This is a genomic window from Rhodanobacter sp. OR92, assembly GCF_000427545.1.
Lineage (GTDB): Bacteria > Pseudomonadota > Gammaproteobacteria > Xanthomonadales > Rhodanobacteraceae > Rhodanobacter > Rhodanobacter denitrificans.
The window spans coordinates 1-55,917 of the sequence record NZ_ATYF01000018.1 but is presented as its reverse complement, the minus strand read 5'-3'; the positions used below and the strand labels follow the sequence as shown (position 1 = coordinate 55,917).

The 55,917-nt window shown below is 68.7% G+C and carries 50 protein-coding genes, 3 tRNA genes, 1 other RNA gene and 1 pseudogene (1 of these 55 only partly in view); 24 read left to right on the top strand and 31 right to left on the bottom strand.

Features of this window, described 5'->3' with window-relative positions; all coding sequences use genetic code 11:
- From dnaX to RHOOR92_RS0111010, 6 genes are all read right to left on the bottom strand, one after another.
- A protein-coding gene (gene dnaX, locus RHOOR92_RS0111025; RefSeq protein ID WP_027490240.1) for a DNA polymerase III subunit gamma/tau crosses the window boundary here: on the bottom strand, window positions 1–611 show its start. Its footprint begins 1,075 nt before the window's first position; only the first 611 of its 1,686 coding nucleotides appear in the window; its start codon is at window positions 609–611; the stop codon falls past the left edge of the window.
- Between the two features lie 82 nt (window positions 612–693).
- Window positions 694–790, bottom strand: an RNA gene (gene ffs / locus RHOOR92_RS19290) — signal recognition particle sRNA small type.
- Between the two features lie 46 nt (window positions 791–836).
- Window positions 837–929 (bottom strand) — tRNA-Ser (locus RHOOR92_RS0111020).
- A gap of 81 nt (window positions 930–1,010) precedes the next feature.
- A tRNA-Ser gene (locus tag RHOOR92_RS19620) sits at window positions 1,011–1,122 on the bottom strand.
- A gap of 97 nt (window positions 1,123–1,219) precedes the next feature.
- Window positions 1,220–1,978: an MBL fold metallo-hydrolase gene (locus RHOOR92_RS0111015; protein WP_027490239.1), complete on the bottom strand. Its 759-nt coding sequence runs from the start codon at window positions 1,976–1,978 to the stop codon at window positions 1,220–1,222.
- Window positions 1,975–2,706 carry a 3-deoxy-D-manno-octulosonic acid kinase gene (locus RHOOR92_RS0111010; RefSeq protein WP_027490238.1) on the bottom strand — a complete coding sequence of 244 codons (732 nt, stop codon included), beginning with the start codon at window positions 2,704–2,706 and terminating at the stop codon, window positions 1,975–1,977. Before RHOOR92_RS0111010 ends, RHOOR92_RS0111015 begins: the two co-directional genes overlap by 4 nt.
- Window positions 2,707–2,740: 34 nt before the next feature.
- Between RHOOR92_RS0111010 and RHOOR92_RS0111005 the strand changes: the two genes are divergently transcribed.
- Entirely contained in the window at window positions 2,741–3,784 is a 1,044-nt protein-coding gene (locus tag RHOOR92_RS0111005; RefSeq protein ID WP_027490237.1) for a glycosyltransferase family 9 protein, read from the top strand.
- A gap of 32 nt (window positions 3,785–3,816) precedes the next feature.
- Here RHOOR92_RS0111005 and RHOOR92_RS0111000 read toward each other — a convergent pair whose 3' ends face one another.
- From RHOOR92_RS0111000 to hisS, 3 genes are read right to left on the bottom strand one after another with little or no spacing between them, the layout of a single operon-like run.
- Window positions 3,817–4,215 (bottom strand): DUF6165 family protein, encoded by a 399-nt coding sequence (locus RHOOR92_RS0111000; RefSeq protein ID WP_027490236.1) that lies wholly within the window; start codon window positions 4,213–4,215, stop codon window positions 3,817–3,819.
- Window positions 4,216–4,244: 29 nt separating this feature from the next.
- A complete protein-coding gene (locus RHOOR92_RS0110995) occupies window positions 4,245–6,146 on the bottom strand; it encodes an aromatic amino acid ammonia-lyase (protein ID WP_027490235.1) in 1,902 nt (633 codons plus the stop codon).
- A gap of 55 nt (window positions 6,147–6,201) precedes the next feature.
- Window positions 6,202–7,581 (bottom strand): histidine--tRNA ligase, encoded by a 1,380-nt coding sequence (gene hisS, locus RHOOR92_RS0110990; RefSeq protein ID WP_007513134.1) that lies wholly within the window; start codon window positions 7,579–7,581, stop codon window positions 6,202–6,204.
- Between the two features lie 166 nt (window positions 7,582–7,747).
- Between hisS and RHOOR92_RS0110985 the strand changes: the two genes are divergently transcribed.
- A tRNA-Pro gene (locus tag RHOOR92_RS0110985) sits at window positions 7,748–7,824 on the top strand.
- A 149-nt stretch (window positions 7,825–7,973) separates the two neighbouring features.
- Entirely contained in the window at window positions 7,974–8,624 is a 651-nt protein-coding gene (locus RHOOR92_RS0110980) for a BON domain-containing protein (RefSeq protein ID WP_007513113.1), read from the top strand.
- Window positions 8,625–8,683: 59 nt separating this feature from the next.
- Here RHOOR92_RS0110980 and RHOOR92_RS0110975 read toward each other — a convergent pair whose 3' ends face one another.
- Entirely contained in the window at window positions 8,684–9,667 is a 984-nt protein-coding gene (locus RHOOR92_RS0110975; protein WP_231378370.1) for a zinc-dependent alcohol dehydrogenase family protein, read from the bottom strand.
- Window positions 9,668–9,775: 108 nt separating this feature from the next.
- The gene (locus tag RHOOR92_RS0110970) at window positions 9,776–11,140 is read right to left on the bottom strand and encodes an alpha/beta fold hydrolase (RefSeq protein WP_007513109.1); all 1,365 of its coding nucleotides are present in this window, start codon (window positions 11,138–11,140) and stop codon (window positions 9,776–9,778) included.
- A gap of 98 nt (window positions 11,141–11,238) precedes the next feature.
- On the opposite strand from RHOOR92_RS0110970, the gene RHOOR92_RS0110965 reads away from it, so the two are divergent.
- On the top strand, window positions 11,239–12,570 hold the full coding sequence (locus tag RHOOR92_RS0110965) for an erythromycin esterase family protein (protein WP_100224913.1): 1,332 nt from the start codon (window positions 11,239–11,241) through the stop codon (window positions 12,568–12,570).
- A 27-nt stretch (window positions 12,571–12,597) separates the two neighbouring features.
- Here RHOOR92_RS0110965 and RHOOR92_RS0110960 read toward each other — a convergent pair whose 3' ends face one another.
- The 8 genes from RHOOR92_RS0110960 to RHOOR92_RS0110925 all read right to left on the bottom strand — a co-directional run bounded on the left by RHOOR92_RS0110960 (window position 12,598) and on the right by RHOOR92_RS0110925 (window position 22,790).
- Window positions 12,598–13,416: a ferritin-like domain-containing protein gene (locus RHOOR92_RS0110960; RefSeq protein ID WP_007513105.1), complete on the bottom strand. Its 819-nt coding sequence runs from the start codon at window positions 13,414–13,416 to the stop codon at window positions 12,598–12,600.
- A 124-nt stretch (window positions 13,417–13,540) separates the two neighbouring features.
- On the bottom strand, window positions 13,541–15,016 hold the full coding sequence (gene purF / locus RHOOR92_RS0110955; protein ID WP_007513103.1) for an amidophosphoribosyltransferase: 1,476 nt from the start codon (window positions 15,014–15,016) through the stop codon (window positions 13,541–13,543).
- A 27-nt stretch (window positions 15,017–15,043) separates the two neighbouring features.
- Window positions 15,044–15,664, bottom strand: coding sequence for a CvpA family protein (locus tag RHOOR92_RS0110950; RefSeq protein ID WP_007513101.1), 621 nt, complete (start codon window positions 15,662–15,664; stop codon window positions 15,044–15,046).
- A 37-nt stretch (window positions 15,665–15,701) separates the two neighbouring features.
- Window positions 15,702–16,760 (bottom strand): SPOR domain-containing protein, encoded by a 1,059-nt coding sequence (locus tag RHOOR92_RS0110945; protein WP_007513099.1) that lies wholly within the window; start codon window positions 16,758–16,760, stop codon window positions 15,702–15,704.
- A 77-nt stretch (window positions 16,761–16,837) separates the two neighbouring features.
- Window positions 16,838–18,112, bottom strand: coding sequence for a bifunctional tetrahydrofolate synthase/dihydrofolate synthase (folC, locus tag RHOOR92_RS0110940; RefSeq protein WP_007513096.1), 1,275 nt, complete (start codon window positions 18,110–18,112; stop codon window positions 16,838–16,840).
- A gap of 98 nt (window positions 18,113–18,210) precedes the next feature.
- Window positions 18,211–20,811, bottom strand: coding sequence for a heavy metal translocating P-type ATPase (locus tag RHOOR92_RS0110935; protein ID WP_007513094.1), 2,601 nt, complete (start codon window positions 20,809–20,811; stop codon window positions 18,211–18,213).
- Entirely contained in the window at window positions 20,808–21,233 is a 426-nt protein-coding gene (locus RHOOR92_RS0110930; protein WP_007513092.1) for a MerR family transcriptional regulator, read from the bottom strand. Before RHOOR92_RS0110930 ends, RHOOR92_RS0110935 begins: the two co-directional genes overlap by 4 nt.
- Before the next feature lie 108 nt (window positions 21,234–21,341).
- Window positions 21,342–22,790, bottom strand: coding sequence for a PLP-dependent aminotransferase family protein (locus RHOOR92_RS0110925; RefSeq protein WP_027490233.1), 1,449 nt, complete (start codon window positions 22,788–22,790; stop codon window positions 21,342–21,344).
- 157 nt (window positions 22,791–22,947) lie between these two features.
- On the opposite strand from RHOOR92_RS0110925, the gene RHOOR92_RS0110920 reads away from it, so the two are divergent.
- Window positions 22,948–23,745 (top strand): hypothetical protein, encoded by a 798-nt coding sequence (locus tag RHOOR92_RS0110920; RefSeq protein ID WP_007513088.1) that lies wholly within the window; start codon window positions 22,948–22,950, stop codon window positions 23,743–23,745.
- A 9-nt stretch (window positions 23,746–23,754) separates the two neighbouring features.
- Window positions 23,755–24,225 (top strand): cupin domain-containing protein, encoded by a 471-nt coding sequence (locus tag RHOOR92_RS0110915; protein ID WP_007513085.1) that lies wholly within the window; start codon window positions 23,755–23,757, stop codon window positions 24,223–24,225.
- 20 nt (window positions 24,226–24,245) lie between these two features.
- Here RHOOR92_RS0110915 and RHOOR92_RS0110910 read toward each other — a convergent pair whose 3' ends face one another.
- Genes RHOOR92_RS0110910 through RHOOR92_RS0110900 form a run of 3 tightly spaced genes read right to left on the bottom strand, consistent with a single transcriptional unit; the run spans window position 24,246 to window position 26,210 of the window.
- A complete protein-coding gene (locus RHOOR92_RS0110910) occupies window positions 24,246–24,617 on the bottom strand; it encodes a metalloregulator ArsR/SmtB family transcription factor (protein ID WP_007513084.1) in 372 nt (123 codons plus the stop codon).
- Window positions 24,618–24,621: 4 nt separating this feature from the next.
- Window positions 24,622–25,707 (bottom strand): ACR3 family arsenite efflux transporter, encoded by a 1,086-nt coding sequence (gene arsB, locus RHOOR92_RS0110905; RefSeq protein ID WP_007513082.1) that lies wholly within the window; start codon window positions 25,705–25,707, stop codon window positions 24,622–24,624.
- On the bottom strand, window positions 25,704–26,210 hold the full coding sequence (locus tag RHOOR92_RS0110900; protein ID WP_007513080.1) for an arsenate reductase ArsC: 507 nt from the start codon (window positions 26,208–26,210) through the stop codon (window positions 25,704–25,706). Before RHOOR92_RS0110900 ends, arsB begins: the two co-directional genes overlap by 4 nt.
- Window positions 26,211–26,285: 75 nt before the next feature.
- Between RHOOR92_RS0110900 and arsH the strand changes: the two genes are divergently transcribed.
- Window positions 26,286–27,053: an arsenical resistance protein ArsH gene (arsH, locus tag RHOOR92_RS0110895; RefSeq protein WP_015447376.1), complete on the top strand. Its 768-nt coding sequence runs from the start codon at window positions 26,286–26,288 to the stop codon at window positions 27,051–27,053.
- 107 nt (window positions 27,054–27,160) lie between these two features.
- Here the strand turns inward: arsH and RHOOR92_RS18695 are convergent, their stop codons facing one another.
- Both RHOOR92_RS18695 and RHOOR92_RS0110885 read right to left on the bottom strand, forming a co-directional pair.
- The gene (locus RHOOR92_RS18695) at window positions 27,161–27,742 is read right to left on the bottom strand and encodes a YdeI/OmpD-associated family protein (protein ID WP_007513076.1); all 582 of its coding nucleotides are present in this window, start codon (window positions 27,740–27,742) and stop codon (window positions 27,161–27,163) included.
- A gap of 44 nt (window positions 27,743–27,786) precedes the next feature.
- A complete protein-coding gene (locus RHOOR92_RS0110885; protein WP_027490232.1) occupies window positions 27,787–29,631 on the bottom strand; it encodes an ABC transporter ATP-binding protein in 1,845 nt (614 codons plus the stop codon).
- A 153-nt stretch (window positions 29,632–29,784) separates the two neighbouring features.
- Here RHOOR92_RS0110885 and RHOOR92_RS0110880 point away from each other — a divergent pair, with 153 nt between their 5' ends.
- The 3 genes from RHOOR92_RS0110880 (at window position 29,785) to RHOOR92_RS0110870 (ending at window position 33,545) form a co-directional block, all read left to right on the top strand.
- Window positions 29,785–32,193 (top strand): DUF3772 domain-containing protein, encoded by a 2,409-nt coding sequence (locus RHOOR92_RS0110880; protein WP_007513071.1) that lies wholly within the window; start codon window positions 29,785–29,787, stop codon window positions 32,191–32,193.
- A gap of 36 nt (window positions 32,194–32,229) precedes the next feature.
- Complete coding sequence (locus tag RHOOR92_RS0110875) at window positions 32,230–33,045, top strand: helix-turn-helix domain-containing protein (RefSeq protein WP_007513068.1); 816 nt, start codon at window positions 32,230–32,232, stop codon at window positions 33,043–33,045.
- Between the two features lie 77 nt (window positions 33,046–33,122).
- Complete coding sequence (locus RHOOR92_RS0110870) at window positions 33,123–33,545, top strand: VOC family protein (RefSeq protein ID WP_007513066.1); 423 nt, start codon at window positions 33,123–33,125, stop codon at window positions 33,543–33,545.
- 12 nt (window positions 33,546–33,557) lie between these two features.
- On the opposite strand, the gene RHOOR92_RS0110865 is transcribed toward RHOOR92_RS0110870, so the two are convergent.
- Window positions 33,558–35,135, bottom strand: coding sequence for an alpha/beta hydrolase-fold protein (locus RHOOR92_RS0110865; protein WP_196802013.1), 1,578 nt, complete (start codon window positions 35,133–35,135; stop codon window positions 33,558–33,560).
- A gap of 118 nt (window positions 35,136–35,253) precedes the next feature.
- Complete coding sequence (locus RHOOR92_RS0110860; protein WP_027490229.1) at window positions 35,254–36,933, bottom strand: serine hydrolase; 1,680 nt, start codon at window positions 36,931–36,933, stop codon at window positions 35,254–35,256.
- A 154-nt stretch (window positions 36,934–37,087) separates the two neighbouring features.
- On the opposite strand from RHOOR92_RS0110860, the gene RHOOR92_RS0110855 reads away from it, so the two are divergent.
- A complete protein-coding gene (locus RHOOR92_RS0110855; RefSeq protein ID WP_027490228.1) occupies window positions 37,088–37,882 on the top strand; it encodes a phosphatase PAP2 family protein in 795 nt (264 codons plus the stop codon).
- Window positions 37,879–38,712, top strand: coding sequence for a DUF72 domain-containing protein (locus RHOOR92_RS0110850; RefSeq protein WP_027490227.1), 834 nt, complete (start codon window positions 37,879–37,881; stop codon window positions 38,710–38,712). Before RHOOR92_RS0110855 ends, RHOOR92_RS0110850 begins: the two co-directional genes overlap by 4 nt.
- On the opposite strand, the gene RHOOR92_RS0110845 is transcribed toward RHOOR92_RS0110850, so the two are convergent.
- A complete protein-coding gene (locus RHOOR92_RS0110845) occupies window positions 38,713–40,266 on the bottom strand; it encodes an oligopeptide:H+ symporter (RefSeq protein ID WP_027490226.1) in 1,554 nt (517 codons plus the stop codon).
- A gap of 165 nt (window positions 40,267–40,431) precedes the next feature.
- Here RHOOR92_RS0110845 and RHOOR92_RS0110840 point away from each other — a divergent pair, with 165 nt between their 5' ends.
- From RHOOR92_RS0110840 to RHOOR92_RS0110830, 3 genes are read left to right on the top strand one after another with little or no spacing between them, the layout of a single operon-like run.
- Window positions 40,432–40,866 carry a ribonuclease domain-containing protein gene (locus RHOOR92_RS0110840; protein ID WP_027490225.1) on the top strand — a complete coding sequence of 145 codons (435 nt, stop codon included), beginning with the start codon at window positions 40,432–40,434 and terminating at the stop codon, window positions 40,864–40,866.
- Complete coding sequence (locus RHOOR92_RS0110835; RefSeq protein WP_027490224.1) at window positions 40,863–41,306, top strand: barstar family protein; 444 nt, start codon at window positions 40,863–40,865, stop codon at window positions 41,304–41,306. The genes RHOOR92_RS0110840 and RHOOR92_RS0110835 overlap by 4 nt, the downstream gene beginning before the upstream one ends.
- 31 nt (window positions 41,307–41,337) lie before the next feature.
- Window positions 41,338–41,565: an RNA-binding S4 domain-containing protein gene (locus tag RHOOR92_RS0110830; RefSeq protein WP_027490223.1), complete on the top strand. Its 228-nt coding sequence runs from the start codon at window positions 41,338–41,340 to the stop codon at window positions 41,563–41,565.
- On the opposite strand, the gene RHOOR92_RS0110825 is transcribed toward RHOOR92_RS0110830, so the two are convergent.
- Window positions 41,562–42,377 carry an arylamine N-acetyltransferase gene (locus RHOOR92_RS0110825; protein ID WP_027490222.1) on the bottom strand — a complete coding sequence of 272 codons (816 nt, stop codon included), beginning with the start codon at window positions 42,375–42,377 and terminating at the stop codon, window positions 41,562–41,564. The two genes, RHOOR92_RS0110830 and RHOOR92_RS0110825, sit on opposite strands and share 4 nt — an antisense overlap.
- A gap of 130 nt (window positions 42,378–42,507) precedes the next feature.
- On the opposite strand from RHOOR92_RS0110825, the gene msrA reads away from it, so the two are divergent.
- A complete protein-coding gene (gene msrA, locus RHOOR92_RS0110820) occupies window positions 42,508–43,188 on the top strand; it encodes a peptide-methionine (S)-S-oxide reductase MsrA (RefSeq protein ID WP_027490221.1) in 681 nt (226 codons plus the stop codon).
- 176 nt (window positions 43,189–43,364) lie between these two features.
- The gene (locus RHOOR92_RS0110810) at window positions 43,365–45,212 is read left to right on the top strand and encodes an ABC transporter ATP-binding protein (protein WP_027490220.1); all 1,848 of its coding nucleotides are present in this window, start codon (window positions 43,365–43,367) and stop codon (window positions 45,210–45,212) included.
- Between the two features lie 330 nt (window positions 45,213–45,542).
- Here RHOOR92_RS0110810 and RHOOR92_RS0110805 read toward each other — a convergent pair whose 3' ends face one another.
- A complete protein-coding gene (locus tag RHOOR92_RS0110805; protein WP_231378368.1) occupies window positions 45,543–46,775 on the bottom strand; it encodes a hypothetical protein in 1,233 nt (410 codons plus the stop codon).
- A gap of 163 nt (window positions 46,776–46,938) precedes the next feature.
- Between RHOOR92_RS0110805 and parE the strand changes: the two genes are divergently transcribed.
- The 5 genes from parE to RHOOR92_RS0110775 all read left to right on the top strand — a co-directional run bounded on the left by parE (window position 46,939) and on the right by RHOOR92_RS0110775 (window position 51,543).
- On the top strand, window positions 46,939–48,828 hold the full coding sequence (gene parE / locus RHOOR92_RS0110800; RefSeq protein ID WP_027490218.1) for a DNA topoisomerase IV subunit B: 1,890 nt from the start codon (window positions 46,939–46,941) through the stop codon (window positions 48,826–48,828).
- 104 nt (window positions 48,829–48,932) lie between these two features.
- A complete protein-coding gene (locus RHOOR92_RS0110790) occupies window positions 48,933–49,490 on the top strand; it encodes a sigma-70 family RNA polymerase sigma factor (protein WP_007513041.1) in 558 nt (185 codons plus the stop codon).
- Window positions 49,487–50,212 carry an anti-sigma factor gene (locus RHOOR92_RS0110785; protein WP_027490217.1) on the top strand — a complete coding sequence of 242 codons (726 nt, stop codon included), beginning with the start codon at window positions 49,487–49,489 and terminating at the stop codon, window positions 50,210–50,212. Before RHOOR92_RS0110790 ends, RHOOR92_RS0110785 begins: the two co-directional genes overlap by 4 nt.
- 206 nt (window positions 50,213–50,418) lie before the next feature.
- Window positions 50,419–50,922 (top strand): fasciclin domain-containing protein, encoded by a 504-nt coding sequence (locus tag RHOOR92_RS0110780; protein ID WP_196802012.1) that lies wholly within the window; start codon window positions 50,419–50,421, stop codon window positions 50,920–50,922.
- A 99-nt stretch (window positions 50,923–51,021) separates the two neighbouring features.
- Window positions 51,022–51,543, top strand: coding sequence for a 3-hydroxyanthranilate 3,4-dioxygenase (locus RHOOR92_RS0110775; RefSeq protein ID WP_007513035.1), 522 nt, complete (start codon window positions 51,022–51,024; stop codon window positions 51,541–51,543).
- A gap of 91 nt (window positions 51,544–51,634) precedes the next feature.
- Here the strand turns inward: RHOOR92_RS0110775 and RHOOR92_RS0110770 are convergent, their stop codons facing one another.
- A complete protein-coding gene (locus RHOOR92_RS0110770) occupies window positions 51,635–52,186 on the bottom strand; it encodes an NUDIX hydrolase (protein ID WP_027490216.1) in 552 nt (183 codons plus the stop codon).
- Window positions 52,187–52,349: 163 nt separating this feature from the next.
- Here RHOOR92_RS0110770 and RHOOR92_RS0110765 point away from each other — a divergent pair, with 163 nt between their 5' ends.
- Window positions 52,350–53,834: an amino acid permease gene (locus RHOOR92_RS0110765; RefSeq protein WP_027490215.1), complete on the top strand. Its 1,485-nt coding sequence runs from the start codon at window positions 52,350–52,352 to the stop codon at window positions 53,832–53,834.
- A gap of 74 nt (window positions 53,835–53,908) precedes the next feature.
- On the top strand, window positions 53,909–55,393 hold the full coding sequence (locus RHOOR92_RS0110760) for an amino acid permease (protein WP_015447351.1): 1,485 nt from the start codon (window positions 53,909–53,911) through the stop codon (window positions 55,391–55,393).
- 368 nt (window positions 55,394–55,761) lie between these two features.
- On the opposite strand, the pseudogene RHOOR92_RS19980 reads toward RHOOR92_RS0110760, so the two are convergent.
- Window positions 55,762–55,917: pseudogene (locus RHOOR92_RS19980) on the bottom strand (DDE transposase); the annotation flags it as partial.

Sequence of the window (55,917 nt, the reverse complement as noted above, 5' to 3'; positions counted from 1 at the left end):
CCGATCGCGCCGTCTTCGTAGGCGATGTTCTCGGCGCCCAGGATGTGCCGCATCTGGCCGGAGATCTGTTCCGGCAGCAGCCGCTTCAGGTTGAACTTCAGGCAGCGCGACAGCACCGTCACCGGCAACTTCTGCGGGTCGGTGGTGGCGAGCAGGAACTTCACGTGCGGCGGCGGCTCCTCCAGCGTCTTCAAGAGCGCGTTGAACGCGTTCTTCGACAGCATGTGCACCTCGTCGACCAGGTACACCTTGAAGCGGCCGCGCGACGGCGCGTACTGCGCGTTCTCGATCACCTCGCGCACGTCGTCCACGCCGGTGTTGCTGGCCGCGTCGATCTCCAGCAGGTCGACGAAACGCCCCTCGTCCACCGCCGTGCACACCGAGCACTCGCCGCAGGGATCGGCCGACTGGCCGCGCTCGCAGTTCAGCGATTTGGCAAAGATGCGCGCGATGGTGGTCTTGCCGACGCCGCGGGTGCCAGTGAACAGGTAGGCGTGGTGCATGCGCCCGGTGTCCAGCGCATTGGTCAGCGCGCGTACCACGTGTTCCTGCCCGACCAGTTCGGCGAACTTGCGCGGGCGCCACTTGCGGGCGAGTACCTGATAAGACATGCCTGACTACCTTGGGGCGAAAGGTGATTGTGCCAAGTCAGGCAGGGTAAGTCAGTAAACGACGACCCCGAAATGGCGGCGGCCCCGCCAGCCACACCCCGGCACCCGAATCATTCGCTACCGTTGCTTCCTTCCGGACCTGGCGGAGTTTGCGAACTATCGTCGCGGGGGGACCGACGGGGCCACCATGGACGTGCACGACGGCAGTCGTGACTCACTCGAAACTGGCGGAGAGGGCGGGATTCGAACCCGCGATACGGGGTTAAGCCGTATACACACTTTCCAGGCGTGCTCCTTCAACCACTCGGACACCTCTCCGCAAAATCTTTATCGCACCATCTCGCACTGGGCGGGATTGTTCGGCTCATCCTGAGCCTCACCCCTCACTGGCGTTCGGGGCCAGCCTGGCGGCTGTCCAAATTCGTTCCGGACGAATTTGTCGAACCCGCGATACGGGGTTAAGCCGTATACACACTTTCCAGGCGTGCTCCTTCAACCACTCGGACACCTCTCCGCGGACTTGACCCTCCTTGCGGCAATCCAGTCCTACAAAGAGTCCGCAAGAATACCGGCAGCAGGGCCATACAGGCAAGCAAGCCCGCGCCGATTCAGCCAGCGTCGCCCCTGGGTTCCATCGGGGCGGACAGGGCAATGCGTTCGCCGGGGCTGGCAATGCGATAGCCGAGCGAAGCAAGCGCGGTGCCGTCGGCCTCGCTGCCGTAGTGGTACAGCAGCAGCCGGGCGCGCAACGCTTCGGGATATTCGCGTTCGACGTCGTCGATGCCGGTGTGCGACGGATTGCCGACCAGGCCACAGTCGTGGGCGATGATCTCGTCGCCGCCGGCACGGCTGGCCAGCATCTCGGGAATCGGCCGGGTGTCGCCGGTGAAGATGAAGCTGCCGTCCAGCGCCAGGCCGTACGAGGTGCCCGGTACGTGGTGGCGGGTGGCGAACACGTCGAACCACAGGCCATCCAGCCAGAAACCGCGGGTGCACGGCACCAGCCGGAACGCCTCCCAGAAGTTGGCACCGCCCTCGGCCAGCGCACCGGGGTAGTCGGCCACGCGCGCCTGCAGCCACGGCACCAGCGCGGCGTGGGCAAACACCCGGGTGGTGCCGCGCAGGTGCGGGTCGAACCACAGGCGGATGAACAGCTGCTCCAGTCCAGCCACGTGGTCCATGTGGGTATGCGTGATGAACACCGCCGGCGGCAACGCGTCGTACGCCGCCATGTAGCGGTCGAGCGTGCCGGGGCCGCAGTCGACCAGCAGCATCGGCACACCGGCACGTTCCAGCACCACCGCCGACGAGCCCAGTGCCACCGCGTGCGCGGCGCCCACGCCGAGAAAATGTAGATGCCAGTTCATGGAGTCAGCGTACGCTCGTAGCGGTACAGCAGCGGTTGCCAGATGTTCTTCTCGAATGCCGTTTCGCCGTCGGCAGCCGCGCCCAGCTTGAGCAGCGACCGGCGCAGGCGTCGCAGGTTCGCCCGCTGCCAGCCCGCGGCCGGGATGCGCATGCGTCCGCGGTCGAAGTCGATCAGGTACAGCGCGCCGGGCGCCACCAGCACATTGTGCGCGTTCAGGTCGGCATGCCAGACGCCGGCGCGATGGAAACGCGCCACCAGCGCACCGACCTCCTCCGCCAGCTCGCCATCCAGCCGACCGGCGGCGAGGCATTCGGCCAGGGTCTGCGCGCCGGCGATGCGGCGGGTGATCAGGTCGGCGCTATAGAACAGGCCATGCCGGCGGTACCGCGCGGCCACTACCGGCGGGCCGGGCAATTCCAGCCGGGCGATCTCGGCAAGTACACGGAACTCCACGAACGGACGCGTGCGGTCGGCGCCGGTCCAAAAATACCGGTCGCCCATCAGCGCGGCGACCCGGCCTCCGCGACGATAATGTCGCAGCACGCATTCACCCACCGGTGCGGCAACGATCGCCACGCCGCCGCGGCCACCGGCCTGCGTGCGCAGCGCACCGCGCTGGCGCCAGTAGTCCGGCGCGAACCAGTCGTGCCCGACTTGTGGCGATACCTCGGCGTCGAACAGAATCGCGCCTTCGGCATCGGTGTGGGTTCGTTCCTGCATCATCATGCCCGGTGACTGTCCCGGATTCTAACCCAGCCTCATGACCAGCCCTTCCTCGATCTGCCTGTTGCGCACCTCCGCCATCGGCGACGTCACCCACGTGGTGCCGCTGGTGCGCACCCTGCAGCAGTCGTGGCCGCAAACCACGCTGACCTGGATCGTCGGCAAGCTGGAACGCAAGCTGGTCGGCGACCTGCCCGGCGTGGAGTTCGTCACCTTCGACAAGGCCGCCGGTTGGGCCGGCATGCGCGCGGTGCATGCGGCGCTGCGCGGCCGGCGTTTCGACGCGCTGCTGCAGATGCAGGTCGCCATGCGCTCGAACCTGCTCAGCCTGGGCATCAAGGCCGAGCGGCGCATCGGCTACGATCGCGCCCGTGCGAAGGACCTGCACGGCCTGGTGGTCAACGAGCGCATCCCGGCGCGAACCGGCGAACATGTGCTCGACGCGATCGGCAGCTTCTGCGAACCGCTGGGACTGCAGCAGACCCGGGTACGCTGGGACATCCCGGTTCCCGACGAGGCGCACGCCTGGGCCGCCGAACAGCTGCCCGGCGAGGCGCCGACCCTGCTGGTCAGTCCCACCTCCAGCCATGCGCTGCGCAACTGGCGGCCGGAGCGTTACGCCGCGGTGATCGACCACGCCGCTTCCCGCGGCTGGCGCGTGGCGCTGGTCGGCGGCCCCTCCGCCTTCGAGCGCGCGGCGGCCGACGCCGTGCTGGCGACATGCAAGTCGCCGCCGCTCGACCTCACCGGCAAGGACACGCTGAAGAAACTGCTGGCCCTGCTCGGCCGCGCCCAACTGCTACTGACCCCCGACTCCGGCCCGATGCACATGGCCAACGCCGTGGGCACCCGCGTGCTCGGCCTGCACGCGGCCAGCAACCCGCACCGTTCCGGCCCCTACTCCGACCGCCGCTGGTGCGTGGACAAGTACGACGAAGCGGCGCGCAAGTACCTGGGCAGGCCGGCCAGCGAGATTCCCTGGGGCACGAAGATCGAGAAGCCCGGCGTGATGGATCTGATCGGCGTGGACGAGGTGATCGAACGCTACGAGGCCGCGGCGCAGGCCATGCACCTGTTGTAGGAGCCCACCAGTGGGCCCCTACGCGCACCTCATTACACCGCGCGGTAATCCTGGTACGACTTTTCCTCGACCAGCTGCGAACCGAGCTTGAGATTGATCTCGCGCTTGAACGCGGCGCGCTCGTCGTTGCGAAAATACACCGAACGCGCCAGCTCGATGAACTCGGCATCGAACGCCTGCGCCTTCTCCTTCAAGCGGATGCGGTCCTCGATGTCCCACAGCAGCTCGTTGACCGCCAGCAAATGCGCTCGCTCGCCGGAAATGTCGGTACGCGAGGCCGCGTCATTGGCCCAGGTCGCGTTGAGCAGGTCCAGCTCGTTGCGCACGTTGGCCAGCTTGGCCGCGTCGGCGATCCGGCGCGACTTGATTTCCAGGATGGTGATCTTGTCGATCAGCTCGCCGTAGGACACCGGGGTCTGGATCAGGCTCATGGTCTTGGCTTCCGTCAAAAAAGGATGAGTCACGCCGCCGGGCGAAGTGTGCCCTGCTGCACCAGCGCGCAGACCGTGCGCACGTCGCCGTCCATCGCGCGGTCGCGGTGCATGAAGCCGATGTGCTGGCGCAGGGTCGCGTGGGCGGTGCGCACGGCGGCGCCGGCATGGAAATCGCCGGCATGGGCCAGCGCCGCGGCGAGCTGCTGCACTTCGGCGACGAACTGGGCGTAGTGCGGCTGGTCCTCGCGTGGCGCGTTGGCGATCTTCGCCGCCAGCGCCTGCCAGCCGCCACGGCTGGCCAGCCGGCGCGCCGCGTTCAGCATCTCCTGGCGGTAGTCCAGCGCCTGCGCAGCGGTGTACAGCTCCAGCGCCAGCACGTGAGCGAGATCCTCCATCATCTCCAGCACGTGGCGCGCCTCGTTCGCGCCCATCGAGACGTGATCCTCGGCGTTCGCGCTGGTCGGCACGGAGTACACGCTGGCCGGATGCGCGCGCGTGGCCAGGTCGTTGACCAGCGCCGCGGCGGTGTACTGCACGATCATGAAGCCCGAGTCGGTGCCGTCCTCGTTGCCGGTGAGGAAGGCCGGCAAACCGTCATTCGTGGCCGGATCGACCAGCTTGTTGAGCCGGCGCTCGGAGATCGAGGCGAGCACCGGAATCGCCGCCTTCACGTAGCTCATCGCCAGCGCCAGCGGCATGCCGTGGAAGTGGCCGGCCGAGATCACCTGCTCTTCGATGAACTGCGCGTCGGTGTTGTCCGGGAAGATCAGCGGGTTGTCGGTGACCGAGTTCAGCTCGATGTCGATCACCCGGCACGCCTGTGCCCAGGCATCGCGCACCGCACCGTGCACCTGCGGCATGCAGCGCAGGCTGTAGGCATCCTGCGGCTGGTGTTTCTTGCCGCCCTTGAACGGCAGGAAGCGGCGGTAGAACGTCTCGCGGCCATGACGCTGGTTCGCCGGTACCCAGTCCCAGCCGATGTCGAAGCTGAGCGCCTGATCGTCCGCTTCATTCCATGCCTCGGCCCGCCACGGCTTGAAGCGCGGCACCAGGTGATACGGAATGTCGAGCAGGGTGGATCCGGCCAGCAGTTCGCGCACGTGCGCTGCGGTTTCCACCTGGCCCGGATGCGGACGCAGCGCATGCACCTCGGGCCGCAAGGCGCCGCTGCGGCCGGCGAAGGCATCCAGCGTCATCGCCGCGGCGAGGTCGGCGGTATCCAGCAGACGCTCCAGCGCATCCAGCGCCAGCGCGGCAGTCGCCAGCATCTGCGCGGTGCCGTTGTTGAGCGCCAGGCCTTCCTTGAATGACAGCCGGATCGGCGCGAGCCCGGCGCGCTTCAGCGCCTCGGCGCCGCTGATCCGCTCGCCCTGGTAGAACGCCTCGCCGCCGCCGAGCAACACGATCGCCAAGTGCGACAGCGGCGCCAGGTCGCCACTGGCGCCGACCGAACCCTTCTCCGGCACCACCGGCACCACGCCGGCGTTGAGCATCGCCGCCAGCGCCTCCAGCGTGCTCACGCGGATGCCGGAGTGCCCGCGCATCAGCGTGTTGATGCGGATCAGCAGCATCGCCCGCACCACGTCCTCGCCGAACGGTTTGCCCACGCAGACCGCGTGGGTGATGATCAGGTTGTGCTGCAGCTCCTCCAGCAGCGTACCCTCGGGCGCGTGCGGATTCCCGCCCGGCAACTCGTCGCGCACGCGATGCGCGCCGAGCAGCTTGTCGGCGTTGCTGCCGAAGCCGGTGGTGACGCCGTAGGTCGGCTCGCCGCAGCTGACTTTCTCGGCGAGAAAATCGGCGGCGCGCTGCACGCGCTTGAGCCCGGCCGGGGCCAGCGAAACCTTGTGGCCGTGGCGCGCCACCGCTACCAGCTGGGCGCGGGTGAGGCTGTTGCCGTCGAGGACGATGGTATCGGTTGTGCTCACTGCTGCCTCATGGATGGATTGCGTCGTCTGTCATGAATCACCGGGGAAGTGGCGCTCAGCCCATCGCCGCGGCCTGCTCCAGCTCCACCCGCAGCGTCTTGACCAGTTCGCCGCGCGCCACCTCGAACTGGTCCTCGCGGCGCAGGTCCTTCACCGTCACCACGCCGCGGGCCAGTTCGTCCTCGCCCAGCACCACCACGAAGCGGATGCCGGCGCGGTCGGCGTACTTGAACTGCCTGCCCAGCTTGCCGCCTTCCAGCACCACCTCGGTGGCGATGCCGGCGCCGCGCAACTCGCCGGCCAGCGCCAGGTAGGCCGGCAGCTGCGCCTCGTCCATCTGGGTCACCAGCACATCGACGGTGCTCTTCGCCGTATCGATCAGGCCGGCGTCGCGCAGCTGCCAGTACAACCGGGTCAGGCCGATCGAGATGCCGACGCCGGGCAGGTGCGACTTGGTGTACTGGCCGGCCAGGTTCTCGTAGCGCCCGCCGGAGCAGATCGAGCCGATCTGCGGGTGGTCGTTCAGCGTGGTCTCGTAGACCGTGCCGGTGTAGTAGTCGAGGCCGCGGGCGATCGACAGGTTCAGTGCGTAGTGCGTCTGTGGCACGCCGAACGCGTGGATCAGGCCCAGCACTTCCTTCAGTTCGCTGCGCCCCTGCTCCATCGCTTCCGGGCCGGCGCCGAGCGCATCGAGCTTGTCCAGCGCATCCTGCAGCGTGGTGGAACGCACCTGCACGAAGGCGAGGATCTTCGCCGCCACCTCGGCGCTCAGGCCGAACGCTTCGCCGGTCAGCGTGTCGCGCACGTAGTCGGCGCCGCGCTTGTCCAGCTTGTCCACCTCGCGCAGCACCAGCATCTGCTGCTCGCCATCGACGATGCCCAGGCTCTCGAAGTAGCCGCGCATCAGCTTGCGGTTGTTGAGCTGGATGGTGAACGGCCCGATCGCCAGCTCGCGGAACACGCTGTAGATCACCGCCGGGATCTCGGCGTCGTAGCGCACCGACAGCGTGTCCTTGCCGATCACGTCGATGTCGCACTGGTAGAACTCGCGGAAGCGCCCGCGCTGCGCGCGTTCGCCGCGGTACACCTTCTGCATCTGGTAGCGGCGGAACGGGAAGCTGAGGTCGCGCTCATGCTCGGCCACGTAGCGCGCCAGCGGCACGGTGAGGTCGAAGCGCAGCGCCAGTTCGGGTGTGCCCTCGTCGGCCTTGCCCAGCGCGCCGGTGGACTGCACGAAGTACACCTGCCGCTCGGTCTCGCCACCGCTCTTGGTCAGCAGCACGTCGGAGTATTCGATCACCGGCGTCTCGACCGGGAGGAAACCGAAGCGCTCGTAGTTGCGGCGGATCACGTCGAGCATGCGCTGGAACGCGATCTGGTCGAGCGGCAGCAGCTCGAGCACGCCGGGCATGGTGCGGGCCGGGGTAAGCGCCATGGAATCCTCTACTGACGATGGGAGACGTTCCGTCGCGTGACAGGCCGCACGACGGCAGCCGTCAAGATTAACAGAACGCCGCCGCCCTTCCCCAGCGGATCGTCCAGCGGATGCATCGAACCTGTTGCCAAGCCCCCGATCGGCGATTAAGATACGCGGCTTCCCACGGGGTGTAGCTCAGCCTGGTAGAGCGCTACGTTCGGGACGTAGAAGTCGCAGGTTCGAATCCTGTCACCCCGACCAGATCACGAAAAAGGCCACCCTTCACCGGGTGGCCTTTTTCGTGGCGGCGGATGCCGGCAAACGCGACGTGCGTTGACATCGATCAATACGGCTGCGGTGGAACGGGACGGTAATGCACTCTCCCCTGGCTCCCTCCCCGGAGGTGTGCGATGAGCGACAAGCAATTGCGGCAGGACGTGATCGACGAGCTGGACTTCGAGCCCAGCATCGATGCGGCGGACATCGGCGTGACATGCGAGAACGGCGTGATCACGCTCTCCGGACACGTCCCGAGCTACACGCAGAAGGTCGCCGCCGAACGTGCCGCATGGCGCGTCAAGGGCGTCAAGGCGATCGCGCAGGAAATCCAGGTGCGCTTCGCCGCGGCCAAGAAGACCAACGACGATGAGATTGCCCAGCGCGCGCTCAACATCCTCGCCTGGAGCTCGCCCTCGCCGCATGACGCGGTGCATGTGAAGGTCCAGGACGGCTGGGTCACGCTGACCGGCGAGGTGCGCTGGAACTACCAGCGCGAGGCAGCCGAGGCCAGCGTTCGCCGCTTGTCGGGCGTGCTCGGGGTGACCAACGCGATCGCGCTGACGCCGGCGGCGATTCCTGCCGACGTCGAGGAACGCATCCGCAACGCGCTGCGGCGCCAGGCCGAAATCGAGGCGGCCCGGATCCGCGTCGTGGTCGACGACGGCGGCACGGTGAGCATCGAGGGCGACGTCGACAACTGGGAGGAGCGCCGCGCGGTCGAGCGTGCCGCATGGTCCACGCCCGGCGTGCGCATGGTCGAGGACCATCTGCGGATCAGCTGAGCCGGCAGCGGCGCAAGGATCGGCGCCTGGGGTGCCAATCCCGGCGGCCGCGCCATGCGTCAGCCGGGCTGGCAGGTCAGCACCGCAGCGCCGCGAATACGGCCGTGGCGCAGGTCGGACAGCGCCTCATTCGCCCGATCGAGCGGGTACGCGACGGTGGTGGTCGCCACGCCCGCCTGCGGCACCACGGCGAAGAAGTCCTTCGCGTCCCCGCGGGTCAGGTTCGCCACCGACAGCAGCTGCCGTTCCTCCCACAGCAGCCGGTAGGGAAACGCCGGAATCTCCGACATGTGGATGCCGCCGCACACGACGCGGCCGCCCTTGCGCACCGCCTGCAGGGCCAGCGGTATCAGGCCGCCGTCCGGCGCGAACACGATCGCCGCATCCAGCCATTGCGGCGGCCGATCGAGGGAGCTGCCTGCCCACGCCGCTCCCAGCGAGCGCGCAAACGCCTGCCCTTCGGCATCGCCTGGCCGGGTGAACGCAAACACCCGGCGGCCCTGCCAGCGCGCGACCTGGGCAATGACGTGCGCCGCCGCGCCGAAGCCGTACAGGCCCAGCGCATCGGCCGCGCCCGCCTTCGACAGGCAGCGCCAGCCGATCAGGCCCGCGCACAGCAACGGCGCCAGCGCCACCGGGTCGGCGTGGCGGTCCAGCGGAATGCAGTAGGCCGCCTCGGCGACCACATGGCTGGCGAATCCGCCCGGGCGCGTGTAACCGGTGAACTGCGGCGCATCGCACAGGTTCTCGGCGCCCATGACGCAGTACCGGCACACGCCGCAAGCATGCCCCAGCCACGGCACACCCACCCGGTCGCCGACGGCCGGGGCCGTCACGCCCTCACCCAGCGCCTCGACGCGGCCGACGATCTCGTGCCCTGGGATGACCGGCGGCGTCACCCGCGGCAATTCGCCGTCGACCACGTGAAGGTCGGTGCGACACACCCCGCAGGCCTCGACGCGCAAGCGGACCTCCCCCGCCGCCGGCTGCGGGTCGGGCAGTTCCCGCAAGCTCAGCGGCTGGCCGATGGCGGTCAGTACCATGGCGAACACGGCAGTTCTCCTGCAGCGTCGTGCGTGATGGAAGCGAACGTCGGCGGCGGCCACGGAGGACCTCCAAGCGCCGCTCCGGAGCGGCCTGCCGCACGCGCGTCAGAGCCAGCGCGCGAACCAGTCGGCAGCGATGGCCGCCACCTGTTCCAACGCGCCGGGTTCCTCGAACAAATGGGTGGCCCCCGGCACCACGGTGAGGCTCGCGCCCTGCGGCATCGCCGCCTGGGCCGCCCGGTTGAGCTCCAGCACCTGCAGGTCGGCGCCTCCCACGATCAGCAGCGTCGGCGCCTGCACGCGCGACAGACTGGACGTGTCGGCCAGATCCGGGCGTCCGCCGCGCGATACCACCGCGTCAATCTCGCCGGGCCGGGCCGCGGCCACCATCAACGCAGCAGCGGCGCCCGTGCTCGCGCCGAACAGGCCGCGCGGCAGATCGCGCAGGGCCGCCTGTCGTTGCGCCCATTGCAGCGCCGCGTCCAGGCGCCGGGCGAGCCGCGGCACGTCGAAGCGTGCCGCCGTGTCGCGATCCTCCTGCGGCGTCAGCAGGTCGAAGAGCAGCGTGGAGAAACCGCGTCGATTCAGTACGGAGGCGACGTAACGGTTGCGCGTGCTGTGCCGGCTGCTGCCGCTGCCATGCACGAACAGCACCAGGCCGCGCGGCGACGGCGGGGAGACGAGGTCGCCCTCGAGAACCACCTGCTCCGCGGGGATGTGGACCGGGCCACCCGGCGACGGCGACGCCGGTGCCTCGGCGGCGACCGGATCGGCCAGCAGGGCGATCACCTGTTCGTCGCTGACGCTGTCGAAGTCGAGATAGTGCGAACCGACCGCAGGGAACGGGCGCGGCGTCGCCAGGCAAACGACCTCGTCGGCCAGGGCGGACACGCGCGCCAGGCTGTCCGCCGCGGCCACCGGTACCGCGCAGACCAGTCGCGCCGGCCCCTGCGCGCGAACCGCCCGCAATGCCGCCACCATCGTGGCGCCGGTCGCCAGGCCGTCATCGACCACGATGACCGTCCGCCCGGCGAGAACCGTCGCAGGCCGGCCGGGGCGGTAGCGCGCACGACGCTCGCGGATCAGCGCCAACTCGCGCTGCGCGACGCGCCGGGTATAGGCGGTGTCGGCGCCCGCCTCGGCGGCGTATTCATTGAGCAGCACGCTGCCGTGTTCGTCCACCGCGCCGATGGCGAACTCGGGGTTGCCCGGTGCGCCGAGCTTGCGCACCAGCACCACGTCCAGCTCGCCACCCAGCGCGTCGGCGACTACCAGCCCCATCGGCACCGCGCCGCGCGGAATCGCCAGCACCACCGGCTGCGCGCCCCGGTAGTGGGCCAGCGCGTCGGCCAGTTGCCGGCCGGCATCGTCGCGATCGAGAAACGGCAGTGAGACCATCGGGATGCACTCCAGCGCGGCGCCGCACGGCACCGGCGGCAGCCAGCGTGCCTGTGGCGTACTGTGTGCCATCCGCCGCCGCACTTGTTGACCTGCATCAACATGGCACCCGGTTCCGCTGCCAAGCTGGCGCCATCGCCGCTGCGGCGACCGCGTGTATGGAGGCGCCCGTGATCGTCCGCCACCCTCCCCTGCTCGACGCCATCCGCGACGCGGCAGTGCCGCTCGACGGCGACGATCGCGACTACGATCCGCTGCTGCGCATGGTGGGCGAACGCCCCTTCGTGCTGCTGGGCGAGGCCAGCCACGGCACGCACGAGTTCTACGCGATGCGCGAGGAGATCACCCGCCGGCTGATCGGGGAACTGGGTTTCGATGCGGTGGCGGTGGAAGCCGACTGGCCCGACGCGTACCGCCTCAATCGCCACGTCCGCGGCGTCGGCGACGCCTCGATCGACGAGGCATTCGGCGACTTCCGGCGCTTCCCGACCTGGATGTGGCGCAACCACGCGGTACGCGGATTCATCCAGTGGCTGCGAGCCCGCAATGCCGGGCTTCCGGCCGCCGCGCGGGCCGGCTTCTACGGCCTGGACCTGTACAGCCTGTACCGCTCGGCCGACGCGGTGATCGACTACCTCGAAGCGGTCGACCCCGACCAGGCCATGCTCGCGCGCCGGCTCTATGTCGCGCTGGACCACGTACGCGAACCGCAGACCTACGGCTTCGAGGCCGCCACCGGCCTGCGCCCGCCCTGCCGCGACGCCGCCGCGGCCCTGCTCGTCGAACTGCTGCGCAAGGCACCGGCCTACCTGGCCGAAGACGGCCCGGCGGCGCGCGACGAACAGTTCTTCGCCGAACGCAACGCGCACGTCGTGCTGCATGCCGAGCAGTACTACCGCGCCATGTTCGGCGGCCGCAGCAACACCTGGAACCTGCGCGACGCGCATATGGTAGACACGCTGTTCGCCCTGCGCCGGCACCTGCGCGCACAGGGGCGGCAGGGCCGCATCGTGGTGTGGGCGCACAACTCGCACCTGGGCGACGCCCGCGCCACGCAGATGGGCGAGCGCGGCGAATGGAACGTCGGCCAGCTGCTGCGCGAGCAGGCCGGCGCCGCGCAGGCCCTGCTGGTCGGTTTCACCACCTATACCGGCCATGTCACCGCTGCGCACGACTGGGACGCGCCGGCCGAAAGGCGCTGGGTGCGCCCCGCGCACAAGGACAGCTGCGAGCACCTGCTCTACACCAGCGGCCTGGACCGCTTCTTCCTGCCGCTGTCCGGCACGCTGGCCGAAGGGCTGGCCGCGCCGCTGCTCGAACGGGCCATCGGCGTGGTGTACCGGCCCGAGACGGAGCTGGCCAGCCATTACTTCAGCGCCTCGCTGAGCCGGCAATTCGACGCCCTGTTCCACCTCGACGAGACCAGCGCGGTCGAGCCGCTCGACATCACCGAACACTGGACCCGCCACGAGCCACCGGACACCTACCCTTCGGGCCTGTAGGCAACGACGAACCGTTACCGCTTCGCCTCAACGCGCGGCCGCTGGCGGGACCAGTGCGGCCAGTCGGTCGAGTTCCGCCTCGACGAAGCCGGCCTGCAGCCGCGCCGGGCGGTTGAACGGGCCGCGCAGGCCGACGCCCATGCAGTCGCGCAGCAGGGTGAAGAACGTCTCGATCGGGTCGAGGCCGTCGCGCTCGCAGCAGTGGCGGTACCAGCGGGTACCGGCGGCGACATGGGCCACTTCCTCGCGCAGGATCACTTCCAGGATCGCCACCGTGCGCTCGTCGCCGAGTCCGCGCAGCCGTTCGATCATGCCGGGGGTGACGTCCAGCCCGCGCGCTTCCAGCACGCGCGGCACCAGCGCCATCCGCGCGGTGTCGTTGCCGGCCGTCTTCGCGGCCATCTCCCACAGGCCGTCGTGCGCGTCGAAGTCGCCGTAGGCGTGGCCCAGCTCGGCCAGCCGGTCGGACAGCAGCGCGAAATGACGCGCCTCGTCGTGGGCGCAGCTGGCCCAGTCGCGGTAATAGTCCGCCGGCATGCCGCGGAACCGATATACCGCATCCCACGCCAGGTTGATCGCGTTGAACTCGATATGCGCCACCGCGTGCACCAGCGCCACGCGGCCTTCCGCGCTGCCCAGGCCGCGCTGCGGAAGTTGGCGCGCACTGACCAGCCGCGGCTTCGCCGGGCGACCGGGCGGGCCGATCGGCACCGGCGGCGGCGCGGCGGCGTCCGCACGCAACTCGCCACGCTCGAAGGCCTGCCAGGTCGCGTGCGTCAGGCGCAGCTTCTCGTCCGGCGCGCTGGCGTCGAGGCAGGCTTTGGCGGCGGTGTGCAGATCGGTCATGACGAACCCTGCAGGAGCGCACCTTGTGAGCGATGCTTTTCCGCCACTTGACGAACAGCTATCGCGCACGACCGAAGGAAGTCCCTTGCGGACAAGGTGCGCTCCTGCGCGTGCGATGCGGGGCTCAGCCGGCCCGTCGCGCGGCCTTGGCGTCGTCCGAGCGCAGCATCTCGATCTGTTCCAGGTAACTCCGGTCCAGGCCGGTGACGTATTCGCCGGAGAAGCACGAGGTGTCGAACTGCTTCAGTTCCTCGTTGCCGTCCTGCACCGCCCAGATCAGGTCCTTGAGGTCCTGGTAGATCAGCCAGTCGGCGCCGATCGTCCGCTCGATCTCCTTTTCGGTGTGCCCGGCGGCGACCAGCTCCGAGGCCGACGGCATGTCGATGCCGTACACGTTCGGGTAGCGCACCGGTGGCGCGGCGGAGGCGAAGTAGACGTTCCTGGCGCCGGCGTCGCGGGCCATCTGGATGATCTGCTTCGAGGTGGTGCCGCGCACGATCGAGTCGTCCACCAGCAGCACGTTCTTCTTGCGGAATTCCAGGTCGATCGCGTTGAGCTTGCGGCGTACCGATTTCACCCGCTCGCCCTGCCCCGGCATGATGAAGGTGCGGCCGATGTAGCGGTTCTTGACGAAGCCCTCGCGGAACGGCACGCCCAGCGCGCCGGCCAGCGCGCTGGCGGCGGTGCGCGCGGTGTCGGGGATCGGGATCACCGCGTCGATGCCGTGGTCGGGCCGCTCGCGCAGGATCTTCGCGGCCAGCTTCTCGCCCATGCGCAGGCGCGCCTTGTACACCGAGACGTCCTCGATCATCGAGTCCGGCCGCGCCAGGTAGACGTACTCGAAGATGCACGGCGTGTGCGGCGCGCCCTCGGCACAGCGGCGGGTATGCAACTGGCCGTCGTCGGTGATGATCACCGCCTCGCCCGGCGCCACGTCGCGGATGCGCTTGAAGCCGAGGATGTCCAGCGCCACCGATTCGGACGCCACCGCGTACTCGCGGCCCTCGCCGTTGACCCGCTCGCCCAGCACCAGCGGGCGGATCCCGTTGGGGTCGCGGAACGCGATCAGGCCGTAGCCCAGCAGCAGCGCGATGCAGGCATAACCGCCGCGGGCACGTGCATGCACGCCGGCCACCGCCTTGAAGATGTGGTCCGGGGTCAGCGCCATGCGGTCCTGGATCTGCAGCTCGTGCGCCAGCACGTTCAGCAGCACTTCGGAATCCGAGTCGGTGTTGATGTGGCGGCGGTCGTCCTGGAACATCTCGCGGCGCAGCGCATCGGTGTTGACCAGGTTGCCGTTGTGCGCGAACGCGATGCCGTACGGCGAGTTGACGTAGAACGGCTGCGCCTCGGCCGAGCCTTCCGAGCCGGCGGTGGGGTAGCGGCAGTGGCCGATGCCGATGCGCCCGCGCAAGCCGCTCATCGCGCTCTGCCCGAACACGTCGCGCACCAGCCCGTTGCCCTTGTGCAGGCGCAGCCGCGCACCGTCCACCGTGGCGATGCCGGCCGCATCCTGGCCGCGGTGCTGCAGCACCGTCAGCCCGTCATAGAGCGCCGATGCCACTTCGGTGGTACCGACAATGCCGATGATTCCGCACATGGTTTGTTGCCTGCTTCAGAGGATGATTCAGAAAGTCCGCGGCGGCACGGCCGTGCCGGTCGTCGCCGGATGCCGCGCGCTCGCCGCCGGTGCGGGCGCCGTACCCGAGATGGGGGCCGTCAACGCCGCCGGCAAGCCGGACAGACGGCCGAGCGTCGCCGGCGGATGGAGGTATTCGCGCACGCCCGGCGGCACTTGCTGGCCCAGCCAGGCCGCCACGTGCTGGAAGCGCGGCAGCAGCACCGACTGCCGCCACCATGGATCGCGCGTGAACGCGGTGAAGCCGATCAGGAACACCGCCACGGTCACCAGCAGCACGCCGCGCACGAAGCCGAACAGCATGCCCAGCAGGCGGTCGGTGCCGGACAACCCGGTGCTCTGGACCAGTTTGCCGATCACGAAGCGCAGCAGCGCGCCGAGGATCAGCACGGCGACGAAGCACAGCCCGTAGGCCACGATGATCCGTGCCGACGGCAGCTCGATCACGTGCTCCAGCCGCGCGGCCGCGGCGGGGCCGAGCAGCCACGCCACCCAGAACGCGGCGACCCAGATCGCCAATGCCAGCACTTCGGAGATCAGGCCGCGCCACAGCCCGACGAAGACCGACAGGGCCAGCACGCCAAGGATGATGTAGTCGGTCCAGTTCATCTGCTTGCCCCGTCAGTCCGCGTGCCGGAACCGGCGCTCAGGGTACCGGCACGACGTTGCCGTCGATGCCCAGCTTCGCCTTGATCTGGTCGTGCACCCGCTGCGCGTCGCCGCGCTGGGTCTGCGGACCGGCGCGCACGCGCCACAGACGCCTGCCGCCGGACTGCACCGAATCGACGAAGCCGTCGAAGCCGTTCGCACGCAACTTGTCGCGCAGCGCATTCGCATCGGCCTGGTCGCTCATCGCCGCCAGTTGCACGGCCCAGCCGCCGGCCCTGGCAGTGCTCGTGGCCGCCGGCGGCGGTGTCGCCGCCGTGCCGCTTTCGTGGCTGGTATCCTGTTCGAGCCGGGCCGGCACGCCGGGGATCGACTGGGTGATCTTCAAGCGCGCGGCCTCGGCCGCGGCGCGCGTCTCGAACGGCCCGGCGATGACCAGGGTGCGCGGCTGGCCGGCCTGGGTGATGGCGTGGCCGCCGACCGGATAACCCAGCGCCCGCACGCGGCGCACCAGGTTGGCTGCGCCGGCGGCATTGGCGTAGGCGCTGAGGTTCAGCGTGTAGTTGCCGCGTCCCGCGGTCGGCGCGGGCACAGGCGCAGGCGCAGTAGCCACCGGCGCCGCGGTCGGAGCCGCCGGCCTGGGCGGCGGCGTGATCGCCACCGTGTGCGGCTTCGTCGCCGGCGCCGTGCTGGTGTTCGCGCCGGCCGCCGGCGGGTTGGCCTGCTGAGGAATCACCGGCTGGCCCGGCGAGGTACCCGAACCGGTGGTCACCGTGGTCGGTTGCGGCGGCTTGCCTGCTTCGGGATCGGTCTCGACGTCGCGCGGGCGACTGGAGCCGATGTTCACCGTGGCCAGCCGGTCGCTCGAGGCCGGCGTCGCCGACGGCGTCGACTGGCCCGCGGCGCTCGAAGCGCCTGCCGGGGCATCCGGCGCCAGGCTCATGGTGCGGGTCTGCAGGTCGCGGTCGGGCGCCGGAGGGATCGCCAGGCTGACCGCCTGGTCGCCGCCCGGCGCCGGCGGGGTGCTGGAAAAGAACATCGGCACGAACAGGACCGCCAGCGCAATCAGGACGGCGGCTCCCAGCAGGCGTGTTTTCAAGTTTTCGCTCCAGGGCGGCAAACGCAGTGCACAACGGCGCGATTATACCTGCCCGCGCCGGACGCCATGAGCCAGCCTCAACCGTGGCGTTCAGCGAGCACCGCGCTGGCCACGAAAAACGAGCCGAACGCGAGGATGCGCTCGCCCGGTTGCGCAGCCGCACGCGCCGCCGCCAACGCAGCGGGCACGTCGGCATGCACGCCGTACGACGCCTGCGGCAGTACCTGCTGCAGGATCGCGGCCAGCGTCGCCACCGGCATGCCGCGCGGAGTGGCCTGGTCCAGCCCGGCCAGATGCCAGTGGCCGATGCGCGTACCGAGCGCGCCGATCACTCCGGCTACGTCCTTGTCCGCCAGCGCGCCGTACACCGCGTGCACCCGCGCCGGCGGCTGCGTGTCCAGCCATTCGGCCAGCGCGCGGGCGGCCTGCGGGTTGTGGCCCACGTCCACGACCAGCGGCGGCTCACCGCCGATCGACTGCAATCGCGCCTGCACCCGTACCTCGTGCAGGCCGGCGCTGACCGCCGCGAAAAAGGCGCTCGGTGTGAGCGCCCCCAGGCCGAGCACGTGCAACGCGGCGATCGCCGCCGCCGCATTCGCGTACTGCACCGGCGCCGCCAGCGCCGGATCGGGCAGCTCCATCGCGCTGCCGTCGCGATGGAGCCAGCGCCAGCCGTCCTGGTGCCGCTCCACGCTGAAGTCGATGCCGGCCCGCTCGACCCGCGCGCCGCGCTCGGCCAGCGCGTCGAGCAGACCAGCCGGCGGGTCCAGTTCGCCCACGATCGCCGGCCGCCCGGCCCGCGCGATGCCGGCCTTCTCGCGGCCGATGCTGTCGCGATCCGGACCGAGCCACTCCATATGGTCCAGGTCCACCGTGGTGATCACCGCCACGTCGGCATCGATGATGTTGACCGCGTCCAGCCGCCCGCCCAGTCCCACCTCCAGCACCGCCACGTCGACCCCGGCGCGGGCGAACAGGTCCAGCGCGGCCAGCGCGCCGAATTCGAAATAAGTCAGAGGGACGCTGCCGCGCACCGCCTCGATCCGCTCGAACGAGGCAACCAGCGCGGCGTCATCGGCGTCGACGCCGTCGATGCGCACGCGCTCGTTGTATTCCAGCAGGTGCGGCGAGGTAAACGCGCCCACGCGCAGGTCGGCCGCGCGCAACATCGCCTCCAGCAGGGCCACGGTGGAACCCTTGCCGTTGGTGCCGCCGACCGTGATCACCCGTTTCGCCGGCGCCGGCGCGCCCATCCGTCGCCACACCTCGCGTACCCGGTCCAGTCCCAGCTCGATGCTGTGGACGTTGACGCGTTCCTGGTACGCCAGCCATTCGGCGAGAGTGCGACTCATGCAGTGACTTCGAGCAAACGGGAAGCACAAAGCTTAAAGCATCACCCGAACAAACGAACGAATGAACGCCCCCTGCGCCGCCCATGGCGGGCACGGCGTCACAGACGCAGCCGGCGCAGGCGCAGTGCGTTGCTCACCACCGACACCGAGCTCAGGCTCATCGCCAGCGCGGCGATCATCGGCGACAGCGTGATGCCGAACCACGGGTACAGCACGCCGGCGGCCAGCGGTACGCCGACCGCGTTGTAGACGAAGGCGAAGAACAGGTTCTGGTGGATGTTGCGCACGGTACCCTGCGACAGCGTGCGCGCACGCACGATCGCGCCCAGCTCGCCCTTGACCAGGGTCACCTGCGCGCTCTCCATCGCCACGTCGGTGCCGCTGCCCATCGCGATGCCGATGTCGGCAGCGGCCAGCGCGGGCGCGTCGTTGATGCCGTCACCGGCCATCGCCACGCGGCGGCCTTCGGCCTTGAGCCGACTCACCACGGCGGCCTTGTCGGCCGGCGAGACGTCGGCGTGCACCTCGTCGATGCCGAGCGTGCCCGCCACCGCCTGCGCGGTGGTGGCGTTGTCGCCGGTGAGCATCACGATGCGCAGGCCGGCCGCGTGCAGCGCCGCGATCGCCGTCGGCGTGTCCGGCTTGATCCGGTCGGCCACCGCCAGCAAGGCGGCGAGCGCGCCGTCGACGGCCAGGAACATCACCGTGGCACCCTGCCCACGCAGTTGCTCGGCGCGAGCGCCGGCCTCCTCGCCGATCGCCACGCGCGACTCGGCCATCAGCTTCGCATTGCCCAGCGCCGCTGCGCTGCCGTCCACCTTCGCGCTGACGCCGCGGCCGGTCAGCGAGCGGAAATCCGTCGCCGCCAGCGTCGCCACGCCTTCGGCGTCCGCCGCCACGACGATCGCCCGCGCCAGTGGATGCTCGCTCGGCCGTTCCAGCGCGGCGGCCAGCGCCAGCAGGCGTTCGCGCGGCTGGCCGCCCAGCACCACCAGCTCGGTCAGCGCCGGCTTGCCTTCGGTCAGCGTGCCGGTCTTGTCCACCACCAGGGTGTCGATGTCGCGCAGACGCTCGATCGCGCCGGCGTCCTTGAACAGCACGCCGTGCTGCGCGCCGCGGCCGCTGGCGACCATGATCGAGATCGGCGTGGCCAGGCCCAGCGCGCACGGACAGGCGATGATCAGCACCGACACCGCCGCGATCAGCGCGTGCGCCAGCCGCGGCTCCGGGCCGACGATCGCCCACGCCGCGAAGGCCAGCACGGCCACCGCCACCACCGCAGGCACGAACCACGCCGCCACCTGGTCGGCCACGCGCTGCAGCGGCGCGCGACTGCGTTGGGCGGCTGCCACCAGTGCCACGATCTGCGCCAGCATGGTCTCGCCGCCGACCTTCTGCGCGCGCATGGTCAGCGCGCCGTCCTGGTTCACGGTGCCGCCGGTCAGCGGATCGCCCTTCGCCTTGGCCACCGGCATCGGCTCGCCGGTGAGCATCGACTCGTCGACGTGGCTGTCGCCCTCGATCACCACGCCGTCGACCGGCACCTTCTCGCCGGGGCGCACGCGCAGCACGTCGCCGGCATGCACCGCGTCCAGCGCCACGTCCGCCTCGCTGCCGTCGGCAGCGATGCGCCGCGCGGTCTTCGGCGCCAGCCCCAGCAGCGCCTTCAGCGCCGCGCCGGTGCGCCGGCGCGCGCGCAACTCCAGGAAATCGCCCAGCATGACCAGGGTGACGATCACCGCCGCCGATTCGAAGTACACCGCAACCCGCCCGCTGGCGTCGCGGAAACCCTCCGGGAAGATGTCCGGCAGCAGGAACGCCACCGCGCTGTACAGCCATGCCACGCCGGTGCCCAGCGCGATCAGCGTGTACATGTTCGGACGCCAGGGCTTCAGCGAGCGCCAGCCGCGCACGAAGAACGGCGCACCGCCCCACAACACCACCACGCTGGCCAGCAGCGCCTCGGTCCAGGCCGCCACGCCGTCCCACGGCGCGGGCAGGTGCCAGCCGAACAGGTGCGGTCCCATCGCCACCAGCAGGGTCGGCACGGTCAGCACCACCAGCCACCAGAAGCGCCGCGTCATCGACGCCAGCTCGCCGCCGTCGTCTTCATCCAGCGTCGGCATCAGCGGTTCCAGCGCCATGCCGCAGATCGGGCAATGGCCGGGACCGACCTGCCGGATCTCGGGGTGCATCGGGCAGGTATAGATGGTGCCGGCCGGCACCGGCGGCGCGGGCTGGCGTTCGCCGAGGTAGGCCGACGGATCGGCCACGAACTTCTCGCGACAGCGCGCGGAACAGAAATGGTACGTCTGGCCGTCATGCTCGGCGTGGTATTTCGCCGTTTGCGGATCCACCGTCATGCCGCATACCGGGTCCTTCACGACGCGCGCATGCCCGTGATCGACGTGCCCGTGATCGGCGTGATCGTGATCGGCATGCTCGTGGTTCGCATGGTCGTCCGCCGCCTTGCCACCGCAACAGCTCCCCACAGGCTTCTGCCCGGCAGCCCGGTAAGTCGCCGGCGACGCATCGAACTTCGCCTTGCAGCCCGCGCTGCAGAAATGGAACGTCTGCCCGTCGAGCGTGCTGAGGTGCTTCGCCATCGCCGGGTCCACCGTCATGCCGCACACCGGATCGATCGCCGCGCCGGCCGCCGGCTTGTCGCCGCCCGCGCAGCAGGAAGCTTGCCCGCTCATGCCTTCACCTCGTCATCGCTCAAAGCGCGCAGGATCGGGCAATGCTCCGGCTTGCCATGCCCCGGACACGAGGCCACCAGCTGCGCCAGGCCATCGCGCACGCGCTGCAGTTCCGCGATGCGCTGCTCGATCGCCGCCAGCCGCTGCTCGGCGCGCTTCTTCACCGCCTTCACCCCGCGCAGGCGATCGGCCGACAGCGCCAGCAGCTCGCGGATCTCCTCCAGCGTGAAGCCGAGCTCCTTCGCACGGCGGATGAAGCGCAGCTGCGCCACCGTGCTGTCGCCGTAACTGCGGTAGCCGGACGCCCGCCGCTGCGGCTCGGGCAGCAGGCCCTCGCGCTCGTAATAACGGATCGTGTCGATCGCCACGCCGACGCGCTTGGCGACGGCACCGATGGTCAGGGAGGGAGTTTGCGTGTTCATGCGGCACAGTCTAGACCTTTGATCGAAGTCCAGAGTCAAGCGTTGCTGCCGCGGGCTGCCTTGCCGCCATGGCCTGCACGCGCTCCCGCCGGAACCCGTCAGCGATGCCTACGGTTCCCGGCCCCTTTCCAGGGTACGACGAATACTCTGCAGTGCTGCCGTGATATCGCCGGCATCGATCACGCCATAACCGAACGTCACCGCCGGCTCGATCCCGCGCGTCATCGCGTAGTCGGCGGTGGATTCCGCGCCGGCGGCGTGGCGCAGGATGGTCGGCATGAGCCGGGCCGCCCGCGCGGGATCGCGGAATCGCGCGGCCAGGTGCAGGCCCGCTTCGGACGGAATCGGTTGCAGCCAGCGGCCGAGCACGCGCTGCAGCCCGTCGAGCAGCGCCGCGCGGCGTTCGGCGTAGATCGGCCGCATGTGGCGCAGGTGCCGCGCGAGGTGGCCGTCGCGGATGAAGGCGGCAAGCGCGGACTGGGTGAGGCTGTCGCAATGCGAGTCGACGCAGTGCTTGACCGTGACCAGCCCGCTGTGCGCCCACGCCGGCGCCACCACGAAGCCCTTGCGCAGCGAGGGGAACATGCTCTTGGAGAAGGTGCCGACGTAGAACACCAGCGCGTCGCCATCCAGCGTCTGCAGCGCGTCGAGCGGACGGCCGCCGAAGCGGAACTCGCCGTCGTAGTCGTCCTCGACGATCACCGCGCGATGGCGGCGCGCGAAGTCGAGCAAGGCGGCGCGCCGGCGCAGCGACATCGCCGCGTCGGTGGGCGACTGGTGCGAGGGAGTGACGCTGATGATGCGCACGTCCTCGGGCAGGCGTTCGACACACAGGCCTTCGTCGTCCACCGGCAGCGGCAGCAACCGTGCGCCGGCGGCGGCAAACGCGGCGCGCAGCGGCGGGTAGCCCGGCTCCTCCACCGCCACCTTCGTTTGCCCCGGCGTGACCAGCAGCCGGGCGATCAGGTCGAACGCCTGCTGCGCGCCGGAGGTGACGACCACGTCGTCGGCGCTGCAGGCCACCGCGCGGGCAAACGCAACGTGCTGCGCGATCGCCTCGCGCAAGGCGGGGATGCCTTGCGATGGCGCATACGCAAACGGTTCGCGCGCGCTCTTGCGCAGCGTCTGCGCCGTCAACCGGCGCCAGACGTCATGGGGGAAATGGCGGTGGTCGGGAATGCCCAGACGGAAATTGCGCTCGGGCAAGGCGCGCACGGACGACGGCTGCAGGAACGGCGCCCGCCATGCGGGCGCAAAACGCGAATCGTCCGTACCCACGCGCGCCGGCTTCGACCGGCGCCGGGCGAACTCGACGACCTGCGGTCTGGAGCCCTTGCGCGCCACCAGGTAGCCCTCGGCGACCAGCAGGTCGTAGACAGTGACCACCGTATTGCGCGCCACCCCCAGGGCCTCGGCCACCTTCCGCGTGGCCGGCAATGCGGCGTGCGGCGGCAAGCGGCCGTCCAGGATCGCCGCGCGCAACTGCAGGTGCAATGCGTGCGTGAGCCCGCCGGAGCCGCGCGGCAGCAGCACGGGAAACGGGAAAACTGGTTCCATCGAATCTCTCGTGAATGGCTCAACCAAGGATCCAGATTACCTCTAGAGTCAGCACGGTAGGAGCACCCCTCCGCGCCATGCTTTCCGTTACGTGACGAAGAGCATCGCGCCCTTCGGGGCGCCCCACCGGTGAGGTCCAGCCCATGGAGAATCGATCGTGACGAAAGCCATCTGCGAAACCTGCGGCACCCAGTATGCAGACTCCCCCACGCATTGCGCCGTCTGCGAGGACGAGCGCCAGTACGTCGGCGCCCATGGCCAGAGCTGGACGACCCACGAAGCGCTGAAAGCCACCCACACACTGCGCCTGCAGGACGAAGCCGGCGTGCTCGGCATCGGCCTGGCGCCGGATTTCGCGATCAACCAGCGCGCGCTGTACCTGCCCACCGACGCGGGCAACGTCCTGTGGGAAGCGCTGAGCCTGGTCACCGACGAGGCGGTCGCCACGTTGCAGGCGCGCGGCGGCGTGGACCTGATCGCGATCTCGCATCCGCATTTCTACGCCGCGATGCTGGAATGGAGCGAGGCGCTCGGCAACGTGCCGATCCTGCTGCACGAAGCAGACCGCGAGTGGGTGCGCCGGCCCTCGCCGAACGTGCAGTTCTGGCGTGGCGACGCGTACCGGCTGTCCGATGCGGTGACGCTGATCCGCAGCGGCGGCCACTTCCCCGGCAGCACGGTGCTGCACTGGAAAGACGGCCCGCGACCCGGCGGCGCGCTGTTCTCCGGCGACGCGCCGCACGTGGTCAGCAACCGCCGCCACGTCTCGTTCATGCGCAGCTATCCCAACTTCACGCCGATGCCGCCCGACACCGTGCGCGGCATGCAGGCGCGCCTGGCCGGCTACGCGTTCGAGGACGTCTACGGCTTCACCTGGGGCCGTAACATCATCGGCGGTGGCCGCGCCGCGGTGGACGCCTCGTTCGACCTCTACCTTGCCGCCATCGCCGCCTGAGCCGCGCCCATGACCATGCCCTCCGCCCGCCTGCACGACTACCTGCCCGCCCGCTTCAGCACCGCTGCCGCGCGGCACTGGGTGCCCTCCTCCACCCCCGGCAAGTCGTCCAGCCCGCTGCGCTTCTTCGCCGACGACCGCGGCTTCGTCGAGCTGCTGCGCATGGAGCCGGGCACGGTGATGCCGCTGCATCGCCACACCGGCGAGATCCATGCGTACAACCTCAGCGGCACGCGCAAGCTGTGCACCGGCGAGCTGATCGGCCCGGGCGACTACGTCTACGAGCCGCCGGGCAACACCGACTGGTGGAAGGTCGTCGGCGACGAGCCGATGCTGGCGCTGGTGATCGTGATGGGCACGGTCGAGTTCCTCGGCCCCGGCGGCGTGGTGACCGGCCGTGCATCGGCCAGCACCCAGCTGGCGGAATACGAGCGCTATTGCCGCGAGCATGGGCTGGCGATCCAGGATCTGGTGGACTGATCGCAGGGATGTCAGGCGGCTCAGGCCGAGGTCGGACGGCGCCTGGTGGCCCCGGCCGGCCGCTTGCCCGGGGCGCACTTGGCCGCGGCGGTCGCGCACGTGCCAGCGGACTGGCTGCAGCAGTGATCCGTCAGGTAGCCGACCAGCGCGTCCATCGCCTCGATCACCGGCGCGTAGTAGATGAAGCGCCCGCTTTGCCGGCTGCTCACCAGGCCCGCGTGCGACAGCTCCTTCAGGTGGAAGGACAGCGTGGCGTTGGGCAGGCCCAGCTTCTCCGCGATCGCGCTGGCCGCCAGTCCTTCCGGCGCATGTTCGACCAGCAACCGATAGACCGCCAGCCGCGACTCCTGGGCGAGCGCGGCGAGGATGGTGATGGCTTGCCTGTTCTGCATGGCGCTACTCCCGGGCCGCTTCATACCAGCGCTTGCTGCGGTTGACGATGCGCACCACCGACAGCATCACCGGCACCTCGATCAGTACGCCCACCACGGTCGCCAGCGCTGCGCCGGAATGCACGCCGAACAGGCCCACCGCGGTGGCCACCGCCAGCTCGAAGAAGTTGCTGGCGCCGATCAGCGCCGACGGGCCGGCCACGCAGTGCGGCACACCGAAGCGGCGATTGAGCCAGTAGGCCAGGCCGGCGTTGAAATACACCTGGATCAGGATCGGCACCGCCAGCAGCGCGATGATCGCCGGCTGCGCGAGGATCTGCCGGCCCTGGAAACCGAACAGCAGCACCAGGGTGGCCAGCAGTGCGCCCAGCGACACCGGCCCCAGCCGCTGCAGCAGTTTCTGCAAGCGCGTCTCGCCGCCGTGCGCCAGCAGCTGGCGCCGCAGCAGCATGCTGAGCGCCACCGGCACCACGATGTACAGCAGCACCGACAGCAGCAGCGTGTTCCACGGCACCGTGATCGAGGAGATGCCCAGCAGCAACGCCACGATCGGCGCGAACGCCACCACCATGATGGCGTCGTTCAGGGCGACCTGGCTCAGCGTGAACGCCGGCTCGCCGCGGCACAGGTTGCTCCACACGAACACCATCGCCGTGCACGGCGCGGCGGCCAGCAGGATCAGGCCGGCGATGTAGGAATCGAGCTGTGCGGCCGGCAGCTGGCCGGCGAACAGGTGGCGGATGAAGATCCAGCCCAGCAGCGCCATCGAGAACGGCTTCACCGCCCAGTTGATGAACAGCGTGACGCCGATGCCCTTCCACTGGCGACGCACGCCGCCGAGCGCGCCGAAGTCGATCTTAAGCAGCATCGGGATGATCATCAGCCAGATCAGCACCGCGACCGGCAGGTTCACCTGGGCCACCTGCATGCCGCCCAGCGCCTCGAAGCTGCCGGGCAGCAGGTGGCCCAGCAGCGTGCCGGCGACGATGCACAAGAGTACCCAGAGGGTGAGCCAGCGCTCGAAAAAGCCGATGCGGACGCCCTCCGCGGGAGCCGGACAAGCAGTCAGTTCTGCGGGTGTCTGGTTCATGCGTCCGCTTCTTCGTCGGTGATGCTGCCGATGTGATCGAGCGCCTGCTTCAACTCGTCACGCCCCATCGTTTCCACCGGCAGCTTCAGCAGTGCCGTGATTCGATACAGGATCAGCGTGTGGGCGCGCCGGAACGCCGCGATCGCGGCGCCCGCCCCGTGGGCGGCGGCCGGATCGGGCAGGCCCCAATGACTTTTCACGAAGTCGCCGAACAGCACCGGGCAGGTCTCGTTCGCGGCGTTGTCGCAAACCGTGATCACGATATCCAGCGGCGGCGCGCCCGCTTCGGTGAAGCGGTCCCACGACTTGCTGCTGAGTCCCTCGGTGGCGATGCCCAGCGCCTTGAGCTCCTCGATCGCGTACGGGTTGACGCGCCCGGTCGGCTGGCTGCCGGCGCTGAACGCCTCGAAGCGCCCCTTGCCCAGGTGGTTGAGGGTGGCCTCGGACAGGATGCTGCGTGCCGAGTTGCCGGTGCAGATGAACAGGACGCGACACGGGGGCATGGCGACGGTTCCGGATTGGTTTCTATATTTCCATAATGATAGAATCGTCAAATCAAAGCAACAGGAAACGTGCCCGTGCCGATCCAGGACCTGCCTCATATAGCCGCCGATATGCTGGACACTCCCAGCCTGGCCAAGCTGGCCTTGCCGGCCGACGCCGGTCACCCGCCGCGCATCCTGATCCTGTACGGCTCGCTGCGCCCCCAGTCGTTCAGCCGCAAGCTGGCGCTGGAAGCCGAGCGCATCCTGCGCCACTTCGGCGCCGAGACGCGGGTGTTCGACCCGCACGAACTGCCGCTGCTGGACAGTGTGCCGGCCAGCCACCCCAAGGTGCAGGAACTGCGCGCGCTGTCGCTGTGGTCCGAGGGTCAGGTGTGGGTGAGCCCCGAGCGGCACGGCACGATCACCGGCGTGTTCAAGAACCAGATCGACTGGCTGCCGCTGGAAGACGGCAGCGTGCGCCCCACGCAGGGACGCACGCTCGCGGTGATGCAGGTCTGCGGCGGCTCGCAGTCGTTCAACGTGGTCAACACCTTGCGCGTGCTGGGCCGCTGGATGCGCATGCTGACCATCCCGAACCAGTCTTCGGTGGCCAAGGCCTGGCAGGAGTTCGACGACGACGGCCGGATGAAACCCTCCCCGTTCTACGACCGCGTGGTGGACGTGATGGAGGAGCTGTTCAAGTTCACCCTGCTGGTGCGCGGGCGCAGCGACTACCTGGTCAGCCGCTACAGCGAGCGCAAAGGCGCCGCCGCGGCGAAGGCGCTGACCGTCGCGGCCAACGTGCTGGAAGGTGCGGCGACGGCGGGCAAACCCGCCTGCTGCAGCAGCGGAGCGTGCTGAGCCAGCGACGCACGTCTGCCGCAGCCACCGGCTAAACCGGCGCGTCCTCCGCCGGCCCGAAGCCGCGGCGGACGTGTCCGACGGCACCGACCGGCCACCGGGATCTGCTACGGCTCCTCCGGCTCCTCCGGCTCCTCCGGCTCCTCCGCCGCGTCCGGCGCCCCGAACGCGTTGCTGTAGCAGCCGGACGGGTCGAAACAGCAGACCCGGCGCTTGCCTGAAGCAAGCATGCCGCAGGCATCGGCGACCCGCTTGGCGCGCGTGGCCGATTGTTTGGCGGACGTGACCCAGTGGATCCAGTCCACACGCGCCAGGGTCGTGGTGCTTTCCCAGGCTGCGCGGGCCTCAGGTGCGCCGTCCAGCGCCCGGCGCAAGTCCGGCGGAAGCTCCGGTTCCGGTTCCCTGGCCACCGGCGCCAGTTCGAGTGCGACCGTGTCGCCGACGGCGGCGCCCGCGGCTTCGCGCAGCGCCTTGTCCACCCTGAGCCAATGACTCAGCCGGCCATCCGGCTCGAGCGTGGCCCGGAACGCCTGGCCATCGAGCGTGCCCTCCACCGTCGTTCGGCCCCGCCGCGGCAGCCTGGCGCTGACTTCCGCGGGCAGCACCACGAACGCCCACGACGCATCACGGGGCTCCGCCGGACGCAGCAGCTTCGCCTCGAATCGGAATGTGGCGTTGTTCTTGACCATCGCGGATCTTCCCTGGGCAGCCAAAGGATACGGGGTCAGCCAGGTCATGGGACCGACGCGTCCTCCGCCGCCACGAAACCGCCGGTTTGCCGCTTCCACAGCCGCGCGTAGAGGCCTTCGTGCGCGATCAGCTCGGCGTGCGTGCCGGTCTCGACGATCTGCCCCTTGTCCAGCACCACCAGCCGGTCCATCCGCGCGATGGTGGACAGGCGATGGGCGATCGCAATCACCGTCTTGCCCTGCATCAACAGGTCGAGACTTTCCTGGATCGCCGCCTCGGCTTCGGAATCCAGCGCGCTGGTGGCTTCGTCCAGCACCAGGATCGGCGCGTCCTTCAGCAGCACGCGGGCGATCGCGATGCGCTGGCGCTGGCCACCCGAGAGCTTCACGCCGCGCTCGCCGACCAGCGCGTCGTAGCCCACGCGGCCTTCGCCATCGACGAGTTGCGGGATGAACTCGTCGGCACGCGCCTTGCGCACGGCATCCATGATCTGTGCGTCGCCGGCGTCGGGGCGGCCATAGAGGATGTTGTCGCGGATCGAGCGGTGCAACAGCGAGGTATCCTGGGTCACCACGCCGATCTGCGAACGCAGGCTCTCCTGGGTCACCTGCGCGATGTCCTGGCCGTCGATCAGGATGCGCCCGCCTTCCAGGTCGTACAGCCGCAGCAGCACGTTGACCAGGGTCGACTTTCCCGCGCCGGACGGCCCGACCAGGCCGATCTTCTCGCCCGCGCGCACGCTGAGGTCGAGCCCGGCGATCACTCCGCCCTGCTTGCCGTAGTGGAAGTGGATGTGCTCGAAATGCACGCCGCCGTTGGTGACCTCCAGCGGCATCGCGCCCTCGCGGTCCTGCACCGCGCGCGGCCGCGCGATGGTGGTGATGCCGTCCTGCACGGTGCCGACGTTTTCGAAGATGCCGTTGACCACCCACATGATCCAGCCGGACATGTTGTTGATGCGGATCACCAGCCCGGTCGACAGCGCGATGGCGCCCACCGTCACCCGGCCCTCGCTCCACAGCCACAGCGCCAGCGCCGAGGTGCCCACGATCAGGAAGCCGTTGAGCGTGGTGATGCTGGCGTCCAGCGCGGTGGTGACGCGGGTCATCCGGCGCAGCTTGTCGGTCTGCTCGGCCATCGCCTCGGCCACGTAGGCCTCCTCGCGCCGGGTGTGCGCAAACAGCTTCAGCGTGAGCACGTTGCTGTAGCCGTCGACGATGCGTCCCATCAGCTTCGAGCGCGCCTCCGAGGCCAGCCACGAGCGCTGCTTGATGCGCGGGATGAAGAACGCCAGCAGCCCGACATAGGCGAACACCCAGGCGACCAGCGGCGCCGCCAGCCAGACATCCGCCTGCGCGAACAGCACGACCGCGCTGCCGGTATAGATGGTGACGTACCAGATCGCGTCGACGATCTGCACCGCCGACTCGCGCAGCGCGCCGCCGGTCTGCATGATGCGGTTGGCGATGCGCCCGGCGTAGTCGTTCTGGAAGAAGCCCAGGCTCTGGCGGATCACGTAGCGATGGTTCTGCCAGCGGATGCGGTTGGTCAGGCTGGGCACGATCGCCTGGTTCACCAGCAGGTCGTGCGCGCCGATCGCCAGCGGCCGCACGACCAGCGCCACGAAACCCATCCACAAGAGTTCATTGCCGTGCTGCCGGAAGAAATCCGCCGCCGGCGCGCCCTTGGCCATGTCCACGATGCGGCCGATGAAGCCGAACAGCGACACCTCGACGATCGCCACCACGAAACCCACCGCGATCGCCACCGCGAACACCGGCCACACCTGGCGCAGGTAGAACGCATAGAAGCGCCACACCGACGTCGGCGGCATGCCGTCGAGCGGTTCCTTGAACGCGTCGATGAGGGATTCGAACCAGCGAAAGATCATGGGTGTTCCGGCACGACGGGGCGCTTCATTGTGCGTGAAGCCGGCATCGCATGGGGTGACGACCGTCGAGCCTGAACGCCAGCCGTGAAGATCGCCACTCATCCGCCCGGCGCGATTGACCGCCCGCGGCGGCGCTCCGATCATGGGCGGATGCCTACTCTGCTCCGCTGCCTCCTGCTTCTGTTGCTGACGTTCGGCAGCGCCGCGTCGCTTGCCCAGAGCAGCGACCCGTCATCGACCGCCGCGCCAGCGGCGACACCCGCACAAACGCTGGATCAGCTGGGCAGCCAACTCGACACCGTCAAGGCCGCGCTGAAGGACAAGAAGCCCGATACGCCGCTGGCCGACCTGCGCACCACCGCGCTCGGCGTGCAGGACCAGGCGCGCCAGCTGGCCGCCGACCTCGCACCGCAGATGACCGCCCTGCAGGCGCAGCTTGCCGTGCTGGGTCCCACGCCGGCGAAGGGAACGCCACCGGAGGCGCCGGAAGTCGCTGCGCAGCGGCGCAAGCTCGACAAGGCGCAGGCCGATCTGGACGCGCAGATCAAGCAGGCGCAACTGCTCGGCCAGAATGCGACGCAGCTGGCGGCGCAGATCAGCGGCCTGCGCAACGACGAGTTCCAGGCGCGGCTGGCCTCGCGCACGGCCACGCCGTTCAGCCGCACGTTCTGGGCCGATCCGGTGCGTGCGTTTCCGGACGACGTGGCGCGGCTCAAGCGGCTCGGTGCGCGCTTCGCCGACGCCATGGCGCAGGCATGGCAGCCGCCGAACCGGCAGCCGCTGGCGTGGTGCCTGATCGCCGCCGCGCTGCTGCTGGGCGGCGGCCGCTGGGTGCTGGAACGGCTGCTGCTGGGGTTGGCCACGCGCCACGTGCCGGACGGCCATCTGCGGCGCAGCGCGATGGCTGTCGCGGTGGCGCTGGCCGCGGTCCTCACCACCGGGCTGGCGGCGCAACTGGCCTACCTGGGGCTGAACTGGAACGACATTCTCGACGACGACCTCGCTGCGCTGGCCACCAGCGTGGTCGGGCTGGTGTGCTTCGCCGCGTACGTGACCGGACTGGGCCGGGCGCTGCTGTCGGTACCGCGGCCATCGTGGCGCCTGCCGGCGCTGTCGGACCTGGCGGCGCAACGGCTGCACCTGTTCCCGTGGCTGCTGGCCGCGGCGGCGCTGCTGTTCGGCCTGCTCGACCGCACCAGCCGCGCGATCGGCACCAGCCTGCCGGCCACCGTGGCCACGCGTGGCCTGTTCGCGCTGGTCATCAGCGGCCTGATCGGCCTGGCGTTGCTGCGTCTGCGCCGCGCCCGCCGGGAACAGGCCGCCAGCGGTGCCGAGCCGGAGCACCGGCCGGTATGGATGGGCCTGCTCAGCGCGGCCGCCACGCTCGGCGTGGCGGTCAGCTGGCTGGGCGTGGCCACCGGCTTCATCGCACTGGCGTTCTTCGTCGCCGTGCAGATGTTGTGGGTCGGCGTGATCGTGGCCACGGTGTACCTGCTGATCCATCTGCTCACCGATCTGATCGACACCTTGCTGTCGCCGCGTGGGCGCAGCGGCCAGCGGCTGCAGGCCACCTTCCAGCTGGCGCCGCACACGCTGGAACAGACCGCCACCCTGCTTGCCGGCGTCTGTCGCGTCGGGCTCGTGCTGCTGGCGCTGGCGACCGTGCTGACCCCGTTCGGCGCCGGTCCGAAGGACCTGCTGACCAGCGCCGAACAGACCCTCGGCAGCTTCCGGCTCGGCGATCTGGCGATCAACCCCGGCAGCATCTTCAGCGCCGCGCTGGTACTGGTGGCAGGACTATTCGTGCTGCGCACGCTCAAGCGCTGGCTGCGCGAGCAACTGCTGCCGAAGTCCACGATGGAACCGGGCATGCAGGACTCCATCGTCACCCTGCTCGGCTACCTCGGCGGCATGCTGGTGTTCGTGCTGACGCTGGCCGCGCTGCAGGTGGACCTGAAGAGCATCACCTGGATCGTCAGCGCGCTGTCGGTGGGCATCGGCTTCGGCCTGCAGGCGATCGTGCAGAACTTCATCTCCGGGCTGATTCTGCTGGTCGAGCGGCCGGTGAAGGTGGGCGACTGGGTCAGCCTGTCCAGCGACGTCGAGGGCGACATCCGCCGCATCAACGTGCGCGCCACCGAGATCCAGATGTGGGACCGCTCCACCGTGATCGTGCCGAACTCGCAGCTGATCACCCAGAACGTGCGCAACGTGACCCTGGCCAACGCGCAGGGCCGCGTGCAGATCAAGCTGCCGATGCCGCTGGACACCGACGCCGGCAAGGTGCGCGAGCTGGTGCTGGGCATCCTGCGTGCGCACCACGGCACGCTGGCCGCGCCGGCGCCCTACGTGCAGCTGGAAAACGTCAACGCCGGCGTGATGACGTTCAACTGCGTCGCCTACGTCGGCGGCCCGCGCGAGGTCGGCGGGGTGAAGAGCGAGCTGCTGTTCGAGATTCTCGAACGCCTGCGCCGCGAACGGCTGCCGATGACCAGCCCGCAGAGCATGCTGGTGCGCACGCTGCCACCGCTGCCCGACGAGGACGAGTGCACCGGCTGAAACGCGTAGACTTGCGCCTGATCACGGAGCATGCCGATGGGATTCCAGCACCGCCTGCCCGCACCGCCACTCGACACCCTGGTCGCGACGATCTGGGACTGGGACATGCCGCCCGCCGCCCATTGCTATGAACGCGTGCTGCCGCAGCCCGGCGCGCAGCTGATCATCAACCTGCACGAGGACGAGACGCGGGTCTACAGCGACGACGACGCACGGCGCTGCACCCGTTCGTCCGGCAGCGTGCTCGGCGGACCAGGCCTGCACAGCGAGATCATCGACACCGCCGAGCAGATCCGCGTGATGGGGGTGGTGTTCCGCCCCGGCGGCGCCCACGCGCTGACCGGCGAGGATGCCAGTACGCTGACCGGCCACGACATCGACCTGGCCGACCTGTTCGGCAGCAGCGCCACGAGGCTGCGCCAGCGCCTGCTGGAAACCGCCGACGCCAGCACGCGCCTGCAGCTGCTGGAGCGATGGCTGCTGCAATGCCTGCGCGGATCCGCACCGGAATCCGCCGTGGCACACGTACTGGCCACGCTCGACCGGCTGCCACAGGTAGCCCGGATCCCGTTGCTGGCGCGCGACACCGGATTGTCCGAACGTCGGCTCGGCCTGCTGTTCCGCCGCCAAGTGGGCATGGGGCTGAAGCATTACGCGCGGCTGATGCGTTTCCGCGCCGTGGTGGTGCAGGCGCAGACGCTGCCCGCCGTGAACTGGAGCCACGTCGCGGCGGACTGCGGCTATTGCGACCAGGCCCACCTCACCCATGAATTCCGCCGCTTCGCCGGCATCACGCCAGGGGCGTTCATGGCGGCGCGGGGACCCTACCTCAATCACCTGCCGATCGCCTGAGCGGTTGCGGAAATCTACAAGACCGGCGGCATCACCGGCGCCATTCTCCGCGCACATCACCCAGCGAGGTTCTTCGCATGTCCCAGTCCCACGGCAGCACCATCATTCCCTGCCTGCGCTACCGCGACGCGCACGCCGCGATCGAGTGGCTGTGCAAGGCCTTCGGCTTCCAAAAGCACGCCGTCTACGAGAACGAGGACGGCGGCGTGGAACACGCCCAGCTCACCTTCGGCAACGGCATGCTCATGCTCGGCGAAGTGCGCGACAACGAATTCGGCCGGCACATCGCCCAGCCCGACGAGATCGGCGGGCGCGAGACGCAATGCGCCTGCGTGATCGTGGCCGACTGCAAGGCGCACTACCAGCAGGCGAAAGCCGCCGGCGCGGTAATCGTGGACGACTACGCCGAGAAGGACTACGGCGGCGCCGGCTACAGCTGCCACGACCCGGAAGGCCACCTGTGGTACTTCGGCAGCTACGACCCGTGGCAGCCCGAGTGACGCCGGTGCCGCTTACGGTGCCGCCGCGGCCCGCCGCTTCAGCTTCGAATCCGGCCGCGCCACCGCATACATCTCCCACGCCATCTGCTTGAGCAGCCCCTGACGATCCTTGCCCTGCGCGTACAGGTCGAAGTGGGTCTTGCCCGGCAGGAAGCGGAAGTCCGACTTCGCGCCCAGGCCATCCAGCACGGCCTTGAACTTGTGCGCGGCGCCGTCGAGATAGAACGTGTCGGCGGTGCCCACGACCAGGTGGATCTTGCCGTCCAGGTCGCCTTTCAGCCGCGGCCAGTTCGCCTGCACGAGATGGGCGATGTCGTAGTGCTCGCGCCAGTACGCGACCACGGCCGGATCGACGGCGCCGGTGTCGCGATCGAACATCGGCAGCGGCCGACCGTCCGCGCCGCGCGGCGAGAACACCCACTCGAACGAAGCCATCTGGCCGCCGTACTCGCCCAGCACGCGTTCGAGCTGCGCGAACGCCTCGAAGCTGGCCAGCACCTTGCCCTTGTCGCGCACCAGCGGGTACGGCGTGCCGTCCGGCTTGCGGTACACGTTCGCGTGCGGTGCATACAGGTCCACGCCGGTGAAATCGTGGAAGTCGCTGGGGTCGGGCGAGGTGGACCAGGTGCCGCCGAAAATCTTCGGGTAACGCGTCTGCAGCCACAGCGTGGCCCAGCCGCCGGAGGAATGGCCGGTGAGGAAGCGGCCGGACGGTCGCGCATCCATGCGGTAGCGCGATTCCAGCTGCGGGATCAGTTCGGTGGTCAGCGCCCGGCCCCACGGGCCGTTGTTCACCGAGTCGGCGAATTCGTGCGTGCCGGTGGCACTGGACTGGTCCAGGAACACCCAGATCATCGGCGGCATCTGATGCTCGGCCATCGCGCCGTAGACCATCGCGGCGCTGCCGGCGAGCGATGCCACGCTGCCGCCGTAGCCGTGGGTGGCATACACCACCGGCCAGGTCTGCTTCGCGCCGGGGTCATAGCCCGGCGGCAACAGCACCCAGCCGCGCATGTGGATCGGCCGTCCCCAGAACGCGCTCAGCGCCGGGCTGACGACATCCAGCGGCTGCGCCGCGCGGCGCGCCTCGTCGAGGTGCTTGCGGGTGGTGTCGCTGAAGTAGCGCGCCGGAAGGTCCCACGGTTCGCGCGCGGGCAGCACGCGGTCCAGGCTCAAACGCGGCGGCGTCGCGGCCGGCAGATGCAGCTTCACCACCGAGCTGACCAGGTCGCCCGCGCCGCGTCCGCTGTAGTTGTAGCTGTGATCGACGTCGAGCACCGCCTGCACGAAGTAGTCGCCGGGTGGCAGCTGCGACCAGCCGGCCGGGTACGCCAGCGCATCAGCGTCGATCTCCACGCCCTGTCCCGGCACCAGCCGGCTCACCTCGCGCGCGGCCACCGAGGCCTGGGTGGCGCCGAACGGATTGGCATCCACCTCGTCGACCTTGCCATCCTTGGCCGCGGCGATGGCCGCCCTGGCATCGGTGGCGAACAGCAGCAGCCGGCCCGACGTCGGCTGGGTCAGTGCACTGCCCAGCTCGACACGGAACGGGCTGTGCGCCACCGGCGCGTCGGTGCGCGCCAACGCCATGCCGGCGAACAGGCCGCAGCCCAGCACGATCGCTACTGCACGACGCATGTCACGCATGTCGATTCCCCAGTATCACGGCCGTGGAAGCGCCGAAGTCGCGATCGACCCCGGCACCCGTTCAACGCTTGTCGGTACCCGGCTTGTCCGCGACCGGCACCATGCGCAGGTCCTGGAAGTCGAAGCTGAAGTCGGTCAGCGGCGAGATCGGCTGCATGCGCACTTCGCTGACGTGGCCGTCCACGTCCAGGCTGAAGGTGACGAAGGCGTCGGCGTTGAGCGTGCGGTCGTCCCAGCGCACGGTGAAAGTGTCGTGCTGCCACGGCGTCATCGTGCCGACCAGCTGCTTCGTCTTGCTGAAGCGCAGGCGCAGCTTGCCATTCTCGTGGCTGACGATGACGTCGCCGTACCACGGGTCGCGGTAGCTGCCGGCGTACTTCGCCAGCACCAGCGAGGGCTTGCTGCGCTTGTCGCGCGCGGCTTCGTGCTTGGCGAAGCTGTCGTCGGCCTTGGCCTCGGATTGCTTCACCGCCTTGTCGTAGGCGGCGACCCAGTCGGTCTTATGCTCCGGGTTCAGGTAAGCGTCGAGCACGCGATAGGTCACCGCGTTGAACGCGGCGCCGGATTCGGCATTGGTCAGCACCACCACGCCGAGCTTCAGCTCCGGCACCAGGGTCACCCGCGAGACCATGCCGGGCCAACCGCCGGTGTGCCACACCAGCTTCCTGCCGAGATAGTCGGACAGGAACCAGCTCTCGCCGTAACCGGAGAAGTTCGGTACCAGCGGCGCCAGTTCCGGAATCGGCGGCTTGCCGATCTTGATCGGGGTGAGCACGCTCCACATCTCGCGCTGGCTGTCCTCGGAGAACAGCCGCGCCGGCTTGCCGTCGCTGCCCATCGCGGGCAAGACGCCGCCCGCCAGCTGCACGTTCATCCACTTCCCCAGGTCGTGCGCGCTGGAGTAGATGCCGCCGGCGCCGGGGTCGTTGAGCCAGGCCATCGGCGGCACCGGCTCGAGATCCTTGAAGTCGGCCTTGGCGTGACCGGTGGCCACGTCCATGCCCGGTTTCAGATAGGTCATGTCGACCAGCGACTCGTCCATGCCGACCGGCTTGAACAGGTGCTCGCGCACGTAGTCGGCGTAGCTCTGGCCGGAAGCCTGCTCGATCACCAGGGTGGCTACCGCGAACAGGATGTTGTCGTAGGCGTAGCCGCTGCGGAAGCCGTTCTTGATCGGCACGTGGGCCAGCCGCTCGACCACTTCCTTCGTGCTGTACGACGTCGGCGGCCAGTACAGCAGGTCGCCCGCGCCGAGGCTGAGGCCGCTGCGGTGCGCCAGCAGGTCGCGGATGCGCATCTCGTGGGTCACGTACGGGTCGGACATGCGGAACCACGGCAGGTGGTCGATCACGCGGTCGTCCATCTTCAATTTGCCCTGCCCGGCCAACTGCTGCAGCGCGGCGGCGGTGAACGCCTTGGTGTTGGAGGCGATCGCGAACAGCGTGTTCGCGTCCACCGGCGCCGGCTTGCCGAGCTCGCGCAGGCCGAAGCCCTGCTCCAGCACCACGTGGCCATCCTTGACGATCGCCACCGCGATGCCCGGCACGTCGAACGCCTTGCGCGCGCTGTCCACGTAGGCGCCGAAATCCTCCAGCTGCGCCGGCAGCAGCGGCCGTGCGAAGTCGCCGCTGGAGACCGGCGGCGGTGTCCGCACGGCCGGCGTCTGCGCCGTGACGGCGGTGGCGGACACGAGCAGCGCGCAGCACAGCGCCAGGCGCAGGGAGAGGGGTCGCTGAAACATCGGCAAGGCTCCGCGGGTGAAAAGTCGCGCCACTATCGCGGCAAACCGGGCGCAGGGCCAGCGCTGGAAGTCACGCCCTCGACGCGGTGCACGGCAACGCCGATCATGGCGCCAGCGTGCCGCGCCATGCAGCAACGCCGAACCGAGGAACGCGATGGAACCGATGGTGGAATGGATCGCCGCCCATGCCCTGCGGCTATGGGCGCTGCTGCTGTTGCTGGCCCTGCTGGCCGGCGACCTCGCCTGGCGCCGCAACGCGCGTTGGCATCGCCACGCGCTTGCCCGCGGCGGTGCGCCGACCGTGCTGCGCTGGCAGGCCGGACTGATCCTGCTGCTGGCGCTGGCCCTGCTGTTCCTCGCCATCGCCGCCGCGGTCGCCGGGCAGCCGACCGGCGAACTGGCGCGCTTCGACACCAGCCTGGCCGAGAGCCTGCACGCGCAACTGCCCGCCACGGCGCTGCGCGGCATCGCCGTGGTCACCCACCTCGGCGACCTGGGGTGGGTGGCGCCCGCGGCGGCCGTGGTGGCCGCGTTCCTGCTGCTGCGCCGGCACGGGCGGCTGGCGGGCATCTGGGCGGTGGCCCTGCTCGGCATCCTGCCGATCAACGGCGGTCTCAAGGCGCTGTTCCAGCGGGTGCGGCCGCTGCACGACCACGGTTACATCGTCGAGCGGGGCTGGAGTTTCCCCAGCGGCCACGCGTTCGGCTCCATCGTGTTCTACGGCATGCTCGCCTACGTGCTGCTGCGCCTGCTGCCGCCGCGCTTCCATCGTGCCGTGATCGCCGCCGCGGTGCTGCTGGTCGGCGTGGTCGGGATCAGCCGCATCCTGCTGCAGGTGCACTATTTCAGCGACGTGATGGCCGGCTACGCCGCGGGCGCGGCATGGCTGGTGCTGTGCATCGGCGCCGCCGAACACTTGGACAAGCCGGCGATGGAGCGGCACGCATGAACGACCTGTTTGCCACGACCCGCCGCGACGGCCCGCAGATCCGCGTCGGCATCGGCGGCTGGAACTACGCGCCATGGCGCGACAACTTCTACCCGGCGAAACTGGTACAGCGGCGCGAGCTGGAGTACGCCAGCCGCCAGTTGCGCACGATCGAGATCAACGGCACGTTCTACGGCGCGCAGAAGCCGGCGACCTACGCGAAGTGGGCGGCGGAGACGCCGGCCGGCTTCATCTTTTCACTGAAGGCACCGCGCTACATCACCGAGGGCAAGCGGCTGGCCGATACCGGCAAGGGCGTCAACGGCTTCGTGCACGGTGGCCTGGCGGAAATGGGCGACCGTCTGGGGCCGATCCTTTGGCAGCTGCCGCCCTCGCGGCCGTTCGATACCAGCGACCTTGCCGCCTTCCTCGACAAGCTGCCGCGCGAACTGGACGGCCAGCCGCTGCGCCACGTGCTGGAGGTACGCCACCCCAGCTTCCTCGACGCACGCTACGTGGCACTGGCGCGCGCGCAGCGCGTGCCCACCGTATTCACCGACTCGCCCGACTACCCCTCGCTGGCCGACCTCACCGGCGACTTCAGCTACGCACGCTTGATGCGCAGCGAAGATGGCAACCCCGCCGGCTACGCGCCCGCCGAACTGGACCGCTGGGCTAGCCACGCGCGCGACTGGGCCGCGGGCAAGGACATCGCCGACCTGCCGCACGCCACCGCATTGCAGCCGCCAGGCCCGCCGCGCGACGTATTCGTGTTCTTCATCAGTGCCGCCAAGCATCGCAACCCAGCCGCGGCGATGGCGCTGCAGTCGCGCGTGGACGCGTTGGCCTGATCAGCCGGAGCGGTAGTTGTCCACCTCGCGATAGCGCCGCGCATACAGCCCGAACGCCAGCGCGGCGAGCAGCGCGAAGGCGGCGAAGAAGAACATCTGGAACGCGGTGACGCTGAGCCCCGTGCCGGCAATGGAACCCGTGACGGTTTCGTTGCGCACCGCCGCGTTGGCCAGCAGCACCCACAGGTTGCCGATGGTCGTGGTGAGGTTCCAGAAGCTCATCACCACGCCTTTCATCGACGCCGGCGCCTGGCTGTAGGCGAACTCCAGCCCGGTCGCCGAGACCAGTACCTCGCCGAAGGTCAGCAGCGCGTACGGCAGCACCTGCCACGCGATCGACAGCGGATCGCCGCCGTCGATCACCACCTGCAGCCCGCCCACCACGATCCACGCCACGCCGCTGAACGCGATGCCGGCGGTCATCCGGCGCAGCGCGGTGGGCTCGTAGCCGAGGCGGCGCAGCAGCGGATACAGCACCAGGTTGTTGAACGGGATCAGCAGCATCACCAGCATCGGGTTCAGCGCCTGCATCTGCGCGGCATGGAACCACGACGGCATGGTCATCTCGTGGCCCTGCACCACCCAGGTCGAAGCCTTCTGGTCGAACAGCGAGAAGAACGGCGTGGTCAGCGCGAAGATCACCAGCACGCGCAGCACGTTGCGCGCGCCGTCCACCGCCACGTCCGGATGCAGGCCGCGGGCACGCTCCATCTGCAACCACGCACCGCCGCCGACGCCGCCGATCAGCGCCACCAGCGCGAGGCAGGCGACGATCACGAAGCCGAGCGAGCCGATCAGGCTGAAGCCGGCCAGCGCCACCAGCACGCCGGCCACCGCGATCCACAAACCGGGCCGCGCCTGGCCGGGTCGATGGGTCAGCAACGCGGTGCGCAACACCCGCGAGAACGCGTTGGGGTCCGGCGGCGTCGGCGGCAGCATCACGTACTGCCGGCGGCCCAGCCAGAACACCACGGTGGCGATGAACATCAGGCCGCCGGGAATGCCGAACGCCACCGCCGCGCCGAAGTGGTGCAGGAACAGCGGCATCAGCAGCGAAGCGAAGAACGAGCCGAAGTTGATGATCCAGTAGAACGCGTCGAACACCACCTTGGCCAGGTGCTTGTTCGACTGGTCGAACTGGTCGCCCATGAACGACGCCACCAGCGGCTTGATGCCGCCCGCGCCCAGCGCGATCAGCCCGAGGCCGGCGAAGAAACCGAGGCGGTTGTGCTCGAAGATCGCCAGGCAGGCGTGGCCGAGGCAGTACACCAGGCTCATCCACAGCACGGTGTTGTACTTGCCGAAGTAGCGGTCGGCCAGCCAGCCGCCGAGCAGCGGGAAGAAGTACACGCCGATCACGAAGGTGTGGAACACGTCCTTCGCCGCCAGCGTGCGCTGCCCCTCCGGCAGGTACAGCAGCAAGGTGGTGATCAGGAACGGGGTGAGGATGTTGCGCATCCCGTAGAACGAGAAACGCTCGCAGCCTTCGTTGCCGATGATGTAGGCAATCTGCCGCGGCAGGCGCCCGCCGGCGTGGTCGGGGGTGGTGCTCATCCATACTCCAAAGGATCGGGTGGGCGGCGCGCGGCGCCGTATCCACGGGTCCGCCGAAGTGTGCGTAATTTCCTGCGATCACGGAACCCCGCAGGCAGCGCCTCTCACCTGGCCTGCCGCCCCGCCCTGCTAAGCTCGCCGCGCATCCACCGCCAACCCGTCCGCATGCGCCAACTCAAACCACTGATCCTGCTGGCATTCATCGTCCTCGCGGTGACGCTGTGGAATCGCCATGCCGGCACCCCGCCGGCCAGCACCGGCCCGGCGGCGAGCGCGGACAGCAGCGCATCGCCCCGCGCGCCGGAGCGCCCCGCCGGCACCGACGTACCCGCCTTCCTGCCGGCGGAGGCACACGCCACGCTGGATCGGATCGCCCGCGGCGGCCCGTTCGAACACAGCCAGGATGGCGCCGTGTTCGGCAACTACGAGGGCCTGCTGCCGCAGCAGCCGCGCGGCTACTACCGCGAGTACACGGTGGAGACGCCCGGCGCGCGCAACCGCGGCGCGCGGCGCATCATCACCGGCGGCACGCCGCCGGTGATCTGGTATTACACCGACGACCACTACCGCAGCTTCCGCCGTTTCGAGGTGGACCGATGAGTCCGCACGGTTTCGAGCTGGACCTGACCAAGCCCACCCAGAGCGGGGTGTACTTCGTCGGTGCCGACGATCTCGACCGGCTCGCGCGCGCCGCCGCCCGCGACGAGCTGTGCGTCTGCCGCACCGACCTCGCCGGCTGCCGCGACAAGGGCGAACTGCTGCGCCGGCTCGCCGCGTCGCTGCAGCTGCCTGCCACGTTCGGCCACAACTGGGACGCCCTGGCCGACTGCCTGCGCGATCTCGGCTGGATGCCGGCCTGGGGCTACGTGCTGCTGTTCGAGCACGCCGACGAACTGCGCCAGTCCGCCGCAGCCGATTACGACATCCTGCTCGGCATCCTCGATGATGCAGCCACCTTCGGCAGCGATCGCGACATGCCGTGGTTCGCGTTCCTGGCGCTGCCCGACAGCGCGTTCGACGACCACCATCCCTCCGCCTGAAAGCGGGCCGCTTCCCTCACCCTGGAAAACCATGCAAACCATCGACTTTGAACTGGAAGGCGACTACGTCGAGCTCAACATGCTGTTGAAGCTGGTCGGCCTGTGCGACAGCGGCGGCGCCGGCAAGGCGATCGTGGCCAGCGGCGCAGTGCGCGTCGACGGCACCATGGAGCTGCGCAAGACCTGCAAGATCCACGCGGGCCAGGTGGTCGGCCTCGACGACGTGGAAATCCACGTGCTGGCCGACCCCAGGGCCTAGCCCGGCAGGCCGTCCAGCCGTCGGTCGAGGTCGGCATGCGCGGGCAGGCGCAGCAGGAATTCGTGTTCCAGCACGTGGCGAATCTCGGCGACGCCGTCCAGTCGGTGCCGCTCGGGCTCCTGGCCCAGCCGACGCACGGTGAACTCGCGGTTGAGCAGGCTCAGGCGCCGGTCGGCGGTGGTGCGCGCTGCGATAAGGTTGTGCGGGAAACGCGAGGCCGCATGCGTGGAGACGTAGTGGTTGGCCACCACGTAGTCGACCATCTCGCAACGGCGCAGGTCGAAGCGGTAGAGCGTGAACCACTGCCCGCGCACGCATGACTGCATGCGCCATTCGCCCTCGCGTTCGACCAGCCGGAACGGCTCGTGGCCGGTCGGCTGTTCCACGTCGGCCTGCAGCCGCAGCGCGCCAGTCAGCACCTGGTTGCCGAAACCGACGTCTGCCAGCCAGCTTTCGCCACCCAGCTCGACGCGCAGCAACATGTGGGTCTGCGCGGTGACCGCATCCTCCGGGTGCTGCCACAGTACCCGCGCGATCAGCCCCGACACCTCGAAGCCGATCGTGCGCAGCACCGCGGCGAACAACAGGTTCTGCTCGAAGCAGTAGCCGCCGCGGCCCTCGTGCACCAGCTTGCGCTCCAGCGCCGGCGTATCCAGCTCGACCGGCAGGCCAAGCAGCGGGGTGAGGTTCTCGAACGGAATCGTGGCCACGTGCGCCACGGCCAAACCGCGCAAGCTGGCCAGGTCGGCGGCCACGCGGCCGTGCCAGCCGACACGCCGCAAATAGGCATCCAGATCAATGGAACCTTGCATCCCTCAACTCCACGAAGGCGACAGACAATGATGGTACCGGGCCGGCCGGCGCCGTACAGGTAACCGATGGCATATGGCCGGCGAAGAACAGGTATCGGGCCACCCGACGGCCCTTCTGGCGAGGCGCCGCATGATCCGTCGCAGCACACTCCAGGCGATATCGCTGGCCGTCCTGCTGGTGCTGGGCGCAAGCGCGTGCCAACCCGTGTCCGCCGCCAGCGGCGCGCTTCCGGCGCCGACCGTCGACGCGCCGAAAACCGCCGCCCGCGGCGAGCAGGTCGCGGTGCTGGCCGGCGGCTGCTTCTGGGGCATCGAGGCGGTGTTCGAGCACGTCAAGGGCGTGCGCCGGGTCGTCGCCGGCTACTCCGGCGGCAGCGCCGGCACGGCCCATTACGACGAGGTCAGCGAGGGTGATACCGGCCACGCCGAATCGGTGCAGGTGCATTTCGACCCAGCCGAGGTCAGCTACGGCACGCTGCTGCAGGTGTTCTTCTCGGTTGCGCTCGACCCCACCGAACGGAGCCGGCAGGGCCCGGACGTCGGCAGCCAGTACCGCTCGGTGATCTTCTACGGCAACGACGAACAGCAACGCATCGCCGGCGCCTATATCGCGCAGCTGACCGCGGCGAAAGCCTTCCCCGCACCAATCGTGACCCAGCTGGTGCCGCTGCAGGCGTTCTATCCGGCCGAGGCGTACCACCAGCACTACTTCCAACGGCACCCGTACAACCCCTACATCGTCTACAACGACGCGCCGAAGGTGGCGCATCTCAGACAACTGTTCCCCGAGCTGTACCAGGCCTCTCCGTAGGAGCGCGCCCTGCGCGCGAGGCCTTTTCGTCACGTCACGGAGAGCATCGCGCACGACCGGAGGAGGTCCCCCGCGGACAGGGTGCGCTCCTGCGCGTTCTGCCTTGCATGGAGCGGCGCGACCCCCATCTCGGGACTTCCGCGCATGCTGCGCCGTTGGCCTGACGATCTCTCCACGTGCCGTCCCACGCCTCTCCGCCACCCGCCGAATCGACCGAACTCACACGCAGTTTTCTGGGCGTGTTCCGCTACAGCGGGCGCGCGATCGAGCTGGTGTGGAGTACCAGCCACGCGCTGACGGTCGCGCTGGCCCTGCTGACGCTGATCGCCGGCCTGCTGCCGGCCGGCGTGGCGTATGTCGGCGCGCACATCGTCGATGCCGTGGTAAGCGCCAGCAAGGCATGGGCCGCCAGCGGCTCGGCACCGCTGCGATCGGTATTCGAATGGGTGGCACTGGAAGGCGTGCTGGTGGCGGCACTGGCCGGCGCGCAGCGCGGGCTGTCGCTGTGCCAGTCGCTGCTGCGCGCGCAACTGGGCCAGCGCGTCAACGTGATGATCCTGGAGAAGGCGCTGACGCTGGAACTGGCGCACTTCGAGGACTCGGAGTTCTACGACAAGCTGACCCGCGCCCGCCGCGAGGCGTCGAGCCGGCCGCTGTCGCTGGTGACCCGCACGTTCGGCCTGGCCCAGAACGCGATCTCGCTGCTCAGCTACGGCAGCCTGCTGTTCCAGTTCTCGCCGTGGGCGGTGACCGTGCTGCTGCTGGCCGGGCTGCCGTCGTTCTTTGCCGAGACGAAGTTCTCCGGCGACGCGTTCCGGCTGTTCCGCTGGCGCTCGCCCGAAACGCGCATGCAGCTGTACCTGGAAACCGTGCTGGCGCGCGAAGACCACGCCAAGGAAGTGAAACTGTTCGGCCTCGGCCCGCTGCTGCTGGGCCGCTACCGCGGCATCTTCGACAAGCTCTACCGCGACGACCGCGACCTCACCGTGCGCCGCGAGAGCTGGGGCTTCGGGCTGGGTCTGCTCGGCACGCTCACGCTGTATGGCGCGTACGCGTGGATCGCTGCCAGCACCGTGGTCGCGCGCATCACGCTGGGCCAGATGACGATGTACCTGATGCTGTTCCGCCAGGGCCAGGCGGCGGTCTCGGCGATGCTGTCGGCGATCGGCGGCATGTACGAGGACAACCTGTACCTGTCGACCCTGTACGAGTACCTGGAAACGCCGGTGCCGCCATCGCTCGGCACTGCACAACGCGGCACGAAACCGGACGACGGCATCCGTTTCGAACAGGTCAGCTTCACCTATCCCGGTGCGAGCGAACCGGCGCTGCAGGACATCAACCTGCACATCCGCCCCGGCGAATCGCTGGCCCTGGTCGGCCAGAACGGCTCGGGCAAGACCACCCTGATCAAGCTGCTGACCCGGCTGTACACGCCGGACCGCGGCCGCATCCTGCTCGACGGCACCGATCTGCGCGAGTGGGACGAAGCCGTGCTGCTGCAACGCATCGGGGTGATCTTCCAGGACTTCGCGCGCTACCAGATGCGCGTGGGCGAGAACGTGGGCGCCGGCGACGTCACCCATTTCGAGGACGAAGCGCGCTGGCGCGAAGCCAGCGACAAGGGCATGGCCAGCGACTTCATCGACAGCCTGCCGGCCGGCTTCCAGACCCCGCTCGGCAAATGGTTCAACGACGGTCGCGAACTGTCCGGTGGGCAGTGGCAGAAGATCGCGCTGGCGCGTGCCTTCATGCGCTCGCGCGCCGACATCCTGGTACTGGACGAACCCACCGCTGCGATGGATGCGCAAGCCGAGGCCACCATCTTCGAGCATTTCCGCGAACTGGCCGGCAATCGCATCGCCATCCTCATATCGCACCGCTTCTCCACCGTGCGCATGGCCGACCAGATCATCGTGATCCAGGACGGCCGCATCGTGGAACACGGCAACCACAAACAGCTGATGGCCGAGAACGGGCATTACGCACATCTGTTCTCGTTGCAGGCGCAAGGGTACCGGTGAGGCCGCGACTATCGCGGCCACCACCCAGTCGTAATAGCCGGGCACGAACATGAGCACACCGGTCGCGCGCCACCGGCTGGGGATCCTTGGGCTCCAGCTACTTCACGGCCTCGTCGAAACCCGCGCTCTGCAAGGGGAATGACGAGCGAAGACTTGACCAGAACACCCCTGAAAGGCCAGACACGGATCAGGCAGGCCGGTGCCGGACGCGCGTGAGCGAGTCCGGACGTGCAGCGTGCTTGCGATCGAAGAAAAATCACGGATGTGGCTTTCTTCAACCAGCTCCGCGACCAGGATCTTCCCGCAAGAAGAGGCAGCCTACGGCATCGTTCAACGGCGACCTGCGGCATTGACCGGCACCCTCACCATCGGCGAAGGTTTTTTCAGCGAGGCATCACCGTCGCCCGTCGCCATCGATACCATGCGGCCACCGTTGACATAGTCGATCTCCCTCGTGTCACTGCTGAACACCTTACGCGGCTGTTCGATCCGATCAGTCGCGACCTGGCCGGCCAGATCAAGCTGCAGCATATGTGCAATCTCGGCACCGCTGGCCCGCATCGCGGTCTTCAGCGCGTCACCCTGGTTGGCTGCCCACGCATTTGCCAGATACCGGGCGCGGGCATCCGCATCCCATACTGGCAGGGCCGCCTGAGCCAACCGCTGGCGATGCTCAACCTGCTCTTGGTTGATCTTCGTGCGCAAGCGGGCCGCTTCCGAGTCGCGCCGATTCGGCTCGGCGTTTGCCTTCGCGATGTCGTCATCGACGTGCAATGCGGAATAACGCTGGTTCTCCTGCGCCACCATACGCTTGCTGTCTTCCGCGGTTTTCTGCGGCGCCACCTGGCGCTCCGACTGATAAACCAGCACGTTCCGATAAACTGGTTTATCCGGGGTCGCGCCGACGTCCTGAATCGAAACAGTCGCGATCACTTGCAGTGCTGAAAAATCCGGCGTCATCGAATACGCGGTTTGCACCAGCAAACGACGGGCCGCGGAGGTCGGTTTGGTTGACGTCATCGTGTAGTTGCCGAAATGCGCGGGTTGCAGGGCCAACGCCTGCTGCAACGAGCCGCTCAGCACCGACCTCGCATCAAACCCCTGCAGCGCCGCGCGCAACGGTTGTACGTGCGCCTCGGCGAAACGCTCTGCTTCCGCCTTGACTGCGGCATTCACGATCGCCATGCCGAGTGCGCCACCGGCTGCTGCTGCAAGGATCGGCACGCCAGGCCCCGGCACCACGTTGATGTTGGCGGCCGTAAAAGTATCCTGCGCAGCCAAACTGTCCTGATCAATGACGTCAACCACCGGCAGCGGCTCCAGCGCCTGCAATTGCGCCGAACTCGGCCGTATCACCTGCGCCTGCTGCGCACAGCCACCCAGCCCCAGCACCACTGCCATGGCAACGGTCAACTTGCCTCCTCGACTCATGCTTTCCCCCTGATTCGATCTGATGACCAGATCACACCATGCCCGAAGCGGCACGGCGAACTGGCGTGCAACTCTAATCCCCTGCTCCGCGCAGCGACAAGCCGGCAGCCTGACCGCAATAAATTGCGCCACGTCGCGACTCGGGCCGGCCGTTGGCATCGTCCAAGGTCGGTTCAAACACCGAGTCCGGTTTCTCGCCCGCAAACGCCGGCGGCATGGTGCATTCGTCCGCCAGCTTGACCCTGCCTGCCCGCCCACCCCATGCTTTGTCGTCTTTTCCCGTCGAAACACCCGCATGAGCAGTCGCTACAACGCCGCCGACATCGAAGTCCTCTCCGGCCTGGATCCGGTCAAGCGCCGCCCCGGCATGTATACCGACACCACCCGCCCGAACCATCTGGTGCAGGAGGTGGTGGACAACTCGGTGGACGAGGCGCTGGCCGGCCACGCGAAGACGATCGAGGTGGTGCTGCACGACGACGGCTCGGTGGAGGTGAGCGACGACGGCCGTGGCATGCCGGTGGACATCCATCCCGAGGAAGGCGTGTCGGGCGTCGAGCTGATCATGACCCGGCTGCATGCCGGCGGCAAGTTCAGCGGCAAGAACTACAACTTCTCCGGCGGTTTGCACGGCGTCGGCGTGTCGGTGGTCAACGCGCTGTCCGACCGGGTCGAGGTGACGATCCGCCGCGACGGCTCCGAATACCGGATGGTATTCGCCCACGGCGACAAGATCAGTCCGCTGGAAGTGATCGGTACGGTGCCGAAGAAGCGCAGCGGCACCACGCTCCGGTTCTGGCCGGAGGCGAAGTATTTCGACTCGCCGAAGATCTCGCTGGGCAAGCTCAAGCACCTGCTGCGCGCCAAGGCAGTGTTGTGCGCCGGCCTCAACGTGAAGCTCACCGACGTGGCCTCGGGCGAAGTCGTCGAGTGGCATTACGAGGACGGCCTGCGCGACTACCTGCGCGGCGAACTGGACGGCATCGAAGCGCTGCCGAACGAGCTGTTCGTGCACCAGATGGCGCGCGACATCGAGGGCATGGAGGTGGCGCTGGCCTGGTTGCCGGAAGGCGAACTGGTGCAGGAAAGCTACGTCAACCTGATCCCCACTGCGCAGGGCGGCACCCACGTCAACGGCCTGCGCACCGGCCTGACCACCGCGATCCGCGAGTTCTGCGACATCCGCAACCTGCTGCCGCGTGGCGTCAAGTTGGCGCCGGAAGACGTATGGGAGCGGCTGTCGTTCGTGCTGTCGACCCGGCTGCAGGATCCGCAGTTCGCCGGCCAGACCAAGGAGCGATTGTCCTCGCGGCAGACTGCCGGCATGGTCGAGAACGTCATCCACGACGCCTTCAGCCTGTGGCTGAACCAGCACGTGGAGATGGGCGAGCGGATCGCGCAGCTGGCGATCGAGCGCGCCAGCGCGCGGCTGAAGGCGGCCAAGCAGATCGTGCGCAAGAAGATCACCCAGGGCCCGCAGCTGCCTGGCAAGCTGGCCGACTGCACCGCCACCGACCTCACCCGCACCGAGCTGTTCCTGGTCGAGGGCGACTCCGCCGGCGGCAGCGCCAAGCAGGCGCGCGACAAGGAGTTCCAGGCGATCCTGCCGCTGCGGGGCAAGATCCTCAACACGTGGGAGGTCGAATCCACCTCAGTGCTGGCCTCGGAGGAAGTGCACAACCTGGCCGTGGCGATCGGCTGCGACCCCGGCAAGGACGACCTCTCCGGCCTGCGCTACGGCAAGGTGATCATCCTGGCCGACGCCGACTCCGACGGCCTGCACATCGCCACCCTGCTGTCCGCGCTGTTCCTCAGGCACTTCCCGACGCTGGTCAGCGAAGGCCACGTGTTCGTGGCGATGCCGCCGCTGTTCCGCGTCGACGTGGGCAAGCAGGTGTTCTACTGCCTGGACGAGGCCGAGAAGGAAGCGATGCTGCAGCGGATCGAACGCGAGAAGATGAAGGGCGCGGTCAGCACCACCCGCTTCAAGGGCCTGGGCGAGATGAACCCGCCGCAGTTGCGCGAATCGACGATCCACCCGGACACGCGCCGGCTGGTGCAGCTCACCGTGGACGACGGCGACGGCACCGCGCGCATCATGGACCTGCTGCTGGCGAAGAAACGCGCCGGCGACCGCAAGTCCTGGCTGGAGGAAAAGGGCGACTTGGCGACGCTGGAAGTCTGAATGGCCGGGCCGCTTGCCGCCGTCCGGCGCAACCCTCATGCTGACGGCATGACGCTCATCGCCCAGCTCGCCCGCGACCTCCTCGAAAGCGGGGCCGCAAACCCGTGAGCGTCGGCAGCCTGGCCGCACGCGAGGAACTCAACGACCTGTTGATTCGTGCGGGCCGCGGCGACCAGCAGGCATTCGCGGCGCTGTACCAGTGCACCTCGTCGAAATTGTTCGGCGTGTGCCTGCGCATGCTGCGCGAACGCGGCGAAGCCGAAGAAGTGCTGCAGGAAACCTATATCGCGGTGTGGCGCCGCGCCGCCAGTTTCGACGACGGCAAGGCGAGCGCGATCACCTGGCTGGTGACGCTTGCGCGGAACAAGGCAATCGATCGGCTGCGCCAGCATCGCGAGGAACAACTGGACCCCCTGCAACTGGAAGAAACCGCAGACGACCAACCCACGCCGGCCGCCGACGCCGAAACCAGCCAGGAGCACCAGCGCCTGCAACGATGCCTGGATGAGCTAGAACCGCGCCAGCGCAGTGCCGTGCGTGAAGCCTTTTTCACCGGCGCGACGTATAACGAGTTGGCGGCACGCTGCCGGATACCGCTGGGCACCATGAAAAGCTGGATCCGCCGCAGCCTGCTGCAATTGCGCACGTGCCTGGAGCAATGAACACACCCACCGACCACCGCGACGACAACCTGCGCCATGCCGAGTACGTGCTCGGCGTGCTGGATGCCGCTGCGCGCGCAGCGGTGGAGCGGGAAATCCGCGACGATCCGCAAGCCGCCGCCGCGGTCGCCGCGTGGCAACGCCGTCTGATGCCGCTCACCGACGAAGTCGAGGCGAGCACTCCGGCACCTTATGTCTGGGCACGGATTCGCGATGCGTTGCAGCTCGCCGAGCCGGCAGTGCCACGACCGCGCCCCGGCCTGTGGAACAACCTGAACCTGTGGCGCTGGCTCGGCCTCGGCGCCAGCGTGGTGGCAACGGCCAGCGTGGTGGTCATGCTGGCGCAACCTCACCGGGCGACCACGCCAACCACGACCCGTGCCGGCTACATGGCCGCTACCATCGAACAGGACAACGGCGTCACCGGCTGGACCGCCACGATGGACCTGCAGCACGCAAGGATGATCGTGGTGCCGGCCACGCCGGTTGCGTTTGCTCCAGGGCGCACGCCCCAGCTGTGGCTGATACCGCCGGGGGAGAAGCCCGTTTCGCTGGGCGTGATCGCGCGCGACCGACCCACGTCCATCGCGTTGCGCGCCGATCTGCTCGCGCGCCTCGATGCCAGGGCCCTGCTGGCCGTTTCGGTGGAACCGAGCGGCGGCTCGCCCACCGGCCAGCCCACTGGCCCGGTGGTGGCCAAGGGCGCGATCGGCGGCACCTGACCTCGCGGTTGCGCACAGGGCCGTCGCCGGCTGCGTCTTTTTCGCTCCGCCTGCATCCGGCAACATCGCCGCCCCGTATCTCCATGCGCTTCCGATCCGCGAAGCGGGCACCACTGGAGAACGCGATGAAGATCCAACAGCACATGCATACCCTTGCCATCGGCCTGGCACTGGCATTGACCGCGGCGGCCGTGGCGCCGATCGCCATGGCCGGCCCGATGAGCATGGAGAAAACCGTCATGGTCGGTGGCGCGGCCATGTACCCGTCGAAGAACATCATCCAGAACGCGGTCAACTCGAAGGACCACACCACCCTGGTCGCCGCGGTGAAAGCCGCCGGCCTCGTCGACACGCTGTCGGGCCCTGGTCCGTTCACCGTGTTCGCGCCGACCGACGAGGCGTTCGCCGCCCTCCCCGCCGGCACCGTCGACAACCTGCTGAAACCGGAGAACAAGGCCACGCTTGCCAAGATCCTCACCTACCACGTCGTAGCCGGCCGCCTGACCGCACACGACCTGGCGGCCAAGGTCGCCGCCGGTGGCGGCAAGGCAAAACTGAAGACCGTCGAGGGTGACTGGATCACCGCGAGCAGGGACGGCGACGGCTGGGCGCTCACCGACGACAAGGGCAACGTCGCCCACGTCACCGTCGGCGACGTGATGCAGTCCAACGGCGTGATCCACGTGATCGACAAGGTACTGATGCCGTAGGTCCGGCATGTCGCCCGCCGCCCGGCTTCCCGCCAGGGCGGCTTTTTTTGCGGCTGCGGCAGCGCTATGGTGTTCGCCACTTTTCCGGGAACCGCCACCATGGCCTTGCTGCCGCCCATCGACCTGCAGCGCTGGATCGACGAGCACCGCCACCTGCTGAAGCCGCCGGTGGGCAACAAGTGCATCGTCGACGGCGACTTCATCGTGATGATCGTGGGCGGCCCGAACGCGCGCACCGACTACCACTGGGACGAAGGTCCGGAGTTCTTCTACCAGCTTGAGGGCGAGATGATGCTGCGCGTGCAGGACGAGGGCGCGATGCGTGAGCTGCCGATCCGCGCCGGCGAGATGTTCTACCTGCCGCCGCGCGTGCCGCATTCGCCGCAGCGCATGGCGAACTCCATCGGCCTGGTGATCGAGCGCCGCCGCCTGCCGCACGAGCGGGACGGTCTGCTGTGGTTCTGCGAGCGCTGCAACCACAAGCTGTACGAAGAATACTTCACGCTCGGCGACATCGAGCGCGACTTTCCGCCGGTATTCGAGCGCTTCTACCGGTCGCGCGAGGCGCGCACCTGCCAGGGCTGCGGCCACCTCAACCCGGCGCCGGCGAAGTACCTGTAGGAGCGCACCCTGTGCGCGATGCTCCTGGCTCTGATCAACATCAGGGCATCGCGCACGACCGAAGGAAGTCCCTTGCGGACAGGGTGCACTCCTACACCAAGCGCCCCAGCCACTTGCGCGCCATGCGCCGCAACGAGGGGTCGAGGCCGTCGTCGTCAGCCACATCCGTCACCGCCCGCCACAAAAGTGCACGGGATTCCTGGTTGATCGTGAAGCGCTCGTCCGCTCCCGCGCGCACCACGTAACGCACGTCGTAATGCCAGTGTCCGGGTTCGTTCGCACGGGCCGCGATGCGATGGCGGTCGAGGTCGAAGACGCCGCCTTCGACGCGCAGGCCGGCGACGCCGGTCTCCTCGTGTGCCTCACGCAACGCCACCCGCGCCAGGTCCGCGTCACCATCGGCATGGCCGCCCGGCTGGAGCCAGCGATCCAGCTTGCGGTGATGCATCAGCAACACGCGCTCGCCATCCGCACTCACCAGCCAGGCCGAGCCGGTGAAGTGGCCTACGGCGTGGCTGCGTTCGAACACCGCTGCATGCGAGGCGAGGAAAACATCGAAGTCGGCAACCACCTCGAACTCCTCCGGATGGCGTGCGAGATAGTCGTCCAGCACAGCGGCGAGTGGCGGAAGAAAGGGAGACATGACTTGTGGCAGGGGATGCGGGGGACCTCGTCGATTCTAGCTGCATCGCAACTTGTACCCCTCCAGACGCTCCGCTATGGTTGGCCGTCCGTCGGCTCTCGCGTCCATCTTCGTCGCGTTTTTGTTCGAGCGCGACGTCGTCGTTTCCCGGGGGAGCCACTGCATGCTGTTCAAGCGCATCAAACCGATCGACCAGATCATCGCCACGGCGGAGAAGAAAGCCCTCACCCGCCAACTTGGTGCCTTCCAGCTCACCATGCTCGGCATCGGCGCGATCATCGGCACCGGCATCTTCGTGCTCACCGCCGAGGCGGGCCAGAAGGCCGGCCCCGGCATGATGATCGCGTTCGTGATCGCCGCGGTGGTGTGCGCGTTCGCTGCGCTGGCCTACGCCGAACTCGCCTCGATGGTGCCGGTGGCCGGCTCGGCCTATACCTACACCTACGGTGTGCTCGGCGAGACCACCGCCTGGGTGGTGGGCTGGGCGCTGGTGCTGGAGTACACCATCGCCGCCAGCACGGTGTGCGTGGGCTGGGCCGGCTACGTCAACGGCCTGCTTGCGCACGCCGGCTTCGGCTTGCCGCACTTCCTGCAGGTAGGCCCGATGGACGGCGGCAGCTTCAACCTGCTGGCCTGCCTGATCGGTCTGGCGGTCACCTTCCTGCTGGTGATCGGCACCTCGAAATCGGCCAAGGTCAACACCGTGCTGGTGATGATCAAGATCATCGCTCTCACCGCCTTCATCATCGTCGCGTTGCCGGCGGTGAAGGATCCGAACTTCACGCCGTTCGTGCCCAACGGCTGGGGTAGCCCGACGGGCGGCATCGGCGTGCTGGGCGCGGCGGCCTCCATCGTGTTCGCCTACATCGGCTTCGACGCCATCTCCACCGCGGCCGAGGAAACCAAAAACCCGAACCGCAACATCCCGATCGCGCTGATCGCCTCGCTGGGCGTGTGCACCATCTACTACCTGCTGGTGAGCTACGCCGCGGTGGGTTCGGTAGGCGCGCAGCCCATGCTGGGCCCGGATGGCGTGGCGCTGGAGCCGGGCACGCCAGCCTTCGCGGCAGCGTGCCAGGGCTCGGATGCACTGGTGTGCAGCAAGGAGGCGCTGGCCCACGTGATACGCCTGCTCGGCCACAACAACATCGCCGCCTTCATCGCCTTCGCCGCCAGCATCGCGCTGCCGTCGGTGATCCTGACCATGACCTACGGCCAGACCCGCATCTTCTTCACCATGTCGCGCGACGGTCTGCTGCCCAGCAAGCTGGCCAAGATCCATCCGCGCTTCCACACGCCGCACGTCATCACCCTGATCACCGGCAGCTTCGTCTCGCTGTTCGGTGCGCTGTTCCCGGTGGGCATCCTCGCCGACATCACCAATTCGGGCACGCTGTTCGCGTTCATCATGGTGGCGCTGGGCGTGCTGATCCTGCGCCGTACCCAGCCCGAGCGCCCGCGCCCGTTCCGCACTCCGCTGCCGTGGCTGATCTGCCCGCTGGCGGTGTTCGGCTGCCTGCTGCTGTTCCTCAACCTGTCGAAGGAAGCCAAGATCACCTTCTTCGTCTGGGGTGCGGTCGGCCTGGTGGTGTACTTCCTGTACGGCTACCGCAACAGCAACCTGGCTCGCGGCGTCGAAGCGGACTGATCCTGCCCCACGCACGCTGATCGCCATGCCGCCGGCACGACCCACGTCGTGCCGGCCTCACGTCCGGAAGCCTCATGCTCAAGCAACTGCTCGCCCGCAAGACCGATTTCAACGAGCCCGACGACACGCACGGGCCTACCCTGCGCCGCACGCTCGGCCCCTGGGGGCTGACCGCGCTGGGCATCGGTGCGGTAATCGGTGGCGGCATCTTCGTGATCACCGGACAGGCCGCGGCCGACCATGCCGGTCCGGCGGTGATCCTGTCGTTCATCCTGGCGGCGATCTGCAGCACGTTCACCGCGCTGTGCTACGCCGAGTTTGCCACGCTGATCCCGGTATCCGGCAGCGCCTACTCGTACGCCTACGCCACGCTGGGCGAGCTGATGGCATGGTTCATCGGCTGGAACCTGGTGCTGGAGTACGGCGTGTCGGCCTCCGCGGTGGCGGTGAGCTGGACCGGCTATTTCCTCAGCCTGCTCCAGCATATCGGCAGCACCTTCAACATGGACCTGAGCCTGCCCGCGGCACTGACCAATGCGCCGCTGGCCTTTACCGCCGACCACCAGCTGGTCGCCACCGGCGCGCTGTTCAACCTGCCGGCGGTGGTGCTGATCCTGCTGCTCACCTGGATCTGCTACGTGGGCATCCGCGAGTCGAGCCTGGCGAATGCCGCGATGGTGGCGCTCAAGGTCGGCCTGATCACCCTGGTGATCGTGGTCGGCTGGCGCTACGTCGACCCGTCCAACTGGCACCCGTTCGTACCGGAGTCGCAGGGCCATTACAAATACGGCTGGGGTGGCGTGCTGCGCGGCGCGGCGATGGTGTTCTTCGCCTACATCGGCTTCGAGGCAACCTCGGTCGCGGCGCAGGAGTCGCGCAACCCGCAGCGCGACCTGCCGATCGGCATCCTCGCCTCGCTGGCGGTCTGCACCGTGCTGTACATCGCGATGGCCGCGGTGATGACCGGACTGACTTCATACACCCTGCTCGGCACCGACGAGCCGGTGGTGACCGCCCTGCACGGGCACCCGCAACTGGAATGGCTGCGCTGGCTGGTGGAGGTCGGCGCGCTGCTGGGGCTGTCGTCGGTGGTACTGGTGATGATCATCGCGCAGCCGCGCATCTTCATGATCATGGGCCGTGACGGCATGCTGCCGAAGGTGTTCACCCGCATCCACCCGCGCTACCGCACGCCGCACCTCAACACGCTGATCACCGGCGCCGGCATCGCCCTGCTCGCCGCGATCTTTCCGCTGGACGTGCTGGGCGACCTGGTGTCGATGGGCACGCTGATCGCGTTCATGGCGGTTTGCGCCGGCGTGTGGATCCTGCGGCATACCCGGCCGGAACTGCCACGCACGTTCCGGGTGCCGTTCGCGCCGGTGATCTGCACGCTCGGCATCCTCAGCTGCCTCGCCCTGCTGTCCACCATGGCCTGGTACAACTGGTCGCTGATGATCGTCTGGACCCTGCTCGGGCTGGTGATCTATTTCAGCTACGGCAACCGGCACAGCCACCTGCGCAGCCCCGTAGCGGACGCCTCCTCGACCGATGCGTAAGTTCGCCAAATGACGCAGAAAAAGTCATATTTTCTGCAATAGCCGCCGAAATTCTACCAACAACACTTATCTGTCGGCACTGAACAGATTCTTGAAAAATTCCCGGAAAGCTGAAATATCTTCTTTGCTTTCAATGAATTAACGAGAATTTTCCAGGAGGAATCGCGGGGCCGGTCGCCCATTTGGCGAACTCGGGAGTATCATCCTCAGTCCGCGGGTTGATCACTTGGCAGTGGGCCCCGGATCGCGGCTCGGCGCGTCAGGTGGGTAAGCTCCTCAGCCTGATGTGTCCGGGCCGCACTTTTGCCTGCGTATTGCCGACCACTCGCGCCAACAGAAAGGCCGGCGATGAGCCTAATGCCAGTCAGTTAAGACAGACTGGCATTTTTCGTGGGGTATTTGTGGGGTCGGCGTTTGACTTCACGGGGGCAAGATCGTTGTCGTCGTGCGGGCAACAGATAGATGTGGGCTTGCTGTCGGAGGCGGGCGAGTCGTTTGGGAAAGGCGCCGGGTGTTTCCAGCGG

What these genes read in the sequence shown, in the direction of transcription:
- RHOOR92_RS0111015 (WP_027490239.1), bottom strand. Translation starts at nt 1,978, where the DNA reads ATGAACTGGCATCTACATTTTCTCGGCGTGGGCGCCGCGCACGCGGTG.
- RHOOR92_RS0111010 (WP_027490238.1), bottom strand. Translation starts at nt 2,706, where the DNA reads ATGATGATGCAGGAACGAACCCACACCGATGCCGAAGGCGCGATTCTG.
- RHOOR92_RS0111005 (WP_027490237.1), top strand. Translation starts at nt 2,741, where the DNA reads ATGACCAGCCCTTCCTCGATCTGCCTGTTGCGCACCTCCGCCATCGGC.
- RHOOR92_RS0111000 (WP_027490236.1), bottom strand. Translation starts at nt 4,215, where the DNA reads ATGAGCCTGATCCAGACCCCGGTGTCCTACGGCGAGCTGATCGACAAG.
- hisS (WP_007513134.1), bottom strand. Translation starts at nt 7,581, where the DNA reads ATGGCGCTTACCCCGGCCCGCACCATGCCCGGCGTGCTCGAGCTGCTG.
- RHOOR92_RS0110980 (WP_007513113.1), top strand. Translation starts at nt 7,974, where the DNA reads ATGAGCGACAAGCAATTGCGGCAGGACGTGATCGACGAGCTGGACTTC.
- RHOOR92_RS0110975 (WP_231378370.1), bottom strand. Translation starts at nt 9,667, where the DNA reads ATGGTACTGACCGCCATCGGCCAGCCGCTGAGCTTGCGGGAACTGCCC.
- RHOOR92_RS0110970 (WP_007513109.1), bottom strand. Translation starts at nt 11,140, where the DNA reads ATGGCACACAGTACGCCACAGGCACGCTGGCTGCCGCCGGTGCCGTGC.
- RHOOR92_RS0110960 (WP_007513105.1), bottom strand. Translation starts at nt 13,416, where the DNA reads ATGACCGATCTGCACACCGCCGCCAAAGCCTGCCTCGACGCCAGCGCG.
- purF (WP_007513103.1), bottom strand. Translation starts at nt 15,016, where the DNA reads ATGTGCGGAATCATCGGCATTGTCGGTACCACCGAAGTGGCATCGGCG.
- RHOOR92_RS0110950 (WP_007513101.1), bottom strand. Translation starts at nt 15,664, where the DNA reads ATGAACTGGACCGACTACATCATCCTTGGCGTGCTGGCCCTGTCGGTC.
- folC (WP_007513096.1), bottom strand. Translation starts at nt 18,112, where the DNA reads ATGAGTCGCACTCTCGCCGAATGGCTGGCGTACCAGGAACGCGTCAAC.
- RHOOR92_RS0110935 (WP_007513094.1), bottom strand. Translation starts at nt 20,811, where the DNA reads ATGAGCGGGCAAGCTTCCTGCTGCGCGGGCGGCGACAAGCCGGCGGCC.
- RHOOR92_RS0110930 (WP_007513092.1), bottom strand. Translation starts at nt 21,233, where the DNA reads ATGAACACGCAAACTCCCTCCCTGACCATCGGTGCCGTCGCCAAGCGC.
- RHOOR92_RS0110925 (WP_027490233.1), bottom strand. Translation starts at nt 22,790, where the DNA reads ATGGAACCAGTTTTCCCGTTTCCCGTGCTGCTGCCGCGCGGCTCCGGC.
- RHOOR92_RS0110915 (WP_007513085.1), top strand. Translation starts at nt 23,755, where the DNA reads ATGACCATGCCCTCCGCCCGCCTGCACGACTACCTGCCCGCCCGCTTC.
- RHOOR92_RS0110910 (WP_007513084.1), bottom strand. Translation starts at nt 24,617, where the DNA reads ATGCAGAACAGGCAAGCCATCACCATCCTCGCCGCGCTCGCCCAGGAG.
- arsB (WP_007513082.1), bottom strand. Translation starts at nt 25,707, where the DNA reads ATGAACCAGACACCCGCAGAACTGACTGCTTGTCCGGCTCCCGCGGAG.
- RHOOR92_RS0110900 (WP_007513080.1), bottom strand. Translation starts at nt 26,210, where the DNA reads ATGCCCCCGTGTCGCGTCCTGTTCATCTGCACCGGCAACTCGGCACGC.
- RHOOR92_RS18695 (WP_007513076.1), bottom strand. Translation starts at nt 27,742, where the DNA reads ATGGTCAAGAACAACGCCACATTCCGATTCGAGGCGAAGCTGCTGCGT.
- RHOOR92_RS0110880 (WP_007513071.1), top strand. Translation starts at nt 29,785, where the DNA reads ATGCCTACTCTGCTCCGCTGCCTCCTGCTTCTGTTGCTGACGTTCGGC.
- RHOOR92_RS0110875 (WP_007513068.1), top strand. Translation starts at nt 32,230, where the DNA reads ATGGGATTCCAGCACCGCCTGCCCGCACCGCCACTCGACACCCTGGTC.
- RHOOR92_RS0110870 (WP_007513066.1), top strand. Translation starts at nt 33,123, where the DNA reads ATGTCCCAGTCCCACGGCAGCACCATCATTCCCTGCCTGCGCTACCGC.
- RHOOR92_RS0110865 (WP_196802013.1), bottom strand. Translation starts at nt 35,135, where the DNA reads ATGGCGTTGGCGCGCACCGACGCGCCGGTGGCGCACAGCCCGTTCCGT.
- RHOOR92_RS0110860 (WP_027490229.1), bottom strand. Translation starts at nt 36,933, where the DNA reads ATGTTTCAGCGACCCCTCTCCCTGCGCCTGGCGCTGTGCTGCGCGCTG.
- RHOOR92_RS0110855 (WP_027490228.1), top strand. Translation starts at nt 37,088, where the DNA reads ATGGAACCGATGGTGGAATGGATCGCCGCCCATGCCCTGCGGCTATGG.
- RHOOR92_RS0110850 (WP_027490227.1), top strand. Translation starts at nt 37,879, where the DNA reads ATGAACGACCTGTTTGCCACGACCCGCCGCGACGGCCCGCAGATCCGC.
- RHOOR92_RS0110845 (WP_027490226.1), bottom strand. Translation starts at nt 40,266, where the DNA reads ATGAGCACCACCCCCGACCACGCCGGCGGGCGCCTGCCGCGGCAGATT.
- RHOOR92_RS0110840 (WP_027490225.1), top strand. Translation starts at nt 40,432, where the DNA reads ATGCGCCAACTCAAACCACTGATCCTGCTGGCATTCATCGTCCTCGCG.
- RHOOR92_RS0110835 (WP_027490224.1), top strand. Translation starts at nt 40,863, where the DNA reads ATGAGTCCGCACGGTTTCGAGCTGGACCTGACCAAGCCCACCCAGAGC.
- RHOOR92_RS0110830 (WP_027490223.1), top strand. Translation starts at nt 41,338, where the DNA reads ATGCAAACCATCGACTTTGAACTGGAAGGCGACTACGTCGAGCTCAAC.
- RHOOR92_RS0110825 (WP_027490222.1), bottom strand. Translation starts at nt 42,377, where the DNA reads ATGCAAGGTTCCATTGATCTGGATGCCTATTTGCGGCGTGTCGGCTGG.
- msrA (WP_027490221.1), top strand. Translation starts at nt 42,508, where the DNA reads ATGATCCGTCGCAGCACACTCCAGGCGATATCGCTGGCCGTCCTGCTG.
- parE (WP_027490218.1), top strand. Translation starts at nt 46,939, where the DNA reads ATGAGCAGTCGCTACAACGCCGCCGACATCGAAGTCCTCTCCGGCCTG.
- RHOOR92_RS0110785 (WP_027490217.1), top strand. Translation starts at nt 49,487, where the DNA reads ATGAACACACCCACCGACCACCGCGACGACAACCTGCGCCATGCCGAG.
- RHOOR92_RS0110780 (WP_196802012.1), top strand. Translation starts at nt 50,419, where the DNA reads ATGGCCGGCCCGATGAGCATGGAGAAAACCGTCATGGTCGGTGGCGCG.
- RHOOR92_RS0110775 (WP_007513035.1), top strand. Translation starts at nt 51,022, where the DNA reads ATGGCCTTGCTGCCGCCCATCGACCTGCAGCGCTGGATCGACGAGCAC.
- RHOOR92_RS0110770 (WP_027490216.1), bottom strand. Translation starts at nt 52,186, where the DNA reads ATGTCTCCCTTTCTTCCGCCACTCGCCGCTGTGCTGGACGACTATCTC.
- RHOOR92_RS0110765 (WP_027490215.1), top strand. Translation starts at nt 52,350, where the DNA reads ATGCTGTTCAAGCGCATCAAACCGATCGACCAGATCATCGCCACGGCG.
- RHOOR92_RS0110760 (WP_015447351.1), top strand. Translation starts at nt 53,909, where the DNA reads ATGCTCAAGCAACTGCTCGCCCGCAAGACCGATTTCAACGAGCCCGAC.